General features: G+C 33.3%; 43 protein-coding genes. 23 read left to right on the top strand and 20 right to left on the bottom strand.

The window, feature by feature from the left end:
• Window positions 1–83: 83 nt before the first annotated feature.
• The 3 genes from M0D21_RS22580 to M0D21_RS22570 form a co-directional block, all read right to left on the bottom strand.
• A complete protein-coding gene (locus tag M0D21_RS22580) occupies window positions 84–248 on the bottom strand; it encodes a hypothetical protein (RefSeq protein WP_248333993.1) in 165 nt (54 codons plus the stop codon).
• A gap of 153 nt (window positions 249–401) precedes the next feature.
• Window positions 402–596, bottom strand: coding sequence for a hypothetical protein (locus M0D21_RS22575; protein ID WP_248333991.1), 195 nt, complete (start codon window positions 594–596; stop codon window positions 402–404).
• Window positions 597–749: 153 nt separating this feature from the next.
• Window positions 750–2,468, bottom strand: a complete 1,719-nt coding sequence (locus M0D21_RS22570) for a helix-turn-helix domain-containing protein (RefSeq protein WP_248333989.1) — start codon at window positions 2,466–2,468, stop codon at window positions 750–752.
• A 125-nt stretch (window positions 2,469–2,593) separates the two neighbouring features.
• On the opposite strand from M0D21_RS22570, the gene M0D21_RS22565 reads away from it, so the two are divergent.
• Complete coding sequence (locus M0D21_RS22565) at window positions 2,594–3,628, top strand: threonine aldolase family protein (RefSeq protein WP_248333986.1); 1,035 nt, start codon at window positions 2,594–2,596, stop codon at window positions 3,626–3,628.
• 47 nt (window positions 3,629–3,675) lie between these two features.
• Here M0D21_RS22565 and M0D21_RS22560 read toward each other — a convergent pair whose 3' ends face one another.
• On the bottom strand, window positions 3,676–3,996 hold the full coding sequence (locus M0D21_RS22560; RefSeq protein ID WP_248333918.1) for a YegP family protein: 321 nt from the start codon (window positions 3,994–3,996) through the stop codon (window positions 3,676–3,678).
• Between the two features lie 229 nt (window positions 3,997–4,225).
• On the opposite strand from M0D21_RS22560, the gene M0D21_RS22555 reads away from it, so the two are divergent.
• Window positions 4,226–5,329 carry an OmpA family protein gene (locus tag M0D21_RS22555; protein WP_248333914.1) on the top strand — a complete coding sequence of 368 codons (1,104 nt, stop codon included), beginning with the start codon at window positions 4,226–4,228 and terminating at the stop codon, window positions 5,327–5,329.
• 63 nt (window positions 5,330–5,392) lie between these two features.
• Here M0D21_RS22555 and M0D21_RS22550 read toward each other — a convergent pair whose 3' ends face one another.
• Both M0D21_RS22550 and M0D21_RS22545 read right to left on the bottom strand, forming a co-directional pair.
• Window positions 5,393–5,842 carry a thioredoxin family protein gene (locus M0D21_RS22550; RefSeq protein WP_248333912.1) on the bottom strand — a complete coding sequence of 150 codons (450 nt, stop codon included), beginning with the start codon at window positions 5,840–5,842 and terminating at the stop codon, window positions 5,393–5,395.
• Window positions 5,843–5,874: 32 nt separating this feature from the next.
• Entirely contained in the window at window positions 5,875–6,201 is a 327-nt protein-coding gene (locus M0D21_RS22545; protein WP_248333910.1) for a YbaB/EbfC family nucleoid-associated protein, read from the bottom strand.
• 151 nt (window positions 6,202–6,352) lie between these two features.
• Between M0D21_RS22545 and M0D21_RS22540 the strand changes: the two genes are divergently transcribed.
• The 3 genes from M0D21_RS22540 to M0D21_RS22530 all read left to right on the top strand — a co-directional run bounded on the left by M0D21_RS22540 (window position 6,353) and on the right by M0D21_RS22530 (window position 11,145).
• Complete coding sequence (locus M0D21_RS22540; RefSeq protein WP_248333907.1) at window positions 6,353–8,488, top strand: S9 family peptidase; 2,136 nt, start codon at window positions 6,353–6,355, stop codon at window positions 8,486–8,488.
• A gap of 89 nt (window positions 8,489–8,577) precedes the next feature.
• Complete coding sequence (locus tag M0D21_RS22535) at window positions 8,578–9,618, top strand: PLP-dependent cysteine synthase family protein (RefSeq protein ID WP_248333904.1); 1,041 nt, start codon at window positions 8,578–8,580, stop codon at window positions 9,616–9,618.
• Between the two features lie 267 nt (window positions 9,619–9,885).
• A complete protein-coding gene (locus tag M0D21_RS22530) occupies window positions 9,886–11,145 on the top strand; it encodes an aminotransferase class I/II-fold pyridoxal phosphate-dependent enzyme (RefSeq protein ID WP_248333901.1) in 1,260 nt (419 codons plus the stop codon).
• Between the two features lie 80 nt (window positions 11,146–11,225).
• Here the strand turns inward: M0D21_RS22530 and M0D21_RS22525 are convergent, their stop codons facing one another.
• Together M0D21_RS22525 and M0D21_RS22520 are read right to left on the bottom strand one after the other, a co-directional pair.
• Window positions 11,226–12,344, bottom strand: coding sequence for a GNAT family N-acetyltransferase (locus tag M0D21_RS22525; RefSeq protein WP_248333885.1), 1,119 nt, complete (start codon window positions 12,342–12,344; stop codon window positions 11,226–11,228).
• 171 nt (window positions 12,345–12,515) lie between these two features.
• Window positions 12,516–14,195, bottom strand: a complete 1,680-nt coding sequence (locus M0D21_RS22520; RefSeq protein ID WP_248333877.1) for a transporter — start codon at window positions 14,193–14,195, stop codon at window positions 12,516–12,518.
• Between the two features lie 100 nt (window positions 14,196–14,295).
• Between M0D21_RS22520 and M0D21_RS22515 the strand changes: the two genes are divergently transcribed.
• From M0D21_RS22515 to M0D21_RS22500, 4 genes are read left to right on the top strand one after another with little or no spacing between them, the layout of a single operon-like run.
• The gene (locus M0D21_RS22515; protein ID WP_248333874.1) at window positions 14,296–14,565 is read left to right on the top strand and encodes a DUF4834 family protein; all 270 of its coding nucleotides are present in this window, start codon (window positions 14,296–14,298) and stop codon (window positions 14,563–14,565) included.
• A 33-nt stretch (window positions 14,566–14,598) separates the two neighbouring features.
• Window positions 14,599–17,040 carry a YfhO family protein gene (locus M0D21_RS22510; RefSeq protein ID WP_248333859.1) on the top strand — a complete coding sequence of 814 codons (2,442 nt, stop codon included), beginning with the start codon at window positions 14,599–14,601 and terminating at the stop codon, window positions 17,038–17,040.
• A gap of 7 nt (window positions 17,041–17,047) precedes the next feature.
• On the top strand, window positions 17,048–18,331 hold the full coding sequence (locus M0D21_RS22505; RefSeq protein WP_262922160.1) for a glycosyltransferase family 4 protein: 1,284 nt from the start codon (window positions 17,048–17,050) through the stop codon (window positions 18,329–18,331).
• 34 nt (window positions 18,332–18,365) lie between these two features.
• Window positions 18,366–19,823 (top strand): lipopolysaccharide biosynthesis protein, encoded by a 1,458-nt coding sequence (locus tag M0D21_RS22500; RefSeq protein ID WP_248333848.1) that lies wholly within the window; start codon window positions 18,366–18,368, stop codon window positions 19,821–19,823.
• 62 nt (window positions 19,824–19,885) lie between these two features.
• Here M0D21_RS22500 and M0D21_RS22495 read toward each other — a convergent pair whose 3' ends face one another.
• The 4 genes from M0D21_RS22495 to M0D21_RS23130 all read right to left on the bottom strand — a co-directional run bounded on the left by M0D21_RS22495 (window position 19,886) and on the right by M0D21_RS23130 (window position 26,340).
• The gene (locus tag M0D21_RS22495; protein ID WP_248333846.1) at window positions 19,886–21,217 is read right to left on the bottom strand and encodes a hypothetical protein; all 1,332 of its coding nucleotides are present in this window, start codon (window positions 21,215–21,217) and stop codon (window positions 19,886–19,888) included.
• A 208-nt stretch (window positions 21,218–21,425) separates the two neighbouring features.
• Complete coding sequence (locus M0D21_RS22490; protein ID WP_248333843.1) at window positions 21,426–24,092, bottom strand: zinc-dependent metalloprotease; 2,667 nt, start codon at window positions 24,090–24,092, stop codon at window positions 21,426–21,428.
• A gap of 237 nt (window positions 24,093–24,329) precedes the next feature.
• Window positions 24,330–25,574 (bottom strand): hypothetical protein, encoded by a 1,245-nt coding sequence (locus tag M0D21_RS22485; protein ID WP_248333839.1) that lies wholly within the window; start codon window positions 25,572–25,574, stop codon window positions 24,330–24,332.
• Between the two features lie 109 nt (window positions 25,575–25,683).
• Complete coding sequence (locus M0D21_RS23130; protein WP_394802488.1) at window positions 25,684–26,340, bottom strand: helix-turn-helix domain-containing protein; 657 nt, start codon at window positions 26,338–26,340, stop codon at window positions 25,684–25,686.
• A gap of 260 nt (window positions 26,341–26,600) precedes the next feature.
• Here M0D21_RS23130 and M0D21_RS22480 point away from each other — a divergent pair, with 260 nt between their 5' ends.
• From M0D21_RS22480 to M0D21_RS22470, 3 genes are read left to right on the top strand one after another with little or no spacing between them, the layout of a single operon-like run.
• Window positions 26,601–27,203, top strand: a complete 603-nt coding sequence (locus M0D21_RS22480) for an RNA polymerase sigma factor (protein ID WP_248333829.1) — start codon at window positions 26,601–26,603, stop codon at window positions 27,201–27,203.
• Window positions 27,204–27,205: 2 nt separating this feature from the next.
• Entirely contained in the window at window positions 27,206–27,946 is a 741-nt protein-coding gene (locus M0D21_RS22475) for a tetratricopeptide repeat protein (RefSeq protein WP_248333826.1), read from the top strand.
• Window positions 27,947–27,986: 40 nt separating this feature from the next.
• A complete protein-coding gene (locus tag M0D21_RS22470) occupies window positions 27,987–31,118 on the top strand; it encodes a CHAT domain-containing protein (protein WP_248333823.1) in 3,132 nt (1,043 codons plus the stop codon).
• Between the two features lie 207 nt (window positions 31,119–31,325).
• Here M0D21_RS22470 and M0D21_RS22465 read toward each other — a convergent pair whose 3' ends face one another.
• The 4 genes from M0D21_RS22465 to uvrA all read right to left on the bottom strand — a co-directional run bounded on the left by M0D21_RS22465 (window position 31,326) and on the right by uvrA (window position 36,039).
• Entirely contained in the window at window positions 31,326–31,988 is a 663-nt protein-coding gene (locus M0D21_RS22465; protein ID WP_248333821.1) for a hypothetical protein, read from the bottom strand.
• A 116-nt stretch (window positions 31,989–32,104) separates the two neighbouring features.
• Window positions 32,105–32,749, bottom strand: a complete 645-nt coding sequence (locus tag M0D21_RS22460) for a peroxiredoxin-like family protein (protein ID WP_248333811.1) — start codon at window positions 32,747–32,749, stop codon at window positions 32,105–32,107.
• A gap of 66 nt (window positions 32,750–32,815) precedes the next feature.
• Window positions 32,816–33,241 (bottom strand): GNAT family N-acetyltransferase, encoded by a 426-nt coding sequence (locus tag M0D21_RS22455; protein ID WP_248333803.1) that lies wholly within the window; start codon window positions 33,239–33,241, stop codon window positions 32,816–32,818.
• 14 nt (window positions 33,242–33,255) lie between these two features.
• Window positions 33,256–36,039: an excinuclease ABC subunit UvrA gene (uvrA, locus tag M0D21_RS22450; RefSeq protein WP_248333786.1), complete on the bottom strand. Its 2,784-nt coding sequence runs from the start codon at window positions 36,037–36,039 to the stop codon at window positions 33,256–33,258.
• Window positions 36,040–36,278: 239 nt separating this feature from the next.
• On the opposite strand from uvrA, the gene M0D21_RS22445 reads away from it, so the two are divergent.
• Complete coding sequence (locus M0D21_RS22445) at window positions 36,279–36,863, top strand: RNA polymerase sigma factor (protein WP_248333775.1); 585 nt, start codon at window positions 36,279–36,281, stop codon at window positions 36,861–36,863.
• Window positions 36,864–37,098: 235 nt separating this feature from the next.
• Here M0D21_RS22445 and M0D21_RS22440 read toward each other — a convergent pair whose 3' ends face one another.
• On the bottom strand, window positions 37,099–37,767 hold the full coding sequence (locus M0D21_RS22440; protein ID WP_248333771.1) for an endonuclease III domain-containing protein: 669 nt from the start codon (window positions 37,765–37,767) through the stop codon (window positions 37,099–37,101).
• Between the two features lie 158 nt (window positions 37,768–37,925).
• Here M0D21_RS22440 and bcp point away from each other — a divergent pair, with 158 nt between their 5' ends.
• Window positions 37,926–38,375, top strand: a complete 450-nt coding sequence (gene bcp, locus M0D21_RS22435) for a thioredoxin-dependent thiol peroxidase (RefSeq protein ID WP_248333762.1) — start codon at window positions 37,926–37,928, stop codon at window positions 38,373–38,375.
• Between the two features lie 49 nt (window positions 38,376–38,424).
• Here the strand turns inward: bcp and M0D21_RS22430 are convergent, their stop codons facing one another.
• On the bottom strand, window positions 38,425–39,876 hold the full coding sequence (locus tag M0D21_RS22430; protein ID WP_248333746.1) for a TonB-dependent receptor: 1,452 nt from the start codon (window positions 39,874–39,876) through the stop codon (window positions 38,425–38,427).
• Between the two features lie 165 nt (window positions 39,877–40,041).
• Here M0D21_RS22430 and M0D21_RS22425 point away from each other — a divergent pair, with 165 nt between their 5' ends.
• From M0D21_RS22425 to M0D21_RS22410, 4 genes are all read left to right on the top strand, one after another.
• Entirely contained in the window at window positions 40,042–40,803 is a 762-nt protein-coding gene (locus M0D21_RS22425) for an MBL fold metallo-hydrolase (RefSeq protein WP_248333737.1), read from the top strand.
• A gap of 1 nt (window position 40,804) precedes the next feature.
• A complete protein-coding gene (locus M0D21_RS22420) occupies window positions 40,805–41,314 on the top strand; it encodes a hypothetical protein (RefSeq protein ID WP_248333728.1) in 510 nt (169 codons plus the stop codon).
• A 52-nt stretch (window positions 41,315–41,366) separates the two neighbouring features.
• Entirely contained in the window at window positions 41,367–41,939 is a 573-nt protein-coding gene (locus M0D21_RS22415) for a Crp/Fnr family transcriptional regulator (RefSeq protein ID WP_248333726.1), read from the top strand.
• A gap of 68 nt (window positions 41,940–42,007) precedes the next feature.
• On the top strand, window positions 42,008–42,802 hold the full coding sequence (locus M0D21_RS22410; protein ID WP_248333716.1) for a type 1 glutamine amidotransferase domain-containing protein: 795 nt from the start codon (window positions 42,008–42,010) through the stop codon (window positions 42,800–42,802).
• Between the two features lie 81 nt (window positions 42,803–42,883).
• Here M0D21_RS22410 and M0D21_RS22405 read toward each other — a convergent pair whose 3' ends face one another.
• A complete protein-coding gene (locus M0D21_RS22405) occupies window positions 42,884–45,757 on the bottom strand; it encodes an esterase-like activity of phytase family protein (protein ID WP_248333712.1) in 2,874 nt (957 codons plus the stop codon).
• 312 nt (window positions 45,758–46,069) lie between these two features.
• Here M0D21_RS22405 and M0D21_RS22400 point away from each other — a divergent pair, with 312 nt between their 5' ends.
• Together M0D21_RS22400 and M0D21_RS22395 are read left to right on the top strand one after the other, a co-directional pair.
• Entirely contained in the window at window positions 46,070–48,463 is a 2,394-nt protein-coding gene (locus M0D21_RS22400) for a glycoside hydrolase family 31 protein (RefSeq protein ID WP_248333710.1), read from the top strand.
• Between the two features lie 388 nt (window positions 48,464–48,851).
• Window positions 48,852–49,637, top strand: a complete 786-nt coding sequence (locus M0D21_RS22395) for a hypothetical protein (protein ID WP_248333702.1) — start codon at window positions 48,852–48,854, stop codon at window positions 49,635–49,637.
• Between the two features lie 94 nt (window positions 49,638–49,731).
• Here the strand turns inward: M0D21_RS22395 and M0D21_RS22390 are convergent, their stop codons facing one another.
• Window positions 49,732–50,391 carry an alpha/beta hydrolase gene (locus M0D21_RS22390; protein WP_248333701.1) on the bottom strand — a complete coding sequence of 220 codons (660 nt, stop codon included), beginning with the start codon at window positions 50,389–50,391 and terminating at the stop codon, window positions 49,732–49,734.
• A 308-nt stretch (window positions 50,392–50,699) separates the two neighbouring features.
• On the opposite strand from M0D21_RS22390, the gene M0D21_RS22385 reads away from it, so the two are divergent.
• The 3 genes from M0D21_RS22385 to M0D21_RS22375 all read left to right on the top strand — a co-directional run.
• Window positions 50,700–51,059, top strand: a complete 360-nt coding sequence (locus tag M0D21_RS22385; RefSeq protein WP_248333699.1) for a hypothetical protein — start codon at window positions 50,700–50,702, stop codon at window positions 51,057–51,059.
• Window positions 51,060–51,095: 36 nt separating this feature from the next.
• Window positions 51,096–51,962: a type IV pili methyl-accepting chemotaxis transducer N-terminal domain-containing protein gene (locus M0D21_RS22380; RefSeq protein ID WP_248333698.1), complete on the top strand. Its 867-nt coding sequence runs from the start codon at window positions 51,096–51,098 to the stop codon at window positions 51,960–51,962.
• 83 nt (window positions 51,963–52,045) lie between these two features.
• On the top strand, window positions 52,046–52,477 hold a 432-nt coding region (locus tag M0D21_RS22375; RefSeq protein WP_248333696.1), incomplete at its 3' end, for an alginate export family protein.

Raw genomic sequence — 52,477 nt, 5'->3', positions numbered from 1 at the left:
TTCACAAAACGTTGCCGTATAACAAATACAAATAAGGCTGTAAATTATAATTTACAGCCTTATTTATTTTTTAGATATTAATTTTATTTTACTTCATTATTTGTACAAGTAACACTAGCGGTACCACACATTATTCCCCGTATTGACGAAATAGGGATTATCAATCCCCCTTTTATATTGTCAAGATTATTAAGTTTTGATACTTCAATTTTGTGTAAAGGTAATTTTTTCACTGATTTATTTTTCATGTTTTTTAGTTTTTGTCTTTTTAATAATATATGCAATTGTTAGTATGAAGGTTTGCAATTAGCAACTTTAGAATGTTCTAATTCAATTCCTACTTATAATAATCTATGAGGAGTTGTTTTTCGAAGCAATTTATCATGCTTCGAACGTTATTATTATTTTACTATAACATTATCGCAAATAGCGAAACCGGTCCCAGGTTGACTCGCTGTTCCCTGACAATCATCTCCCAGTAAACTTTGACAGCCATCAGAGTCAAGAGGCCCCCCTCCTTTGATAGAAGTCAGATTATTAAGCTTAGAAATTTCTACTTTTTGTAATACCAGTTTTTTTGTTTGCCCTTTTTTCATTGTGTGTTTTTGACGATTAGTAATAATTTTAGAATGAACACAAATGTATAGAAAAACAGGGTGTTACCTATAAGTATTTGCTGTTTGAAACTCGAAATTCCCGAATTTCGAGTAACATATATTAATGCGTATTATTCATCAAAGCTATAGTTTCTAAGAATTTTCTTTGCCTAACTCTTTTATGAAATATGAAGGTTTAATTTTTACCTGTTTGTAAAAAGCATTAGAAAATGTTTCGGCAGTACTATAACCAAATTCATTGGCAATAGCCTTTATTGTGAATTTTCGGAGTTTAATATTTTCTTGCAATTCTTTAACCGCAAAATTTATCCTTAGTTCATTAAGATAACTTGTGAACGTTTTATCTTTATAATAATTGATAACTCTGGATAGGTATTTTACATTGGTTTCCATGCTATCTGCCAAGGATTGAGAACTTATTCCCGTTTCAAGATATTTGTGCTCTTTTTCAAATTCATTTAGTTTATCCAAAATGTAAGTAACATGTTTTTCAGGTACTTTTAGATCTTTATTTTTTATCGCAGGTTTATCTTCTTTGGCACTAATTTTATCTTCCGTAGAATTAAGATCCTTAATTAATGCTTCAAATCTGGATCTGTATTTTAGCTTTTTTTGATATTGATAAAACAAAAGACCACCAGACATTATCAATAACCCTCCAAGCGTTATAAGGCCCAACTCATAAGTATTGTTGTCATCATTTAACTTTTTAATTAGGGCTTCTTTTTCTTCTAGTAGGAGAGGAATGTCATAGTCTTCTTTAATTTTCTTACTAATAAATATTTGATCATTTAAGTAATTACTTAAAACGGAATTAAGCTTGTCTAAATATTTATTCTGATTTTCTAAATCTCCCGTTTCTTTATAATGATCTTTTAAGTACTCGTAAGTTTTTACATGCTTATATTGCGGTATAGATTTTAATGTTTCAAGAATTGAATCGGTTTTTTGGAAATAGAAAACAGCCTTTTTTTGATCACCACGCGCGTAATGTGATTTCCCCAAATAAAAATAACTATCTATGATGTTTGACTTATCATTGATTTCCAATATTTTTGGTAAAGCTCTATGGATACTATCAATAGTTGCGACATAGTTTTGTTGTTCAAATTGGTTAACTCCTTCGCATAGAGTGAAATACGTTTTTAATTGCGACTGTGTTATATCAGAACTTTGTGATGCTGTTTTATATCCTAAACTATTATAATATGATGTAGAATCATACTTCTTTAAACCAATATAAGTATCTGCCAAAGCATGCAATGTATAGAGATATCTTGAGGTATAGTTATATTCCTTTTTATTACGATAAAATTCTTCACATTTTTTGAAAATACGTATTGCTTTTTCTTTTTCTCCAAGATGCTCACTTCTAACAATACCAAAATAATACTCAATACGGTACAACAGTTTTGTATTGTTGTTTTTCTTTGCTAGTACCAATGCATGATTAAGATTTGATAATGTTTTTTTTATGTTTCTTCTTTCAAATAGAAAGAATTGTGCTTTTCGAAAATATGCTCTAGCAGGAAAATCATCGTTTTGTATACTCTTTGTAATGTAAATTATACTATCAGTATAATGAAGTTTTGACTTTGTATCGGTTACATTATATAAATGATAGTATGCTTCGGCTATCTTAATTGTATCATGATTTGCTTTTGCTTTTCTTAAATATGCAGAGATAGCTTTTTTTGCTTTTGGTTGATTACTTTCTTCATATTGTAAAAATGTAGATAAAAGTTCGGAGTAATCTTTTTGTAGTAAAGAGTTTTCTACGTTCTGTGCATAAATGAATGAATGAAAAAGAAATGTAATTAGGTAAAGTTTATATATGGATGCTTGATGCATGATTTATATTTTCAAGGGGTATAATGTAATCTACGACTTTTAATCTACAACTTTGCTGATTAATAACAAAAGTAATATTATTTTTATGCGCATTTTGTTGCAATATAATAAACAGATTATAAGTTATGAAAATTGATCTTAGAAGTGATACCGTTACTAAACCTACCCCCGAAATGCTTGAAGCTATAATGAATGCCGAGGTAGGTGATGACGTATATAAAGAGGATCCAACGGTAAACGCGTTAGAAGAAAAGGTTGCTACTATGTTTGGAAAAGATGCAGCATTGTTTTTTCCATCTGGGAGTATGGCAAATCAAGCAGCCATTAAACTTCATACCCAACCAGGAGAACAGCTAATAGCAGATCAATATGCTCACGTATATAACTATGAAGGTGGAGGAGTTTCGTTTAATAGCGGTGTTTCCTGTAAATTGATAAATGGACATCGAGGTATGATTACTGCATCACAAGTTGAAAGTTCAATTAATCCTCCCGACTTCTATCATAGTCCACTTACTTCTTTAGTATGCATAGAGAACACCACCAATAAAGGAGGAGGAGCGTGTTATAATTTTGAAGAAATTAAGAAGATTAAGGAGGTGTGTGTAACACATAATTTAGGGTATCATTTAGATGGTGCTAGATTATGGAATGCGTTAGTGGCAAAAGAGGAGACTGCACTGGAATATGGAAAAATGTTTGACACTATATCTGTATGTTTAAGCAAAGGACTAGGGACTCCTATGGGGTCTGTATTATTAGGTGACGCCAAGATTATGGAAAATGCAATACGTGTTAGAAAGGTATTAGGAGGCGGAATGAGACAAATTGGGTATATGGCGGCAGCCGGAATTTATGCACTAGATCATCATATAAACAGATTGACCGAAGATCATAGGAGAGCCACAGAAATAGGAGAGATGCTACAAACCCTTCCTTTTGTAACAAAAGTGGAACCTATAGATACTAACATAGTAATTTTTAATATCGATGGAGATGAAACCCATTTTATTTCAGAAATGGAAAAGCAAGGAGTCTATTTTTATAGTATGGGACAAGGAAAGTTAAGATTTGTTACGCATTTAGACTATACAGCAGAGAAACACTCTTGTTTTTTAGAGTTACTTTCAAAATATGCACTAAAAAAAGCTGTTCAATAAATTTGAACAGCTTTGGTAATTTATTATATAAAAAAACACTTAAAAAATTATACTTCCTTGGTATCAGCCGCAGGAGCATTTTCTTTTACAGAATTTATTCCGTTTTCCATACCTGATTCAGAAGAATACATTTGACTACTTCCTATTACTTGACCGTTACCGGCTTTTAGATTAAAAAAGAATCTACCATCTTTGGCAGTCTTTCGTTCATATCTTCCATCTTCTGAAGCATTCTTTTTAACCGAAGAAATTCCGTTTTCTGCAGCAGCTTTACTATTGTAGACTTCGCTAGAAAGTATTACTTGTCCATTTTTTGCCTTTAAAGTAAAATGATAGCTAGACCCTTCCTTATTTTTGAGTTCAAACATGTGTTCTATTTTTTTAATTAATTTTTTAGCTTCTGCTAAAATTATATAATAAAAAGGAAAAAGAAAAATGTAAAATGTAAGAACATTAGTTTAAATAAACATTTTGTCGAAAAAAAATACAGCTTATCGAATATGTTAGAGTTTAATCATTTCTATATCAAAAGAAATACCTAAAGCGATGTTAATTTTATCATAAGTTTTAATAAGTAACAATAATAAATCATCAACTATGAAAAAAATCGTTTTAGGGGTATTTTTAATATTTTTAACGCTAAAGGTAAGTGCACAGCAAGACTTACCTCAAAACCCAGAGCCTGGTAAATGTTATGTACGTTGTACTACTCCAGATGTTTATGAAAATCAAACAGTAAGGGTTCAAATTACTCCAGAGTATAAGAAACTTAAAACTTACCCTGCAACTTATGAAACGGTAACAGAACGTGTGGTTGTTAAGGAAGCTTCAAAAAAGCTAAGGGTGGTTCCTGCTAAATATGAAACTAGAACGGTAACGTTTGTGAAAAAGCAAGGAGCTTCAACGCTAAAAGTGATTCCTGCAAAATTGGGTAATGGTTCAGAAACTGTAGAAATTAAACCTGCGTATGCACAGTGGGAATTAGGATCTCCTGCACCAGATTGTGCTTCTAGTAACCCAGATGATTGTCGATACTGGTGTTATAAAGGCTATCCTGCAGAATACACAACTATACCAACCAAAACGTTGGCTAGCGACGCAACAACTTCTAGTAACTCAATATCTGAGCAAAGTGGAACGTATACAAAAAGGGTATTAGTAGAGCCGGCAAGAGTAATCGAAGAAGAAATACCTGCAGAGTATGGAACTATTACAAAAACTGTTTTGGTAAAAGATGCTTATAGTGAAGAGGTCGTGGTTCCTGCTACTTTTGAAGAAGTTATCAAAGAAGTTTTAACACAAAAAGGAGGATTAACCACTTGGAAAGAAGTAGAATGTTCATTAGTAGAATATTCGGCCTTGCCTATAAACTGGAATTTAGGAAGTGCTACACTTACTACCCAAGCCAAGAATTTAATTGATACTAGATTAATGCCTGTACTTGCAAATAATCCAGGAGCCAAAATGGAAATTGCTTCACATACGGATGCTAGAGGATCTAAAACCAGTAATAAAGCTTTATCAGATAGAAGAGCACAATCTGTGGTTAACTATTTAATTTCAAAAGGAGTGAACGCTAGTCGATTAGTTGCTAGTGGGTATGGAGAAACCAGATTGAAAAATAGATGTGCTGATGGAGTTACTTGTACAGAAAGACAACATGCTGCAAATAGAAGAACAGAGTTTAGGTTGATTCAATAAAACCTTTGGAATACATTAACACTACTACGAAAAGTGTCGGATTCGATTTGAATTCGGCACTTTTTATTTGGTGTTTTTTTTCAAAAAGCTAAAATAGTAACTAGGATCCCGCATAGAGCTGTATCCAGAAATTTTATCTAAGACTTTTCCTTTTTTATTGATTGCCACGATTAAAGGAAATGTTTTTCCTTTATTATAAGACTCTAGTAGTTTATAATTTTCTACTTTTTGTTTATCAGAGAGTAAATCTTTGTTTCTAGGAATATCAACATATAGGAAGACATGCGATTTTTTATACTGCTCGAATTTATAATTCTTGAAGAGATCTTCTTGTAACATCATACATGGTCTGCACCAATCGCTTCCTGTAAAGTAGATCATAATGTTTTTATCTTCATTTTCGGCAATTTCCTGAGCCTGATCCATATCATACACCCAGAATGTACCTTTATCTTGGGCAAATATCCCAAGCGTTAAAAAACATACTAAAAAAAAGAGAAATCTAAATTTCATATAGCATTATTTATTAGATCATAGCTCAATAACTATTCCATAAAATTCCCAAGTCCCGGAATATTAGGCATTCCTTCTTTTGCTACTGCGGCTAATTCTGCTTCATTTACTTGTGTAGCTTTGGCTATAGCTTTATTTAGATTAAGAATTAGGTAGTCTTCTAGTTGCTCTTTGTCCTCCAGCAATTCATCTGCAATTGAAATACTTTTAATTTCTCTATTTGCGGTAAGTGTAACTGTAAGGAGTTCATCAGAACTACTTTCATCTATTAAAACCGTATCAAGTCTTTTTTTTGTGTCCTCAATTTTTTGCTGAGTTTCTTTGAGCTTACCCATCATGCCCATCATATCTCCAAACATATCTTAATTTTTTTAAAAATTTAAACAAAATTAGTACTTTGGCAGACAATAAACCAAGAGATATTGACAAATTAAGAGTTCTTAGTTTTTTTACTGTCTTTATGTGTTTATAATTCATTAACATCAATCAATTAACAAAAAAAAGAAATAGATGAAAACTCTTCGCATTTTGTGCTTAGTTTCAATTACTTTTGCAACTTCATGTAAAAATAATACGACTACAGAATTGGAAACTAAAGTTCAGTACCCTATTGCAGATAAGAAACCTACAAATCTTGAAAAACATGGCGATGTTCGAGTAGATAATTATTTCTGGTTAAAAGAAAGAGAAAACCCAGAAGTTATAGATTACTTAGAAAGAGAGAATGATTATAATGATAAGATGACAGCTCATACCAAAGATTTTCAAAAAGATCTTTTTGAGGAAATGAAATCTAGAATCAAAGAAGACGACTCTTCAGTTCCTTATAAGCTTAATGGGTATTGGTATATTACTAAATTCGAAAAAGGAAAAGATTATCCTATATACTCAAGAAAAAAGGAAACGATGGAGGCCGAAGAGGAAATTCTTTTTGACTGTAATGTAGAAGCCGAAGGACATAGTTATTTTAGGTTAGCAGGGTTAAACATTAGTCCAGATAACAAACTTGCTGCATTTGGTGTAGATACGGTTAGTCGTCGTAAATATACGATACGTATTAAAAATCTTGAAACAGGAGAAATTTATCCAGAAACTATCGAAACAACTACAGGAGGGAGTACTTGGGCTGCAGATAGTAAAACTCTTTTTTATACCAAGAAAGATGATGAAACCTTAAGATCCCATAAAATTTATAGACATGTTTTAGGAACACCTGCTTCAGATGATGTAGAAGTTTATAGTGAAGATGATGATACGTTTTACACATTCGTCTATAAAACGAAATCAAAAAAATACTTAGTTATTGGTTCTGGTAGCACATTAACATCAGAATATAGAATTCTGAAAGCAGATGATCCAATGGGAGAATTTAAAGTTTTTCAGCCTAGAACTCGTGGTTTAGAATATAGTATTGCACACTACGAAGATCATTTTTATGTTCTTACGAATGCCGACGAAGCAAAGAATTTTAAATTAATGAAGGTTTCTGAGGAGAATACCTTAAAAGAAAACTGGGAAGAAGTAATTGGGCATAGAGATGACGTTCTTCTTGAAGATATTGAGATATTCAAGGATTATTATGTGATTAGTGAAAGAAACAATGGGCTTAATCTTATCAATGTGAAAAGATGGGATGGTACAGCCGATTATTATCTTCCTTTCGATAATGAAACCTATACAGCCTATACCAGTACAAACCCTGATTTTGATACCAAAACGCTAAGATATTCTTATAACTCTCTTACTACTCCCAATTCTGTAATAGATTTTGATATGGAAACTAAGGAAAAAGAGGTTAAAAAGGAAGTTGAAGTATTGGGAGGTAAGTTTGATAAAAATAATTATGTTTCTGAAAGAGTATGGGCAACTGCCAAAGATGGTACCAGAGTTCCTATATCTATGGTATACCGAAAAGGAATAAAAAAGGATGGTACCAATCCGGTGCTTCAATATGCATATGGTTCTTATGGTTCTACGATAGACCCATATTTTTCTACGGTACGATTAAGTTTGTTGGATCGTGGTTTTATATATGCAATTGCTCATATCAGAGGAGGAGAGTACTTAGGTCGTTCATGGTATGAAGATGGAAAATTGTTTAACAAGAAAAATACGTTTACAGATTTTATCGATTGCTCTAAGTTTTTAATAGAGCAGGGGTATACTTCAAAAGATCATCTTTATGCTATGGGAGGTTCTGCTGGTGGTTTACTTATGGGGGCTGTAGTTAATATGGCACCAGAATTATATAACGGAGTTGTAGCAGCAGTTCCTTTTGTAGATGTAGTTACCACGATGTTAGATGATAGCATACCGTTAACAACAGGAGAATATGATGAATGGGGAAACCCAAATGTTGAAAAGTACTATTTATACATGAAATCTTACTCTCCTTATGATAATGTAATTGCACAGGAGTATCCTAATATGTTGGTCACAACTGGATTACATGATTCACAAGTTCAGTATTGGGAACCTGCAAAGTGGGTTGCTAAATTAAGAGAGTTGAAAACCGATAACAACGTATTATTATTACATACAAATATGGAAGCGGGTCATGGTGGTGCTTCAGGAAGATTTGAAGCGCTGAAGGAAGTAGCAGAAGAGTATGCTTTTTTATTAGATTTAGAAGGGATAAAAGATTAATTCAAAAATTTAATGTACCTTCGTACCGTTTTTATAACAGTAATTAGATCCCCCTATTTTTATCTAATTACCTGTTTAAATGCAACTATATGAGAGAAAATATACAGGCTTACAATAATGTTTTAGAACTTATAGGTAACACTCCACTTGTAAAACTAAACAAAATTATGGAAGGCTATCCGGGAAACTACTATGCCAAAATAGAGTCTTTTAACCCGGGACATTCTACCAAAGACAGAATAGCATTATATATCATAGAACAGGCTGAAAAGAAAGGAATTATAAAGCCAGGAGATACTATCATAGAGACTACCAGTGGTAATACAGGGTTTAGCCTTGCCATGGTAAGTGTTATTAAAGGATATGATTGTATTTTGGCAGTAAGTTCAAAGTCTTCTAAAGACAAAATTGCAATGCTAAAAAACATGGGTGCAAAAGTATATGTTTGTCCTGCCCATGTAAGTGCAGATGATCCTAGATCATATTATCAAGTAGCGAAAAGGTTACATGAAGAAATAAAAGGATCTGTATATATCAACCAGTATTTTAATGAGCTCAACATTGATGCGCATTATAATTCTACAGGGCCTGAAATATGGAACCAGACTAATGGTAACCTTACCCATTTTGTTGCTTGTTGTGGAACAGGAGGGACCATTTCGGGTACTGCAAGATATCTTAAAGAACAAAACCAAGAAGTTAGGGTATTAGGAATTGATGCCTATGGTTCTGTTCTTAAAAAATACCATGAAACAAAAGAGTTTGATTCTAATGAGATTTATCCATACAGGATAGAAGGATTAGGAAAGAATTTAATTCCTACAGCTACAGATTTTGAAGCTATCGACAAATTCGAAAAAGTGAATGATGAAGACAGTGCTCATACAGCGCGAGAGCTAGCCAAAAAAGAAGGTATGTTTCTAGGGTATACTAGTGGTGCTGCAATACAGGGTATAAAGCAACTTGCAGAGCAAGGAGAATTCGATGAAAATAGTAATGTAATTGTAATTCTGCCTGACCATGGTTCAAGATACATGAGCAAGGTATTTAGTGACGATTGGATGATGGAGCAAGGATTTTTTGATAGTCAACATGAAGTTGATGCCACTAAAGTTCAGTTCGTAAAGTAACGAATCTTAACATAAATTTTAAGCATCTGAAGTGATATCGGGTGCTTTTTTTGTGTGTTTTCTATTTCTGGGTTTTTATAAATTTTATACTTAAAGCTCTAAATAAATAAAGAAAACATATAAATACTTAATAATCAACGGTTTTTTAACATAGTTAAATGTCAAATAGTTAAATTGTATGTTTATAAAAGTGAATTTGAATATAATTATGTCATCAAATCAATTTTCCGTATTTTCGCAAACTTATAAGACACAAATTTTTGATAGATGAGAGATTTATTTGATAAGATATATAAAGACAAGGGACCATTAGGGAAATGGGCAGATCAGGCAGAAGGATATTTTGTTTTCCCAAAACTTGAAGGTCCTATATCAAATAGAATGAAGTTTCAGGGAAGAGAGGTAATTACATGGAGTATTAATGATTACCTTGGATTGGCAAATAAAGAAGAAATTCGTAGAGTAGATGCCGAGGCAGCAGCAAAATATGGTTCTGCTTATCCTATGGGAGCAAGAATGATGAGTGGTCATACAGATCTTCATGAGCAGTTACAAAATGAGCTTGCAGAGTTTGTTAATAAAGAGGCTGCTTATTTATTAAACTTCGGATACCAGGGAATGGTGTCTACCGTAGATGCATTGGTAAACAAAGATGATATTATTGTTTATGATGTAGATGCTCACGCATGTATTATTGACGGGGTGAGACTACATCAAGGAAAAAGATATACATATAGGCATAATGATATTGAAAGCATTGAGAAAAACTTAATGCGTGCTACAAAAATGGCCGAAAAGACAGGAGGAGGAATCTTGCTAATCTCAGAGGGTGTTTTTGGTATGAGAGGAGAACAAGGAAAGCTCAAAGAAATTGTAGCGTTAAAAGAAAAATATAATTTCAGACTTTTTGTAGATGATGCCCACGGGTTTGGAACTTTAGGAGCTACCGGAGCTGGAACGGGAGAGGAGCAAGGCGTACAGGAAGAAATAGATGTATATTTTGCCACTTTTGCCAAATCTATGGCAAGTACAGGTGCTTTCATAGCTGCGGATCAGGAAATTATCGATTATCTGAAATATAATTTACGTTCTCAAATGTTTGCAAAATCATTACAAATGCAATTGGTAGAAGGAGCTTTGAAACGTTTAGACATGCTAAGAACCATGCCAGAGCTTAAGGCTAAGTTATGGGAGAATGTAAATGCATTACAGAATGGTCTTAGAGAAAGAGGTTTTGACTTAGGAACAACGCAAAGTTGCGTTACCCCAGTGTATCTTAAAGGGAGTATTCCTGAGGCAATGGCTCTGGTAAAAGATTTAAGAGAAAATCATGGTATTTTCTGTTCAATTGTTGTGTATCCGGTTATTCCAAAAGGATTAATATTACTAAGATTAATTCCTACAGCTTCACACACGATGGAGGATATAGAAGAAACATTAAACGCATTCTCTGCTATACGTGAACGACTAGAGAATGGTACTTATAAAAAGATATCTGCAGCCGTTGCTGCGGCGATGGGAGAATAATATTTTTCGTTTTTATCCCTTTTTTTAATATCGAACAAAAATAAACCCGCTGTAAGCGGGTTTTATTTTTAAGATTATGTTTAAATGTTTTTTCTGAAGGTTCTTCTTTTCTTGTGCAACTCATGGTCATAACCATTCCATAAAGCTTGTATGGCTTTGTTTTCCTCTAATTCTGGATTGGTTTCTACTACCTCAATACCGTTTCGTAAGAAAGCTTCATTCATTTCTTTGAAAATAAGAGCGGTAACGCCTTTGTTTTGATATTTAGGATCTACACCGATAAGGTAGAATGCAGCAGTGTCGTTTCTTCGTTGTGCTTTAAGGATATGAAGAAATCTTAGTGGATATACCTTTCCATTCATTTTCTTAAGAGCCTTAGAAAAAGAAGGCATAACTATAGAGAATGCGATTAACTTACCAGTATTATCAGCAATACAAGTAATATATTCTGGATTAAGATATGGAAGATACTTCTTCTTGTACATATCTATCTGGTATTGCTGTATAGGAACAAAAGTTTGCAAACTGCTGTATGTTTTATTCAGTAGTTCAAACATATCATCAGCATACTTCAATATCTCTTTACTCTTATTAAATTTTAATAGCGTAAGATCATACCGCCTTTTGATTACTTCAGCAAACTTAATCACCTTCTCTTTGGTCTGTTTAGGGACTTTTATCTTATATTCTACCCATGTCGCCGCAGGTTCGAAGCCTAATTCCTCCATATGCTTTGCATAATAAGGGTAATTGTACCAGGTGATCATGGTGTTTAATTCTTCAAATCCTTTGATTAAGATACCTGCCTTATCCATATTCGAAAACCCAACAGGGCCTTCCATATATTCTAGAGAATGCTGTGCTCCGTATTCTGCTACCTTATCAAGCAGGGCTTTAGTAACTTCTACATCATCAATTACATCAAACCAACCAAACCGAACCTTTGGTTTCTTTTGTTCGTTTACTTCAATCCAATTAATAATAGCTGCAATTCGACCAACGATTTGATGACCCCTGTAGGCTAAGAAATATTTTGCGTCTGAATTTCTAAAAACAGGGTTTTTCTTTGGATTCATTACATCCAACTCCTCTTTGATTATGGAGGGAACGTAATAGGGGGAATTTTTATATAATTCAAAAGGAAACTTAACAAACGTGGTTAAATCTCCTTTTGAAGTAATTTCTTTAATGGTAATCATAAATCATATGTCATCTCGAATTCGTAGGCAAATATATGACCCTTTTTTAAAATTTTGAGTGTAAAAAGAGCATTTTGCCACTATACCGAAAGAGAAGTTTTGCTCAAATTCTAAATGCAACGAATAACTAGGGGATGAGCATGCAGTATACTCTATTTTCTATATTATTCTTTAACCGTTGTCAGAATCGCTATTATCCTCTTCGTTCTTTTTGCGTTTCTTTTCTTCTTTTTGACGCTTTTTCTCTTCTTTTTCGCGTCTCTTTTCTTCTTTCTTTCTTCTTTTTTCTTCTTCTTTACGCGCTTTTTCCTTCTCTTGCTGATACTTTTCATATTCAGCATCTACATCAACTTCTTCTTCTTTTTTCTCTTTCTCTTTAGCTTTTTCTTCTTTATCGTCTTTCTTCTGATCTTTTTTCTCCTCTTGCTCGAGTTCTTTTTCCATCTTTTCTAGCTCCTGGAGTTGTTTTTCAATATCATCCAATTCATCATCGACACCTTGATCCTGCTCCATTTTGTCCAATTCGGCATCGATATCCTCTATCATTTTTTGTTTCTCCTTTTCTGCTTTGATAGCTTCTTTTTCGGCTTCTCGAGCAGCTTTAGCCTCACGTTTTAATCTACGAGCTTCTTCTTTTTTGAATTTTTTATCTTCTTTTTTCTGTATTTTTTCATTTTCAATACGTTCACGTTCTAAACGTTCTTCGGTACGTCTTTCATCTAAATCTCTTTCTAACTCCTCTCTAAAACTGTCATCCTCGAAGTCATTGATAAACGGAGTTTTCTCTAACTTTAAACTATCATTCTCTACACCTTCAATTTCAGAATCTTCTTCTGAGTCATCTTCTCGGTTATCGTCTGAATCTCCTTCTTTTCCTTCTTTTCCTTCTTCGTCTTCTTCTCCTTCTTTTACTCCTCCTTCTAAACCTGGCTGCTCGATAATTTCATCCTTAGTATGCCAATCGAAGCGATAGGAAGCTCCAAAACTGAGCGTAAATATAGACGGTGTATCTTTAAAGTTAAATGCAATGTTGGCGTCAAACTGTACGTCTTGATTATATAAATAAGCACCTCCAAGCCTCATAATATTATCACTGTAGAAATCGCTCTTTTGGACCTGATACTCTGCAAAACCTGCCCATTTATTATTAACCGTATGAGTTGCTGTTAGAATCAATCCAAAAGCAGGATTTTCGGTAGTGATTTTATCGATAATTAAATTGGTCACAAAAGCCCAATCACCTCCATAGCTTGTGGACCAATTATTTTGTGTAGCAACTACAAAAATTGGACTTATCGAAGGATCCTCTGGAAAGGTAAACGGATTGTCTTTAGCAACAAAATTAACTCCCGCATAACCAGAAACAGCAGGGATAAGACTCTTCCATTTAAAGCGGTAACGTTCTTTCCAGCTTTTTAGGCTGTCGTAATTGGCAGGAACAGTATCTTTTTTCTTTAATTTTGGTTTATAAGGGTCATAAATTAAATATTTTGCCCCAATAGTATTAATTTCAAAATTACTTCTATTTATTTTTTGTTCGTTGGCACCAACGGTTTGTGTAACCCCATCGGCTCTATATCTACCATTTAATCGAATCTCAAGTTGCTCGATTAAAAGCCCATACCGAACACTATAATCGAAGTTAAAAACATTGGTTTTGGTGTCCAATATTTTATGTTTTTCTTTACCAAAACCTAAACCACCCTCTAGTTGTAAGACATTGTTACCCACAGAGAAAGCTCCTTGTGAAGTACCAGGTCTATTAGAGTTAATCTTCTCGGTATATTGTGAAGATGCCGCTAGTGTACACAATAAAAAGGTTACCAGCAAAAGAATAGATTTAGGGCTCATATTCAATAGATTTGGTTCAAATATAGCAGATTTTATCATTTTTTTAGGATTGTGGGCACCTATTTGTATAGAGAGTTCCCTATTTTTGAAAAAAAACGATATGCAAGAAGCTTCGTGGGATGGGGTATTAAAGGTTATCCTCATTATTTTGCTTATATATTATGGACTAAAAGTATTAACGCGTTTATTTGGTCCTCTATTGCTTAGATATGTAACAAAGAAAGCCGGAGAAAAATTCGAGCAACAATTTAACAGATATCAACAGTCATATCAATCTACAGAAGGAGATGTAACTATAGAAAAAAAGCCAAAGCAAAAATCTTCGAATAAAGATGTGGGAGAATATATCGATTATGAGGAAATTGATTAATTTGGCGCTTCATTTAGTAAACGTGCACAAATCATGTCTTTAATAAAAAGATTCTTACCCCATATACTGGTCATTCTTGGCTTTATTGTTATTTCACTACTTTATTTTAATCCTGTTTTAAGTGGAAAGATCATCTATCAGAGTGATATAAAGTTGTATGAAAGTGTAGCCAGACAACATATAGATTATCGCAAAAATACTGGTGAAGAAACATATTGGAACAATTCGGCTTTTGGCGGAATGCCTACCTATCAATTAGGAGCAAGGTTTCCTCATGATTACATGGATAAGCTGGATAGAGCCATTCGATTTTTACCTAGACCAGCAGATTACCTCTTTTTATACCTCTTGAGCTTTTATATTCTAATGCTAGTAATGCGTATTCCTTGGAAATTGGCAATATTAGGAGCATTGGCTTTCGGTTTTTCAACATACTTAATCATAATCATAGGAGTAGGACATAACTCCAAAGCACATGCCATCGCGTATTTCCCACTGGTAATTGCAGGAATTTTAATGGTATTTCAGAAACGATATTTCTGGGGATCTGTTCTTACTGCCCTGGCTATGGGATTGGAGATTCAGGCCAATCACTATCAAATGACATATTATTTGGGGCTCTTGGTTGGAGTACTTGGAATAGCATACTTGATAGATGCTTTTAAGAAAAAAGAGATACCTCATTTCTTCAAATCAGTAGGTTTTTTATGTATTGCTGTTTTATTGGGGCTAGCAACCAATGCAACCACTTTACTGTCTACTTCAGAATATGTAGAAACAAGTATCAGAGGGAAAAATTTCCTGGCAGATGAAACAACAAGATCTTCAGAAAAGAATGGTCTTGATTATGAGTATATAACCGAGTATAGTTATGGTAAATTAGAATCTCTAAATCTATTTGTTCCTAAACTTATGGGGTTAGGTAGAGCTTCTGATCTTGGCGAAGATTCTGCGTTTTATCAAAAATTATTGACATTAGGTCAATCTCCACAGCAGGCCAATTATTATGCTAGTGGAACACCGTTATATTGGGGTGCACAACCTTATGTAGAGGCACCACCTTACCTTGGAGTTACAGTTGTATTTTTGGCATTCTTAGGGCTTCTTTTGGTAAATGGTAGATTGCGATGGTGGTTAATAGGAGGGATGTTGTTGTCTCTAATGTTGAGCTGGGGAAAGAACTTTGAGTTTTTAACTCGGTTTTTTATCGACTATGTTCCCTTCTACAATAAATTTAGAGCCGTTTCAAGTATACAAGTGATTCTCGAACTATTAGTGCCAATGGCAGCGGTATTTGGAATTCATCGTTTGTTGAATGATAAAATTCCTTTCGAAGAGAAACGTAAAAAGTTCTTAATCGCTTTAGGAGTTTTTGGAGGTTTATGCTTAATCTTTTTGCTGTTTGGAGGTAGCCTGTTTAGTTTTAAATCTCCATCTGAAGTACAATTGGCTATTGAACAGCCTATGATTTTTGACGCCATTAAAGATGATCGAATTTCAATAATGAAAAGTGATAGTTTTCGATCGTTAGGTCTCATTATCTTGGTAGCAGCGGCATTGTGGTTTATGCTTCATAAAAAGCTTTCAGAAAATATTACTTTAATCATTGTAGGCGTATTGATCGTTTTTGATCTTGTAAGTGTTGATAGACGTAGCGTAGATGAAGAAAGTTTTATTTCTAAAAGAGAGTACAAGTCGTTTTTTCAACCTACAGGAGCCGATAAGGAGATCATGAAAGATGATTCGTATTATCGGGTATTGGACCAGGCTAGAGGATTCAATAACTCACACGTAAATACTTTTTTTAATGCTATAAATGGGTATACAGCCGTTCGTCCTAGAAAAATGGAAGATGTATATTTTGGACATATAGCCAAAGGTAATATTGAAGTAGCGAATATGTTGAATGTAAAATATATCATCCAACAAGATAAAGAAGGAAGACTAGAGGCAAAACAAAATCCGTCTGCCAACGGAGCAGCGTGGTATGTGAAAGAAGTGAAATATGTAGACGATCATAAATCTGAATTTGAAGCTTTAAAAACGCTAAATACTAAGGAAACTGCAGTAGTACGAAAAGAATTTGAAGCCGAAATAGGGGAATTTAACACAGATACAGATAGTATATCTACTATAGCTATTTCTAAAACAACACCAAATCACTTGGCTTATAATGCTTATGCTGCCAAACCAAGTTTTGTGGTTTTTTCTGAAACATACTACAAAAAGGGTTGGAAAGCATTTATTGATGGTCAAGAACAAAACATATATCCTGTAGATTATATGCTACGGGGACTAAAAGTGCCTGAAGGGAAACATAACATCGAATTCAAATTTGAACCTGAGGTGGTAAAAACAGGAAGTGCAATCACACTTGCCAGTTCTATGATCTTTGTGTTGTTGGTGTTAGGCGGATTGTTTTATAATTACAAGAAAACAGGTAGTTTATTATCTTTGACCAACGAAGATAAGTAACCGTATTTTGAAAGTTCTCATCATTACATATTATTGGCCGCCTGCTGGAGGACCTGGTGTACAGCGTTGGCTTAAATTTGTAAAGTACTTTAAGGACTTTGGTATTGATCCTGTAGTATATGTTCCTGAAAATCCTACATATCCTATAGAAGATGCAACACTTGCGTCAGATATTCCTGAAGATGTAGTTATACTCAAACATCGTATTTTTGAACCTTATAAATTTGCTCAACTTTTTTCTAAAAAAGAGAGTAAAACAATAAGTAAAGGAATAATCGCTAAACAGGAAAAACAATCACTTATACAGAAGCTTATGCTGTATATTAGAGGGAATTTCTTTATTCCTGATGCACGTAAGTATTGGGTAAAACCTTCTATTACTTATTTAAAAAAATACTTAAGTTCAAACGAAATCGATGTTGTAATCACTACTGGGCCACCTCATAGTGTTCATTTAATAGGGCTAGGATTAAAACAACAACTAAACATTACATGGATAGGCGATTTTAGAGATCCATGGACTACTATTGGGTATCACGATAAGCTCAAACTGACGCAAAAATCTATGCTAAAACATAAAAGGTTAGAAAAAGAGGTGCTACAAAGTGCAGATCAAATTGTAGTAACAAGTTTTCAAACCAAAAAAGAGTTTAATGATATTACCGAAACTCCAATTTCTGTAATTACCAATGGTTATGATGAGGAGCAGGTAGTAGATGAGAGTCTAGATACAGATTTTACCATTTCTCATATAGGCTCCTTACTGTCAGGCAGAAACCCGAAGTTATTTTGGAAAGCACTTTATGATCTTACACTAGAAAATGAGGAATTCGCCAAGTGTTTTAAACTACAACTTATTGGTGCAGTTAGTGATGATGTTTTGGAAACGATAAAAGAGGTTGGACTGTCTGACTTCGTACAGTTGTATGGGTATGTTTCTCATGAAGAAGCTATAAAGCTCCAGAGGAAGTCTCAAATACTCCTGCTTATTGAAATTGATGTGCCAGAGACTCGTTGCATAATTCCTGGAAAATTGTTTGAATATATGACCTCTAAGCGTCCTTTGTTAGCTATTGGTCCCAAAGGAGCAGATATCGCCAAATTAATTGAAGAGACTGATGCCGGTTATTTTTACGAATACCACGAATATGATGCCATAAAAACTCAGTTAGTATCTTTTTTTGAGCAATACCAGAATGGTCAATTGATTTCCAAAGTGCGAGGAATCGAAAAATATAGCAGGAGGGAGCTAACTAAAAATATGGCAGAACTTATAAAAGCTCTTAGATAAGTGTAAAACTTTAAACTTGAAGTTAATATAAACAATGGGATTAGTTGTAAGTCAATCTATACGAAATGTAATCATCACCATTTTAGGATTTGGAATGGGAGCCGTGAATACACTTTTCCTGTTTACCAATTTCATGAGCGAAGAGTATTATGGCTTGGTGTCGTATTTGCTTTCTGCTTCAAATTTAATTTGGCCTTTAATGGCTTTTGGAGTTCATAATACATTGGTGAAGTTTTTTTCTTCTTATACCGATAAACAACAGCAAGATAGATTTTTAAGTTTAATGTTGGTGTTACCTTTCGGAATAGCTCTGGTATTGGGTAGTTTAGGTATTTTGTTTTACGCTGCAATACAAGATTATTTTAGTAAAGGAAACCCAATTGTACAACCTTATATCTGGACCATTTTTGTGTTGGCATATGCGCTATCTTATTTTGAAGTCTTTTTTGCATGGTCCAAAGTAAAGTTAAAGAGTGTTTTTGGAAACATGATGAAGGAGCTATTCATTCGCGCATGTACAATGATTTTATTAGTTCTCGTTTATCTTGAAATTATTACTGTAGAGCAATTTATATTTAGTTTGGTTGGAGCCTATCTACTAAGAACCTTACTTATGAAAGTATATGCTTTTCAATTACATAAAATTAAATTTAGTTTGTCGCTTCCAGGTAATTATTGGAATGTTTTAAAATATTCTGGTTTAATACTAATAGCAGGGTCTGTAGCATCATTGCTCATCGATTTAGATAAGACGATGATCGAAAGGTACTTGCCTATTGAAAATGTAGCGAAATATGGAATTTGTGCCTATATCGCAAGCGTAATTATTATTCCTTCTAGGGCTATGCATCAGATTACGTATCCTTTAACCGCCAAGTTGATTAATGAAAAGGCCAAAGAGCAATTGGCTATTTTATACAAGAAGAGTTCGGTTACTCTTTTGATAGGTAGTGGATTACTGTTTGTATTAATTGTTTGCAATGTGCATCAGCTTTTTGAAACTATTCCCGATAAATATGAATTGTACATATGGGTAGTGATATTAATAGGAATTGTAAAATTGTTTGATAACCTATTAGGAAATAATAATGCCATTCTTTATAACTCAGATTATTATAGATTGGTATTGTACATAGGAGTAGGGATGGCTATTTTATCTTTTGTGCTGAATTTGATCTGTATACCCATATATGGGGTTACAGGAGCTGCAATAGCTACATTTTCTGCTGTTTTCTGTTATAATGTGGCCAAGGTGTGGGTGGTGCAAGCAAAGTTTAACATGCATCCTTTTTCTAATAAAACGTTGATTGTTTTTGCCTTGATTTTCGCTTCGGTGTTAACCTTTTATTTTTGGGATTTCAACTTTCATCCAATAGTAAATATTGCTGTAAAAAGTGTGTTAATCACTTTAATATATAGTGGGGTAGTGGTTGCCCTTAAAGTATCGCCAGATATTAATGAATTAATAAAGAAAATCCCTCGAGGTGCATAGCATTCAACTCAAAGGGATTTTCTAACTAACCAACCAAAAAAATAAAATTCGTATATATTGTTTTAGCTTCTACTTCTGGCAGTACGTGATCTGCTATTTGTATTTCCAGAAGATCTGCTATAGTTGTTACTTCTTTTTTTACTTACGTTACCTCTAGAGGTTGTCGATCTACTATTATATCGACTGTTATTAGAACGTTTTGTTACATTGCCAGATGTTTTTCTTGAAAATTCTCTTGGCTTTTGTGCTACAGTTCTACCAGATCTTTCGTACTTAGGCTTGCTACTATATGATCTACCGGTAATTGCTTTTCTGGTTCTATCTGTAGACTGTACCCTGTTTCTAGCAGGAGTACTATTTCCTGATCTTGCTCTTGATGCATTTTGAGTACTTCTTGTTACAGTTCTTGATCTTGTAACATTCTTTGATCCGTTATCATAGGATCTGCTTCTTGTAACACTTCTGTTTGCATTATCATAAGATCTACTTCTGGTAACACTTCTATTCGCATTATCGTAAGATCTGCTTCTAGTCACACTTCTATTTCCATTATCATAAGATCTGCTTCTAGTTGTATTTGCAGTACCATAGTTGTTTGATCTTGATCTACTTCTATTAAAGGTACTATAGTTACGATCATTTCTTTTATACATAGCTGTTCTGCTATCTCTTGATCTATAAGCTACGTTTCTTGCATTAGATACTCTGTATCCTCTGTTGTAACTTCTAATTCTACTGTTAGGTCTGTAATAGTTACGACTTCTATAAGGTCTAGCATAGTAACCATTGTAATAGTTTGTTCTGAAAACTGTGTAAGAACATCTATATGGGTTATAAAACCTTCTATATGGTCTGTCCCAAACGATACATCTGTTTACAACAGGAACTGAGAAGTATGAATGAAACGGTCTGTATACGTAATATCTATTAAAACTGTTAATGAATCCTGTACAGTTTAAGAAGTTACCGTAACTATTATAGTGAACATACAATCCTCCAACTCTAGCTACGCGACCCCAACGGTTATAATTAATAAAAACATCTCCAGCCTGTACAATTCTTCCGTAGTGATCATAAAATATAGGTGTATCTTCTATCTGTACCACCGCACCATAATCATCATACTGTACAAAAGCGTCATAATCATAACCAGAATTAAAACTTATATTTACTCCAGGTGCATTCACTCCAACGCTTACTCCGTTTCTTCTACCATTAAGGTAAAAGTCAAACTGACCATCTGCATATACAGAGAATGCAATTCCTCCTTCATTAAAGATGAAAGATTTTCCGTAGTTGTAATAACGAGCAGAAGATTCTGTATTCGTTTCGAATGCATTAGCACTTACTGTTGCTAATAAAAGTCCTGTAAAAAGTAAAACAAATTTTTTCATAATGTTTGATTTTAGACGAGTATCAAGATTTGTGTTTTGATGCTCACTTTTATATTATCAAGCAGCGTGCCAAAAAATATTAGGATGTTATGAAAATAATTTTCTTTACAGGGTATTAATGGAAAACCAGTCGTATTCATCTCAAATACGACTGGTTTTTATACTTAAATAGTTTTAACCTATTTCACTTATGTCTAAAGTAATATGTTTATTTTTTGATAAACTTGGTAATATATTGTTTTCCATTCGGAAATGATACAACAACTATATATAGGCCTTTTGGGTATTCAGCGAAGCTAATACTTTCACTTTGATTTATATTAGACTTAGCTAAAATCTTTCTTCCGAATAGATCTGATACTTCAATTGAAAATTTATCAAGTTTATGGGATGCTAAAATTGAAAATTCATCTTTTACCGGGTTAGGAACTACGGATAAATGATTAATGTTCTCAGAACTAGTGATATTTTCAATTTTGATACTTTCAGATTCTTTCTCTAAATCGGTAAGGTTTAATTGAATTCTATTAGATGTTTCATTAAAAGAACAGTAGTCGGCTTCATAGGGATAACCCAATCCGTTAATTTCTAGTAAGGTATTTGGGCTTCTATTGTTAGTGCCGCTAGGCAAAATACGGGTGCCGGGCTTTATGATAATTTTATTTACAGCACTAATACTTAAAGGAGTACTTAATCTTGAGCCTATTTCAACATTACAGGTGCCTCCAATATTTACATTTTGTGCTTTAACTGATCTTGTTTCCGGATCCATACAAATTGCAAGGTTTTCAGGCTGTGATGCATCGTTTACATAAGCACCGTCTAATAAATTGTTTAATTTATAGATATATACAGACCTACATTCAGTATTACTAACTAATAAATATTTATCATCGGCAACAATGTTTTTACCCATTCTATCTTTTTTAACATCAAATAGTTCTCCAATAGAACTTGCCTTATAATGGTTTATCCAATTATTTGGATAATATGTTTGTAAATTCGGAACCGTAAGATCGGTTAGATTAGAGTTTGTGTCATGTAGACTAATACCTAATCCTATTCTAGAGGCGAACAGAATATTATTAGCAAGAGTAATATCCCAAACCTGTTGATGGTAGGTTAAAACATTTGAGATTCTACTTAAAGTTTTACGTGACTTTAGTGTAATATTATTATTTTCAAATCTGTATTTTAAGATTTCCGTTTCTCTGGATTGTCCTTTATTAACTGAAATATAAAAATTATGATTTTTATCAACTAAAACGTTAGCTAGATCTAATTGTAGTTCTGCCAGTTTGTTAGATGAAAATAGATTGTTTCTATCATTTTTACCAAAAAAATTAATTCTGTGTGAGTTTCTTGCTATCACATATTTTCCGTTGTATGAGAACAAACCTTGGTTATTAGTAGTCCCTGCAAAACCAGTTTCATTATCTGCAAGAACTTTTACATTTTGAACTTGAGTATATATGCCGTTCGTTTCTTTGTATAAAACAAGGTGTTTTAAATTTGCAATCAATAATTCTTTATCATGCGCTGCAAATGCTAAGGCAAAATTATGATCACTACTCCTTATAATTTGATCTATTCCCCATATTTCTTGTTCCTTTTTGTAGATTACTATCGCCCGGTCTCTATTTATTTCTACTTTTACAAAAACTCGATCGTTTTGGACTTTAGCATCATACCCAAAATTAATTAGTTCCCAATCTACATTTAAGTAATCTGCTAAACCATATTTACTAAATCTCGTAGTTCTAGTAATTGTGCATTCATCTATAATTTCGTAAATACTTACTAGATCTGAACCACGATCGCAAATGGCAATTGTTCCGTCTTTCATATCAATATTATTCCCTCTACTTCCAAGATTTACTTTATGTGTATATTCATTTATGGGAGCACAGTTACCAACATCAGGGTCTGGATCTGGTGCTGTACTACATTCAGCTAATTGATTAACATTATCATAGATTTCTCCTCGGTAAAGTCTTAACATTTGGCGTACCCTATCTTTTTGACCTTGTGTAAAAAAGCGAGTACAGGTATCAAAATTATAATCCATATAATTTTGAACAGCCTCAGAAAGCCCATTATAACATGTGCCATCTCCCTTTTCACAATCTTCAAGGGTAACAGGTGGTATTATATATTCTCCTTGTTGATTTTGTAGCCCTTTCCACGCGGGGGCAAATCTTACTTCAGTATCACAAACCTCATCGCCAGATCTAGTACAGTCTATTTCATCACATTGATCACCGGTTTTAAAATGAAAAGTATGATATAGACCCAACCAATGCCCAACTTCATGTACCAAAGTTTTACCCAGACCGGTTGCCGGATCTGTTTGATCTCGTCCGACCTCCTTATAGTCAATAACAATACCATCAGCCACATTGTCAATGTCAAAAAATGGAAAACTAGAGTATCCTAAATCACCTTCGACCAAATCGGTAGTCCAGATATTTAAATAATGACTATTCGGGAAACCTATTTGTCTATTACCTTTTATGTATGCGTCATCTATTTGAGAAAATTCCCCAGATATTGTTGTATATCTAAATATTCCTGTTTTATTATCTCCAAAAATATCTCGTTGAGCAAGACAAAACCTTAATTTCATATCCACACCCTTATTATAAAGATTAGAATAGTTGGCATTAAGGATTTCAAGTTGCTCTATAATTTTAGCATCTAAAATGTTTTTTCCATTACCTAAAGACTCTCCACTATGTAGAATGTTAAATACTACTGGGATTGTTATGACTCTATCATCATTTGTTCTTATAGCTTCTCTTTTTTGATAAAACTCTTTTTCTTTTATATCGAATTGATTTCTAAGGTTTGGATTATTATCTAATAACATTTTCATGTATTCATCTGTCTTACATGAATAATTATATTGTTGAGCAAATATTTGATTTGTATTAAAAAACAGGACCACAAAGAATATGATCAGTTTTAATTTGGATAAAAAATGCATTTTCATAAGTAAAGAGTGATTTTTTCCGAATTAGGTTCTTGAAAACCTATGGTTTATTCCTAAAGTAGATTTTTCTTTGCTCGATTTCCTTCTTCTATTTTTTAATCAAGCATATATATACCGTCTTTAATTATTGAATTTATGTGTAGTAATAAACTCTTCTAGTTTTTGCAATCTTTCTTCTTGTAATTTGATTTTCTTTTCCTGGGCAATAGTATATAAAGTAAGTTCTTCAATTTTTTCCAGAAGCTTAGAATTAATTTTTCCTATAGCAATACCATTTTGCTCAACTTCTTTTGCCGAAGGAATATTAATTAGATGTCCTTTTTCCTGAATATGTTTTTCCACCTCTTCTAAGGTTGGTAGGTTATAAGTATCTTCAAATACATAATCTGCCCAACCTGCTTCAACAACGATTTCCTTTGCTCTCACTTTACCGTTAACCGATAATTTGTAATTTATACTTGGGTTTGTAGTTCCTATTCCAACTATTCCAGAGGTAAATATGGTTTTAGGGCCATCGATATACGTTCCTCCTTCAAAATCTCCTGCATAGTTTAAATGAAGTCTATCGCTTGTATTATGAACCAAAGCGCGATTTCCTGTCTTAGTTCCTTGATCTCTACCATCATGAGTCCCCAATTGAAAATCGGCTGCGCCATTTCTAATATACCCATAGACCAAAAGGTTAGATTTTGGTTTTGAACCTCCGTACCCAATAAGTACATTTTTTCCGATATCGTAGTTTAGATAAAGGTGATCTACGGCATCACTAGTAGAGCTTTTACCGTCAATATGGCGGGTTCTTAATCTAGAATTTCCATTACCCCCAATATTAACATTTCCTGCAACCGAAAGTTTCCAATTACCCGGGTTGCTTGTACCTATACCGATATTTCCGTTCCCCATGATTCTGAAGAGGTTTTGATCTCCAGGCCCTTGAATTTGAAAACCGTTTGTAGCACCGTCATTAATACCACCAACTCTTATGCGGGCAATATCATTTAGCCAGGATAAGGATACTGATGCAAACTTATTATTTGGATTTAATGCAGTTATAAATCCATTTGCTGTAAGATTTTTGGCAATTTGGAATTCTCCGGTATTACTTAATGCTGCAACTGGTGTAACACCACTTACTCCCCAAGTCCAACCTCTACCAGTATTACTACTCATATTCATTTTTATACTGTAATCGGTTACTGGACCAAATTTGTACTCTGATGCACTACCCATATGTATCTTATAACTATCGCTATTCCAGAAACGTAGTCCATTTCCATTTCCTGGAGTGACATTGTACTGAGTTTGTTGCGAAAAACTAAAGGTGGTTATTAAAAAAATTAAAATTAAAAGTATTTGATTTTTCATTTTGTGATATAGTTTGTTATGGATTTTAAAAAAGTGATATTTCTACGTAAAGTTGTTTCTCATAAGCTGCAATGATAGCAGACAATTGAAGAATACAGGTTCTGGATTTTTAAGAAGTTGAAGATTCAGAACTTATTTTTTTAAATTGATTAGGGGTAGAACCAGTAAATTTTTTGAAAGCATTATAAAAATTAGATTTTGACTTAAAACCACATTCTAATCCGATTGATTCTATGGTGTAATTGTTATAACTCGTGTCCAAAAGCATTTTTTTTGAAGCTTCTATTCTTAGGGTATTGATATAGTCATTGAAATTAGTATTCGTATGATTATTGATTAATTGAGAGAGATAGCCTTTACTTATTTCAAATCGATTAGCAAGACTTAGAAGATTTATGTCAGGAGATAAGTACCTCTTATTTTCAATGATATACGTATCGATTTTTTTGAAAGTTGTAAAACCAGTTTTTTTGTGTTTATCAGAACTTTTTGTATTTGATTTTAGTCTTGAAGCTGAAAATTTGTTGCTATTTAAGCTCCTCAAATATCTATTTGATATTGATAGTTTTAAAAAACTTAACCTATTTTGAATAAATAGAAATACTGTAATAGAAATGGAAATTAACAAAAACAAGAGATTAGGGGAAAGTTTTCTAGTGTACTGAGGTGTGTCGAAAAAATTAACTTTTAGGGGGATAAAAAGTATAGGATAGAAGATGATTCCTAATAACGTTAAAATTGTTCTAAGAGCAATGTGTTTTTTCATAGGTAAAATGGCGATTTATTTTACTTGTATACTCTACAGATGCAAGACCTAAATAATATAACAGGCGAAAACATCATTTTTCTGTTTTTTTTGTTTATCTCATTTGATAAATACTTCTTAAAATCTTACCAGGAATGAAAAGTTTTATTCAAAAATTAAATGTATTTCTAAACTAGTTTTACGGTTATATAATATTTTAACATTTCCCTTGTTATGGTAGAAAAGACAATTATCTTTTTTGTATTTTTATCTCCTCATTTATGGATAAATTGCAACATATCATTGAGTGTGCCCAAGAAGGGAATCAGTTACCGTTCAATGATTTTTTTAAACGTACTTTTCAAAAACTAAAACCTAAACTTTTATCTGTAACCAGATCCGAAGATGATACACAAGAAGTTTTTATTATAGCTCTCCAAAAATTTTGGGAAAGGTTTGTTATTAATCAAGAAGATTTACCTCATAATAGTGTAGGATATATCTATATGATGTGCAAAAATGCTTGGTTAATGCAAAGAAGAAAGAAAGTTGTTTCTACGGTTTCTTTTGATAACTCTAGTATTCGTAATAGCAGTTTAAAAGAAGAAATTGAATGGCGTACAAATGAAGATAGAGAAGCTAATGAAAGAGATGAGTTGTTGCAATATAAGGCTTTATCTCAAGCATTGAAGGCATTGTCTCCCAAATGTCAAACTCTTATGGAGAATGAATTGGAAAACGATACATCATTAAAAGAATTACAGTTACAATTGGGATTTACCAATTATCAGGCCTTGGTTCAGGCCAAATACAATTGCAAAAAACGCTTAGTTCGTATGGTATACCTAATACTTGAAGAACTTAAATCCCAAAAGATAAGTTAGATATGAGCAAAGAAAATAAAGACTTGAAACTTATAGAAGCGTATTTTGAACTCTCTTTATCTGATGAAGAATTAATTGCTTTTGAGGAAAGAATTGAAAGTGATCCTGAATTTGCTCGAAAACTATATATATATGAAGAGAGCTTGGAACTAGTAGAAAAAAGACATCCTTCTGTTCTAGAAAATCCAGAAATTAACGAGTGGAAAAAAATACTTGACGATCAAAAAGGAAGTCAAACTAAAGTAGTGCCCATATGGAAATGGATAGGAGGTACGGCAGCAGCTATAGCTGTTATATTCTTCGTTTGGCAAAATGATAAACTAAATACACCAGACATGACTATAGCCTTGCAGGAGGCTTGGAATAAAGAAATTGGTTTAGATTATCGAATGATGCGTGCTGCCAATAAAGATTCTTTACAAATTATAATTTTACAAGCTTTTGATAGTTATCAAGCAGAAAACTATGAAAAAACGATAACGATCTCACAATCATTTAACCCCGAAAGTCTATATTATGAAGATGCTTTATTACTAAAAGGATTATCCTTATATAAAAAAGGGGATGTTTCTCAAAGCCTAGAAGTTTTAGAATTCGTTTCAGAATTACCATCAAGAAAAAAGGCAAAAGTAGCATTGTGGTATCAAGGTTTAATTTATTTAGAGATAGGAGATTTAAAAAATGCACAAAAGTTGTTGGTGTTACCTGGAACCAAAGATCAAACCATAAAACTTAAAGAATAGCCTATTATTCTTTTTAAAGTACAACATCAAACTCGTAAACATGATTAAAAACTCTTATTTTTTCCTATTACTTATATTTCTTGTATCTAATATAATTTCGGCACAAACATCAAATGATACACTTGTAGTCTCTCGTTATTATAAAAAGGCCGATTCGCTTTTGTTAGATAGGAAACACGAAGAGTCTATCAAGCTTTTTAAACAGACATTACCTTTATATGAAAAGGCTATGGTCTGGGAAAAAGTAGCCAGTTGTTATAATAAGATTTCTGAAAATTATTGGAAGAATTCTGATTATGTAGAATCAAATATTAATTCGAAGTTAGCTCTTGAAATTATCAAGAAATATCTTCCCAAAAATAATAAGGAAGAGGCAAATGCCTACGATAATATGGGTAAGTGTTATGAAAAAAGGGCATTTTATAAAAAGGCACTTGAAAGCTTTGAATTAGCTCTCAAAATAAGACAAAAATTGTATAAAAGACAGCACCCTGATTTTGCAAAAAGTTATCATAGTATTGCTATATGTTATTATAGAACAGATGATATAAACAAGACGATAGAGTATTTTAAAAAAGCCTTGGAAATTAATATTGCTACTAGAGGAAAATATCATAACAATAATGTGGCGTCCTATAATAATCTTGCAATAATGACACGTCAATTAGGTGACTATAATTTAGGTTTAGAATATTGTCATAAAGCCTTAGAAGTTATTAATAATAATAAGAAAAAAGATAGCTTATATCTAAGTGGTGTTTATAATACTATTGCAGGACTTTATGAGAGAATCGGAAACCTTAATAAAGCTGTTGAGTATTCTGATAAGTCACTCCAGATCAGAAAAAAACTGTATGATGGACATCCAAAGCTAGCTGTAAGTTATATCATAAATGGAAATTTATTGGCGGAGAAAGAAGAATACACTAAAGCTTTGGAAAATATGGATCAAGCTCAGAAAATATATGCGAATAAGTTTGGAGAAAATCATCCTTTAACAGCCGAAGTTCTGCATTTTAAAGGCAATATATTCACAAAATTAAACCGATATTCAGACGCAATCGACTATCTAAAATCGGGGCTCGCTATAGAAAAAAAATATTTTGGAGAAAATCATGGATCTACAATAACATCTTATCAGAATATTGGGCATGCATATAGAAAGAAAGGAGAAATGATATTCTCATTAAAGTATTACCAAAAAGCTCTTAATATCTATACAAACACATTGGGAGAGAATCATCCAAAGGTTGCAACAATTTTAAATGATATTGGTGAGTTGTATGTGGATCAAGAAAAAATAGATACTGCTTTGGTTTACTTTTTTAAAGCAGAAAAAGCAAATTTTTCCAATAGTTTTAATCCAGAGGATAAAAATAAAAGGGAAGAGTCATTTGTAGATCCTTATGTCCTTTTAACAACGCTTAAAGGGAAAGCTAAGTGTTTGCAAAAAGTATCTGTAGAGAATAGTAACTTAGATAGCCTTGAACGTAGTATTTCAACATATAATAGAATTGATAGTTTAATTAATTCTATAAGTAAGGGGATTAATAATTATCAAGATAAATTAGCTTTCACAAAGCAAGTACAAGAGATTTATGGGAGTTCTATAGGATCGTATTTAATTCAATATAGAAAAACAGGAGAATTAAAAGCCCTAGAAAGCGCTATACATTATGCCGAAAAAAGTAAAGCTAGAACTTTAAAACAAATACTAATAGATGATAACTACAAAAGTTTTAAGCAATTACCAGAAAAATTAATAGGTTTAGAAAAAGAACTTAGGTTAAACCATTCTTTTTACACCTCAAGAATTACCAATGAATATTCTGATAAAAATACAGATACAGTGGCAATAGCCAAATATGAAAACCTACTGTTTGATATCAATAGGAAACAAGATTCGTTGACGAAAATATTTGAAACGAACTACCCTAAATATTATGATCTTAAATATAAAAATGAGGTTATCTCTCTTGCCAATGTTCAAAAAAAATTGGATGAAGAAACAACTGTTCTGGAGTTTTTTGTTGCAAATAGTAACTTATATTTATTCGTTATCTCCAAAAATGATGTTGCTGTTCAAGAACTTACTATTCCAGATCTAAGTAAAAGAATAAGTGAACTTAATCATTCGATAATAAATAAGAACTTAAGAACGTATAAGGAGTCATCCTTTGGTTTATATAATGAACTTATAGCTCCAATACGCGAGAACTTGGTAGGAGACCAGCTTATAATTATTCCTGATGGACCTCTCTGGCATCTTAACTTTGACCTTTTACTAACAGAAAGTAACACTGCCAAAGCTAGAGATTTGCCATATTTATTATTTGATTATGCAGTTTCTTATGCAAATTCTACAAGTTTGTTGTTTAATGATTTTCCAACGGCTAAGTCAACAAAAATTCGTAAAGCATGTCTTGCTTTTTCATTTTCTGATACTACCGGACTTACCAATACCAGCTCTGTAAGCATGGAAAAACTTAGAAATTCTACAGATGATCTACCTGGTACACGAAAAGAAATTAGAGCTATTTCTAATATTATTAATGGTCAGTATTTCTATGGATTAGAAGCTGTTGAATCGAATTTTAAACAAAATGCAGATAGGTTTAGTATACTTCATTTAGCCTTGCATGGGGAAGTTGATCATGAACATCCTCAAAATTCAAAATTATACTTTACAAAAAACAAGGATACTGTAGAAGACAACTTGTTATATAACCATGAGCTTTTTGCTATGGATATTCCAGCAGACTTGGCAGTATTAAGTGCTTGTAATACAGGGTCAGGAACCATTGCTAAAGGAGAAGGGATCATGAGTTTGGGTAATGCTTTTCAATATGCAGGAACCAAAAGCGTGTTGTTGAGTAGTTGGGATGTGTCTGACAAAAGTGCTCCAGTGCTTATTGAAAATTTTTATAAAAACCTAGCTAATAATATGAATAAGGCTAAAGCGCTTAGACAGGCAAAAGTAGATTTTTTAAAAACTGCCAATTTTGAACAAGTAGCTCCTTTTTATTGGGGTAATTTTTATTTGTTAGGAAATTCAGACCCAATCGAAATAGATAAACCCTTAGAGTCTCACTTTTTTTGGATTATTCTTGGTTGTATTTTAACAGCTTTTCTTGTTTTAGCTTATAGATATTACAGAAAGAACAAAAGTTAATTCTTACTTCCAGAAATTAGTATAACGAATAATAAAGTGATCATCTGGGATTATCTTTATTTTTGGTAATGTATGTAATGTGCTCTAAATATAGGTAATAGGAGTGTTTGATAGATTCATTAACAAAATTTTATCCATAAAAAATCCCACTACCTGAAGTTTATGGTAATGGGATTTTTAACAACTAACCAACAACTAATCTATGTTTTAATCGTCATCATCATCATCGTCATCATGACGATATGTTTTAAATCTCTTTCTGTTTTTATAATAGTGATTGTGATCTCTCTTATCAAAATGTCTAGGTTGTATTCTTTGATCGTAATATGGATCATGAGGCATAGTACAACCGTTTATACCGCAATATCCACATCCTGAAAAATGAACATCTCCTTCTACATACCTTATTTTATTGTATTTATTATAAAAGATATGTAATCCACCAACCTGGTTTACTAGACCTCTTCGATTATATCGCATGGTGACAGTACCTACTCTTCGTACTTGATTATATCTATTGTAGGTAATATAGTTTGAACCTACTCTTTTTAACCTTCCGTAGTAATCGTATCTTACTGTACGTTGATGTGGAGTGTTGTTTCTATATCCGTAGTAACCTCCAGGAGTATTAAAACCATTGGTATTGTTCCAAACATTTTGTCTAGATCGGGTTCTTAAAATTTTAAAATCGATTTCTCCCTCTGGATAGATAAAAAATTTAACACCTGCTTCAATAAAGACGATAGGTTGTGCGCGATGATAGCGTTTTGCAACCCTATTCCCATGGTGATCCGAGTTTTTGTGATCGGCTGCCTCTGCAGTTGTTCCAACGAACATTAGTGCAGCAATAAAAAGTACCATTTTTTTCATAACTTAAATGTTTTTGGGTTTATGCCTACTCATTAGCATTTCGGCTTCCGCTATTTGCTTACTAAATATTCAAATCGCGTGCCAAAAACATTTAAGTTATAGATACTGATGTTTAATTATCTGTTTTTCAGAAACTTAATAATTTCTTCTGGGTCTGCTCTTTCCTTGTAATCTTCTTTAATAAAATCATAGATGATAGTTCCATTTTGATCAATTACATACGTTGCAGAGATCGGAAGTTGCCAGTTTGAACTACCATTACTTTTTTCAAGATCAATACCAAATCCCTGGTATACTTCTACAAGGTCTTCGGGTAACGTAAACATTAAATTGAATTTTTCTGCGATTTGATTATTGGCATCAGATAGTACTTCGAAACTAAGCTCATTTTTTTCTGAAGTAGAAAGAGAATTGTCTGGTGTTTCTGGACTAATTGCTACAAGAACAGCATCCTGTTTTTCAAACTCAGGCAACGCTTGCTGAAGAGCTTTTAATTCTAAATTACAATAAGGACACCACCCACCTCGATAGAACGATAACACTACCTTTTTATTAGATAGTAATTGGTTAATAGATACGTTTTTATTCGTCGCATTGGGTAGGATAATTTCTGGTATTTTATCACCGGTTTTTAAAGCTTTGCTAACTAGTTTGTTATCTTTTAATACTTGAATACCATTATTCATAATAGCATGTGTGGTTTCAGGATATTTTTGTGCAGATTGTGCTGCGCGCTCCTGAAGTTGTGCTGTAAGTGACATGAGTTTTAATTTTTAAATTAGGAGCTATTAGCCGAAAAGAACCCATCGACATTACATAGAAAAGTACTATATTTCTCTTAAATCTTTTGAAAAGTAAATTCTTTGATGACCTTCAGGGAAATTGTTTAATCGCCCGAATTCTTTATACCCATTTTTAAAATAAAACTGTTCTGCTTGAAAATCAAAAGTATCTACTGTAGATAGCGTTGCGCCTTTTTCTTTGGCTTCTTTTTCTATGGTTCTTAATAATAGAGAGCCAATACCTCTTTTTCTGTAAGATTCTTGTACCCACAAAATCTTTATTTCTAATACTCCCCAATATCCAATGCCCGATAATATTCCTCCCAGAATTTCATTTTGTTCATTTTTCATTATAAATTCTAAAGGTGTCCAATTTTCAGATACTACTGGTGGAACTATATTAAGGTTGTAATCATTAAGCGCATTAACGATGTGTTTTGCTTGTTCTCGTGTGCAAGATTCTATTTTCATGAATAGGAGAGAGGTTATAGTTTATCCTTTAGATATACTCCAGTAAATGATTCTTTACTATTAGCAATCTCTTCGGGGGTTCCCTGAGCAACAATGTTTCCGCCATTTTTCCCTCCTTCGGGTCCAAGGTCTATAATGTGGTCTGCACATTTTACCAAGTCCAAATTATGTTCAATTACTAATATTGAGTGCCCTTTATCTATTAATTCATTAAACGATTTTAGTAATTTTTGGATATCATGAAAATGAAGCCCAGTGGTAGGCTCATCAAAAATAAATAGCGCTTTGTCTTTTGTATTTCCTTTTACTAAGAACGATGCAAGTTTAATCCTTTGTGCTTCACCACCAGAAAGGGTAGAAGAACTTTGTCCTAATTGTACATATCCTAGGCCTACATCCTGCAGGGGTTGTAGCTTTTTTCTAATTTTGGTTTGGTTATGTTCTGCAAAGAAATCTATGGCATTATCGATAGTCATAGATAAAATGTCATGTATATTTTTACCATGAAACGTAACCTCTAAGATTTCTTTTTTAAACCTCTTACCTCCGCAAGTCTCACATTCAAGATGTACATCGGCCATAAATTGCATTTCTATGGTAACAACACCTTCACCTTTGCATGTTTCACATCTACCCCCATCTACATTAAAGGAAAAGTGTTTCGATTTATAGTTTCTTATTTTTGATACTTTTTGATCCGCAAATAGCGCTCTAATATCATCATAGGCTTTGATATAGGTAACAGGATTTGAACGAGACGATCTACCAATTGGGTTTTGATCTACAAACTCTACATGTTTAATATTGCTATAGTTTCCTTTAATTTCCGTAAACTGACCTGCTTTTTCCCCATAACCTCCTAGTTCTTTTAATATTGCAGGGTATATGATTTTTTTGACCAACGTACTTTTTCCACTTCCAGATACACCGGTTATGGCGGTAAATACTCCTAAAGGTATTTTTACATCTATATTATTGAGATTGTTCTCACGGGCACCAATGACCTCTATATAATATTTAGTGTTTTTTCTTGCTTTGGGAACTTCAATTTCTAAGCTGCCATTGAGATATTTTGCGGTGAGAGAATCTGCATTTAAAATATCATCAAAAGTTCCGTTAGCGACTACACTTCCTCCATAAGTACCTGCCTCAGGACCGATATCGATGATTGCATCAGCGGCTTTCATAATATCTTCATCATGTTCAACAACGATAACAGTATTACCTAAATCTCGTAGGGATTCTAGTACCTTAATCAGTTTTTCGGTATCTTTTGGATGAAGACCTATACTTGGTTCATCCAATATATACATAGAACCCACTAAACTACTACCCAATGACGTAGCTAGGTTTATTCGTTGTGACTCTCCTCCAGATAAAGAGTTTGATTTACGATTTAGTGTCAGGTATTCTAATCCAACATTTTGCAAAAAAGATAGACGGCTATTAATTTCTTTGAGTAATCTTTTTGCAATTTTTGCGTCATACTCATTTAATTTTAAATCTTTGAAAAATATAGCCAACTCATTTAATGGTTTTTCTACCAAATCTGTTAGAGTAGCTCCGGCGATTTTTACATAATTTGCTTCTGGACGCAAACGTTTCCCTTTACAACTCGGGCATTTGGTTTTACCACGATAACGGGATAGCATTACTCGATTTTGAATTTTGTATGCCTTAGATTCCAGCTCCTGGAAAAAGTCATTGATACCTTCAAAAAATTCGTTCCCGTTCCATAAAAGATCTCTTTGTTCATCAGACAACTCAAAATATGGTTTATGAATTGGGAAATCGAATTTATATGCACTATTAACCAGTTGATCTTTGTACCAACTCATACTATCTCCTTTCCACGGAAAAACAGCACCTTCATAAACACTAAGTGCGGTATTAGGGATTACCAAATCTTCATCAATGCCAATAATATCCCCATATCCTTCGCATTGTGGGCATGCTCCATATGGATTATTGAAACTAAATAAATGAACATTGGGTTCGAGAAAGTTCATACCGTCTAGCTCAAATTTGTTGCTAAACTCTCTTTTGTTTTCATCAGATAGACGTTCGATGATGCAAACTCCTTTTCCTTCAAAGAATGCAGAATCTACAGCATCGGCCAAACGGTTATAAAAATCTTCTTCATCTCTCTTCACAATTCTATCTACCACTAAGTAAATAGTGTCTTCCTCCTTTACATCAGCTTCACCGATTCTTGTTACCGCTTGATCATTTATTTTAATACGCGCATAGCCCTGTTGTTGTAGTACATTTAATTTTCCTTCCAGGGTTCGACCTTCTTCAACGGTAATAGGAGAGAGTAACAACAGTTTTTCTCCTTCTTCAAAACCTTTTACATATTCTATAACATCAGTAACATTGTCTTTTTTTACCTGATTTCCCGAAACAGGAGAGTAAGTCTTACCAATTCTTGCAAAAAGCAATTTTAAATAATCATAAATTTCTGTGGTGGTTCCTACAGTAGATCTTGGATTGGTAGAATTTACTTTTTGTTCAATAGCAATAGCCGGAGCTATACCTTTAATATATTCTACTTTTGGTTTGTTAAGACGTCCTAAAAATTGTCTAGCATAAGAAGATAAACTTTCTACATATCGCCTTTGTCCTTCTGCATAAAGTGTATCAAAAGCAAGACTTGATTTACCCGAACCCGATAGTCCGGTAATCACAACTAACTTATTTCTGGGTATGACGGCATCTAAATCTTTTAGGTTGTGTAATTTAGCTCCTTTTATGATAATATGCTCTTTCGGATTTAGTGTCGTGATGTCTTGAATCATAGTAAATATGCGGTAAGAGCGCAAAGATAATGAATAGAAAACAAGTAGAATAACACATTGATAATGAATGTTTAGTTAAAAAAATTAACAGAAAATTCTTTGATTCTCGCCGATTGTTATTATATTAGCCGAATAGAACAAACTCAATTTAAACCAGAAAGCCTATTGTATACCTTTACTTTTTAAGTTTAACATAGCCCGAGCCCCAAGCTTGTTGGTACTAAAATTAAGTAAACGGTATGAAGGATTACACCCTAACAGACGCAGTTCTGGTAAACAACTACATCAAAGGAGAAGAAAGCGCGCTATCAATTCTCATCGAACGTCATAAGCAACGTATTTACAGTTTTATTTATTCAAAAGTATTTGATAAAGATGTTTCAGAAGATATTTTTCAGGATACATTTATCAAAGTAATACGTACTTTAAAAAATGGAAAATACAATGAAGAAGGAAAGTTTCTTCCTTGGGTTATGCGTATAGCACATAATTTGGTAATTGATCATTTTAGAAAAGGTAATAGAATGCCAAAATTCGAAGATAATGGAGAATTTAGTATTTTCTCTGTTATTAGCGATGGAGATTTGAATGCTGAGCGAAAATTGATCAAAAATCAAGTAGAAGAAGATTTACGTAACCTTATTCAAGAACTTCCTGAAGATCAAAAAGAAGTTTTGGTGATGCGTATGTATAGAGATATGAGCTTCAAAGAAATTTCTGATAAAACGGGTGTTAGTATTAATACCGCACTGGGAAGAATGCGATATGCTCTGATCAACCTAAGAAAAGTAATCGAGAAAAATAACATAGTTTTAACAAATTAATAACTCTTTTATATAATAAAGTAAAGTTAGCCCCGTTATAATTTTAAATAACCCTAATTTAAGATTATATAATATGGCGAAATTTTACTTTAAGTCTTCATCACAAAAAGAAGAAAAACATTTAGTACCAAGCAGAAGAACAATAGATTTTCTTCTTAGCTACTCAAAATCGTTGAAGGTTGTCGAATATGACAACTTAAAATTTGAAACGATTTTAAATTAAACTTATCAAGGCCTATTTTTTAATAGGCCTTTTATTTTTATGGTATTCTGCGATTACGGTCTTTCTACCAATGGTTTTGGTAATAATATCTTTATCCAGATCCCAACCTCTGGCCGGAGAATACTCTCTTCCGTACCAAATAATTTGAAGGTGTAAATCATTCCATAATTCTTTTGGGAATAGACGTTTAGCGTCTTTTTCAGTTTGTGTCACATTTTTACCATTACTAAAACCCCAGCGATACATTAATCGATGTATATGTGTATCTACAGGAAAGGCAGGAACGCCAAAAGCTTGTGACATTACTACACTAGCAGTTTTGTGCCCGACTGCAGGTAATTCCTCTAGGGCTTCAAAGCTCTGTGGTACTTCTCCATTGTGTTTCTCAATTAATATATGTGAAAGTTCGTATATACCTTTAGATTTCATCGGACTTAACCCTACAGGTCTTATGATATCTCTTATTTCTTCAACAGATAGTCGAATCATAGCATAAGGATTATCGGCTCTGTCAAATAATAAAGGTGTTATCTGGTTTACTCTTACATCTGTACTTTGTGCACTCATGAGTACGGCAATAAGAAGTGTATAAGGATCTTTGTGATCTAATGGAATAGGTATTTTTGGGTATAGTTCCTGAAGCGTTTTTATGGTAAAATCTACCTTTTCCTGTTTTGTCATTGTGTTTGTGTATTTTGCAGCTAAAATATTAAAATCTAAACCTTTTTGTATTCTTCTTTTTCATTAAAGTTTTTATAAAAACATAGAAAAGACTCTTTTTTGTTATATTTTTACTCAGAAAGTTTAAACAAATCATAAATCATACGATAGCATCAATTATGACAACACTTAAAGCGGGGGATAAGGCCCCAAATTTTTCGGCGCTAGATCAAGATGGAAATACAATTTCTATGGAGGATTTCAAAGGTAAAAAATTGGTAGTTTTTTTCTACCCAAAAGCTAGTACTCCTGGTTGTACAGCAGAGGCCTGTAATCTAAGAGATAATTATCAAACTTTTCAGGCGCAAGGTTATGAAATTCTAGGCGTAAGTGCCGATAGCCAAAAACGTCAGCAAAATTTTAAAAACAAATATGAATTACCTTATCCGTTGCTAGCAGATGAAGATAAGCAGGTCATCGAGGCTTTTGGAGTATGGGGACCTAAGAAATTTATGGGTAAAGAATATGATGGTATTCATCGAACTACTTTTGTAATCGATGAAGAGGGAGTTATTTCAGAAGTAATTCTCAAGGTAAAAACCAAAGAACACGCAGCACAAATATTATAATAAAAAAGCACCATGAAAATGGTGCTTTTCTTTTATCGTTTCTAGAGTATTACTCTATAGTTTCTTCTATACCTTTATAACCAAAGAAGTTATTTGCTTTAATCATTTCAGGAATTAACTCAGGAAGATCATCTTCCCATCCTGGCTCTCCATCTTGTATCTTTTGTAGCACTTCTCTTGAGAAAATATCCATAATGGTTGGATCATAATCGGTAATATCCTGAAGTTTTCCATTATACTTGAAGAATTTGTATAATTCTTTCATTCTTGGGTGCACCTTCAGATTATCGCTATTGGTTACTTTACCTGTTTCTTTGTTATGAAGAGGGTATAGGTATACTTTTAAATCTTTAAAGAATAATTTACCAAAGGCCTCAAGAATACCTCCACTTAAATGGCGATAGTATTTTTGATCAAAAATCTCAATTAAGTTGTTGACTCCCATAGAAAGAGCCATGCGCTCTTTGGTATAGTTAGAGAAGTATTCTACAACTTTATAATATTCTTTAAAATTAGAGATCATTACAGTTTGTCCTAACGAACAAAGCAGTCTTGCTCTAGACATGAAATCTTCTTCATCAATCTCTCCTTCTGCTCTAAGATTTGATAGTGTTATTTCAAATATGACCACTGTTTTATCCTTATTTACCTTGTTTTCACTCAAAAACATATTTAAGGATTTCTTGTAAATGTCCATATTTACCTTAGTAACCGGTCTAAAACTACCACGCAGTGCAAGAATGTTCTTTTTATATAAAATAGCAGCTGGTAATACGTTATTACCATCAGGGTCAAACATTACCGCTTCGGTCATACCATTTTTAACAAGTTGTAAACTCATTAAACGGTTATCAACCTTGGTGAATCGAGGACCAGAGAAATTGATAGTATCGATCTCTATTTGATCCTTATCTAAATGATCATATAAATAGCGTAATAGTTTTTTCGGATTATCATATTTATAGTAGGCACCATAAATAAGATTAACACCTAAGATTCCTAAAGTGATTTGCTGTAGTCGTGCATCATTTTCATGAAAACGAATATGTAAGATAATCTCATTATAATCCTCATCAGGTTTTGTTTGATAACGAATACCTACCCAACCATGACCTTTGTATTTTTTGGCAAAATCTATTGTTGCAACAGTGTTAGCGTAACTAAAAAATAACTTATTTGGATGTTTTTCTCTCGAGATTCTGTCTTCTATAAGTCTTACTTCATGTTTCAACATTTTCTTTAACCTGGCTTCGGTAACATAGCGTTTGTCATCTTCGATACCGTAGATCGCATCACTAAAGTCTTTATCATAGGCACTCATTGCTTTTGCAATTGTACCTGACGCGCCTCCTGCTCTAAAAAAGTTCCTTACGGTTTCTTGACCCGCACCAATCTCAGCAAAAGTACCATAGATATTTTGATTGAGATTTATACGTAAAGCTTTGCTCTTTATTGAAGGGACAGATTCGAATTCTTTGTCTCCCATTATTGTGATAGGCATAGTAAAAAGGGCTTTTTTTGTTTATTGTAAAGGTAATAATACCTTCAATATTAAAAAAGCCTTCTCGAAGATTTCTATATTTTATAATTACTCCAAATAAGAATTAAGATATCTATACAATTTTTGCCAAAAAAATATAATTACATTTGTTATAGAAAGATAACTATGGAAATAACTTTTCTTGGCACAGGCACCTCACAAGGTATTCCGATTATTGGTAGTGATCATCCAGTTTGTCTTAGTAAAGACCCAAAAGATAAACGCCTTCGTGTTTCTGTTCTGGTTTGCTGGGATGACTATACGTATGTTATAGATTGTGGCCCAGATTTTAGGCAGCAGATGCTAACTAACAATGTACGACGAATAGATGGTATTCTTTTTACACATGAACATGCCGATCATACTATGGGGATGGATGATATAAGGCCATTCTTTTTTAGACAAGGCGACATTCCTATCTATGCGCATCAAAGAGTACTGGCGAACTTAAGAAAGCGATTCGACTACATTTTTGCTTCAGAGAACAAATATCCCGGTGCTCCCAGTGTAATTGAAAATGAAATTTTGAATAAACCTTTTGTTCTGCAGAACTTAGAAGTAGTGCCTATAGATACAATGCACAATCGTCTTCAGGTGTATGGCTTCAGGTTTAAAGATTTTGTCTATCTCACCGATTTGAAAACGATTTCTGAAGAGGAAAAATTAAAATTAAATGGCGTAAAAGTGTTGGTGGTAAATGCGTTACGAATAGAGCCGCACCATTCGCATTTTAATTTGGAAGAAGCATTGGCATTTATTCATGAAATTCAACCCGAAAAGGCCTATCTTACGCACATTAGTCATATGTTGGGATTTCATGCAGAGGTTGAAAAAGAACTTCCTGACAATGTGTTTCTTGCTTATGATAATTTAAAAATTACGATTTGATATGAGGAATAAAATATTCATGTATTTGTTCATTTTTACTGCTTTGTTTGTACTTTTTCAATTTATTAATGCTAAAAAGGCAAAAGAGTCTTATGACGGGAGGATTGAAAATTTGCAACAACGGTTGCAAGAGTTGGAGACGTCTAAAAACGAAGCTATAGATTCATTAATCAATATAAATATGGATCTTACCTATTTTTCTTTAGATAGTGATGAAGAAGCCATAGCCTATTTTGAAGAGCAGGGTTATAATGCTAAAAAGTTAGAGTTAACGATTATAGATCAGATTATAGGTCAAAATAAAGCGGGAGAAGATAACCCTATCGTGCCTTTTGTGGGTATGGAAGGTAATATGGCGATCAATAAGGTAAGATTACTGAATCATAAATGGATCATTGCAGATTTTACCGATGGTGTGTATTGGGGGCAACTATTTATCTTATATGATGTAAGAGAAGATGGAGTAGTAGACTTTGAAGTTGAAAAGTCTTTTTTATATCCCCGTAACTAATAATTTTATATAAGAAACAAGCTTTCTAGCTGAGATGTAACAGGAAGTACAAATGTCTATAGTTGATCAAATGATTAAAGGAGAGGATTTTACTCCTTCCGAAATTCGATTCATTGAGTCTAAATTTAAAACGGTTTCTTTCAAGAAAGGGGATGTGATTTTAAAAGCTGGTGATCAAACGACTCATCAATACTATGTTCATGATGGCTGTTTACGTACTTTTTTTATAGATTATTCTGGTAAAGAACATACATTACAATTTGCGGTAAAAGATTGGTGGATTAGCGATTACACGGCGTTTTTTGATCAAGAAAATGCAATTCTCACTATTGAATGTCTGGAAGAAGCAATACTATATAAAGTTTTTCGGAAAGATCTTGAGTTGATCTACAAAGAGATACCCAAAGTAGAAACGTATTTTAGAAAAAAACTGGAGAAAGCTTTTTCAAGTTTTCAAAATAGAATTTTATCCAATCTGGCCAATCCTGCCAAAGCAAGGTACCTTGATTTTATTACTACTTATCCAGATATCGAAGCTAAAATTAAAAACTATCACATTGCTTCATATTTAGGGATTACCACAGAAAGCTTGAGTAGAATACGAAAAGAATTGGTAAATCATTAATAAATTACCATACATCAATTTTTTTGTCATATATCGGCTATAAATTTGCCAAATAATATAAAATTATAATGATGAAAAAATTAATAGCTATAGTATTGATAATGTCTGGTTTTTCTTGCGCCAAGAACAAGGAGACCAAAACTACTACAGAACCACAACAGGTTGTAGAAACCAAAGAAGAAGGTAAAAAGGTACTTTTTGTATTAACGAGCCACGCAGATTTGGGGGAGACTGGAGTAAAAACAGGTTTTTGGGTAGAAGAGTTTGCAACACCTTATTATTTCTTAAAAGATAAAGGTTTTCAAATTACTATCGCTTCTCCTAAAGGAGGACAGCCTCCAATAGATCCGAAAAGTGAGTTGCCAGATTTCCAAACACCATCTACAAAACGTTTTAATGATGATAAAGAGGCTCAGTTACAATTAGCAAATACTTTGGTTTTAGAAAATGTACACCATAATGATTTCGATGCTGTATTTTATCCTGGTGGACATGGTCCTCTTTGGGATCTTGCAGAAAGTAAAGTGTCTCAAAAGTTAATTGAAGATTTTTATAATGCTAACAAACCAGTTGCTGCAGTTTGTCATGCTCCTGCGGTTTTAAAAAATGTAAAAGGTAAAAACGGAGAACCTTTGGTAAAAGATAAAAAGGTGACAGGTTTTACAAATACCGAGGAAGCTGCGGTTGAGCTTACAGAGGTTGTACCGTTTCTGGTAGAAGATATGTTGAAAGAGAACGGGGGTATATACTCAAAAGGAGCAGATTGGAGTCCGTATGCCCTAGAAGATGGTTTATTAATCACTGGTCAAAATCCTGCATCTGCAGAACTTGTATCAGAATTACTTGTTAAACAACTTCAATAGTCATAATAACAATTAAAATAAGAAAAAGCTGCCAGTATATGGCAGCTTTTTTGGTTTGGTTTGAATGCTATATTGGTTAAATTACCTTTTCAATAATTTTCTTTTAAACAGAGCGCCATCAATTTCTAAAATGGCAACATATATTCCTCTGGAAAGCTCGGCTCCGTTTTCAGATTTTCCGTTCCATGAATATAGCTGGTTGCTGCCTGTTTTTTGATGATCTGCAACTACCTTTACCAAATTGCCGGTATAATCATAGACTTTGATCGTTACTTCACTATTTTCTTTTGAGGTATTGTGAAAAGTTACATGATCTCTAAATGTATTCGGATAAATTTTGATCGTATTTTTTACCGTTTCATTCTTTTCATTGTTTCGTTGCCAAGGTCTTCCCAAAGGCTGATCTAGCCATAATAAAATAAACTCATTATCATCAGGTAATCCTGTACCTATATGTCGCCCTACACTAAAAGGATAGTTATTGTCATTTATGATCCCGATTAAGAATGGATTGAGCACCACAACACTTTCGATGGTAACAAATGGAAAAGCAAAATCTCGTCCAATACCTACATCTCCAGGTAACCCAGGAAGTGATAATCGTCTTAAGTCATTTATTTTAAGAAGATCGACATTTAATTGCTTTTGAACAATTTCGTTATCTGGATTCATATCAACTTCGTATACCGCTTTAAATCCGTTCAAGTCTCCTTGTGATCCATCACGTTCAATAATCAAACCTCGATTAGCGCTAAACATAATAAAGTCCCCAATAGCGGTAGCTCTTTCATTAAGAGGATATTGAAACTTTTTACCCGTGTATGAATTACTACTAATATCAAATTCATGGATGAGTAAATTATTGTTTTCAGATCCTACCAATGTTTTTTCGAGTAAAGGAAATAGTTTTTGTGCATCTGTAGATAAAGCCATTCCTTCAAAACCACCACTACCTTTAACTCTAAATGGAGTTTCTAGTTGTGTATTTCGATAAGGCCAGTACATTCCGGCTAACCATGGGGTATTTTCACCATTTTGATCTTGTAAGTTGGTCCCGTCTCCAGCATTCCCCACTTTTGGAAAGTCACCAAATAAACATACCGTACGTATTTCTGGATATAACTTGTGTGAAACCAGTAGTGTTCTAAAATCAAAACTTTGTATATCTGCACGGTCTGTTAGGTTGTTTGCAATGATAATATCTGCTATAGCTTTGGTAAAGGTTTTGGGATCTACGGTTCTTTCTGCAAAAACATCTCCACGATCATCAGTATCTGTTCTTGGGTTAATTTTGGTTTCAATATTAAAACGAACCTGTGAAGCATTCTTCCATCGTTTCTCTGCTTCGGGATCTGATGCTCCAGGTCCGTTTTTATAATATGCGATATAAAATTCAACAAAATCGAATAGCTGTTGTAGTGATGGCATCACATATGGATTTATGAACCCGTTTTGATCTGCAAATGCTACCGATACTGGTGATAATGTAAGGTCATTAGATTGTGCTGGTCGACCAGGCAAAATTTTATCTGCTATGAACGTGTTTTGAATTTCATTGAAAGTAAGATTTTTTACCAATACTTCATCTTCAAATTCGTAAGGAGTACCATCTGCCTTACGTGTTTTTGCAGCTTCAATATGAGGATCATGATCCAAGACAGGAATGTTATCTAAGGTAATTCCACAATCTGTTTCGAGAGTAGGCATCAAATAGTCAAGAGCAGCTTCCATAGATGGTATTGTGTTTTCGGGTCTTAAATTTCGTGCACCTCTATGTCCTTGAGCATCAAATAAGGTAACATCAATAAGACCTTCATCAGTCATAAAATCAGGTTGCCCGTCTTTATTCTTATCAAAATTTTGAACTGCGTCAAGTAATAGATCAGGTCGATCAGAGATAATACCTTGTACACCAAGATCTAGTAAGAGATCCATGTTTTCGAGATCATTTACAGTGTAAACCACTACGTCGTGTCCTGCTCTGTTAAGAGAAGAAACATTGAACAATTCGCTAGAGGCTTTTTTAAGTGAAGCCGATGGATTTTCTCTACTACCTACCAAGGTGTTCGGATTTTGATCGTCTAACATGACAAACCATGGAGACATCACTGGAGCTTTACTACCATAACTTTGAGCATGAGACCTCATAGCATTCATTATTCGTAGAGCACTAAATTCTTCGCTAAACGGATTTTGCGGAGCTCTTAGTTCTTTACCAGGATTTTCAAAGTCGGGTAGAGGTATAGGTGCATCTAATAAAACTCCATTTTTATCAAAATGTAAGAGGAAAGGGCCAAATTCATCACCAATCCAAATATCACCATTCGCTGTCTTTTGTATAGATTCAATATCAAAGTCTGCACCGGTTAATACTCTGGTTTCACTAAACTCGTTGGTGATTGCAAAAGGAATCAAGTTATTGGGGTCCCTTAGTTCTATGTAGTCTACAATCTCGATGATACCGTCACCGCGACCTACAAATGCTCTAAACTCTGGTTTGATGTTGTAAATACGGAGATTGTAGTCGGCTGAGTTTTCAATACTCCCGAAACCGTTGTCAGACAATGCCATAAAGGTACCGTCGTAGTTGTTTAAAACAGAAGAGAATCCTTGAATAGGTTGCTTATTTAAAAAAGGAACTGGTTGTTGATTGATTAATCCTGAACCGATGTACTGTCCTGAGGTGGGCCCATCAGAGAAACTAGCAGCAGGTAGTACCGCCCTGCCAACTAAAATATCTCCAAAGTTGAAAAAGGACTTACCAGTTCCTTTTAGATATACTTTCTTACCGTAATAATTATCGGTAGGAATATCGAATGCTGTCTTTTGATCTTTTTGAGAAGTAAGATTAGAGGTCTGATCCTGAGCCATACTGGTAGCGATTGACCCAATGCTTAATGCACTAGATAATACTACCACCTTGGCCCTTGAGATAATTGGGTAAAAGCCTTTCATGTGTGATACGTTTAAGATTATTTGGTTAATTTCTACTCAAAAGTACTCTCATCTTATTATGGAATTGTTTGTTCTGTATAAATAAATGATTAGGAAAAAGTTAGGAGCTTTACCATTATGTAATATGTCCTTTTTATAGTTATATATATGTTACGCAAACGTTGTAGTGATCTTTTGCGATTTTTTTTGAATAGCTTGAAAATCGTTGAATTTTCAATAATTCTGAATGCTAAACAATGACTGATTAATGATTCTTCAGGTATTCGTTTATATTTGATTTGATAATTTATGATTAGATAATAAAAACACGGTATGAAGAATAGATTTCTGTTATTTTTTTGGGTGAGCTCTATATTAATTTCCTTGAACTCCTGTAAAAAACAATATGAAGGACCATTTCAAGGTTTTGAAGATAAAGGGAAGTATATAGAGGTATTTAAAAATGACGGGAAATATATTATCACTCCATATTCTGACAAAATTATTGAAACCTCATTTGTTCCTATAGGAGAGACTATTAAGGAAAAATCTCATGCTGTGATTCTTGAACCTAATGTAGAGGCAAAAGTTGAGGAGACCAACGAGAAAATCATATACGCTACCAAGGGTATAGCGGTGCATATCACCAAAGAACCTTTTGCAATATCTTATGAATATCAAGGAAAGAAGTTAATTTCGGAAAATAAAGGATATATAAAAACAGATTCTAGTGAAATTCTAAATTTCAATCTAGATAAAGATGAAGTTATTTATGGTGGAGGATCTCGTGTTGTTGGTATGAATAGAAGAGGTAAAAGATTACAGCTCTATAATCGTGCTCATTATGGTTATGAAACGCATTCAGAGCTAATGAATTTTACTATGCCACTGGTTTTATCTTCTAAAGTATATGCTGTTCATTTTGATAATGCTCCTATCGGTTTTCTGGATATTGATAGTAAAAAAGACAATTCATTGAGTTATGAAACCATTGGGGGAAGAAAAACATATCAGGTAGTTGCTGGAGACGATTGGAAAGATTTAATGGATCAATATACCGATCTAACGGGAAAACAACCACTACCGCCAAGATGGGCATTTGGTAATTTTGCAAGTCGATTTGGATATCACTCTGAACAGGAAACTCGTGAAACCGTAGAAAAATTCAAAAAAGACAGTATTCCTCTAGATGCTGTTATTCTTGATATTTATTGGTTTGGTAAAGAGATCAAAGGGCATATGGGAAATCTTGAATTTTTGACAGATTCGTTCCCTAATCCCAAGAAAATGATCAATGATTTTAAAGATGAAGGGGTAAAAACAGTATTGATAACCGAACCGTTTATATTAACAACTTCAAAAAAATGGGATGAGGCAGTTAGGGAAAGTGTATTAGGAAAAGATTCTGTTGGCAACCCTTATACCTATGATTTTTACTTCGGAAATACAGGAATTGTAGATATTTATGATCCCAAAGGAAAAGAATGGTTTTGGAATATTTATAAAGAATACACCCAAGAATTTGGAGTAGCCGGGTGGTGGGGTGACCTTGGTGAGCCAGAGGTTCATCCTTCAGATCTACTACATGCAGTAGGTAGTGCAGATGAAGTACATAATATTTATGGGCACGATTGGGCAAGAATGATTCAAGAAGGCTATCAAAAAGATTTTCCTGATCAACGACCTTTTATTTTGATGAGAGCAGGATATTCAGGCTCTCAACGTTTTGGAATGATACCTTGGTCTGGTGATGTAAGCCGAAACTGGGGAGGTTTACAACCTCAAACAGAGATAGCTTTATCTATGGGAATGCAAGGGCTTAGCTATATGCACTCAGATTTGGGAGGATTTGCAGGAGGAGAAACATTTAATCCAGAACTTTATGTACGTTGGTTACAATATGGGGTTTTTCAACCTATATTCAGACCTCATGCCCAGGAACACATTGCTCCCGAACCGGTTTTTCATGATGATAAGACCAAAGCACTGGCAAAAAGTAGTGTAGAACTTCGCTATCAACTATTACCGTATAATTATACCTTAGCTTTTGAAAATAGCCAAACGGGAATGCCACTCATGCGTCCTCTATTTTTTGAAGATAAAGAGAACAAAAATTATTATGAAATAAGTCACACATATTTATGGGGTGATAATTTCTTGGTTTCTCCAGTGGTAAAACCTGGTATTACTTCTAAAAGTATTCCTTTTCCAAAAGGAAACTGGTACGATTTCTTTTCTGATACTAAATACGAAGGAGGTGCTACATTGGATGTACCTATTGTAGAAGATCATATTCCGGTTTTTGTTCGAGGAGGAAGTTTTATTCCTATGATTAACACCATTCAAACCACAGAAGAGTATACCACCAAAAATGTAGATCTCCATTATTATTATGATGCTGCTGTAACAAATAGTTCTGGTAGATTGTATGATGATAATGGCAAATCTCCTCGTGCTTTTGAAAATGCTAAATATGAACTTTTAAAGTTCGAAAGTAAATTAGGAGTCGATAATGTAATAATTACGCTTTCTTCAGAGAAAGGAGCATCATATGCTTCTGATAAAAGAGAAATGGTTCTTATTCTACACAATTTTGAAAAATCTCCATCGACTATAATGGTAGATAATGTTCCTGCCAAATTTGAGTGGGATGATGAAAAAAAATTAGTAAAACTATCTTTCAAATGGAGTGCTAATATAAATGCATCTATTGAAGTGACTTTATAACGCTGTCTCATTTTTTATATTGGTTAATTCGCATTTTTGGATGTGAAAAAATCCTGTTTTTTCATTGAAACTGTTAAAGCCTTATTAACAAAAATTTAATAAGAAGAGTTAATTTTTAGCATATTCGTAATCTTCTAACTTTCAACCTGTAAAATCCAGTGTTTCCTCAACAAAATTAATACGTGGAAACCATATTTTTTGCTATTTGATTTGTTTTAATTTGTTGTTTTGTAGCTATTTAGATTGTAAATATTAACGAGATGTTAACATTTTAATTAACAGTCTTAAATTGCATTTTGAACGATTAATTCCTCTAATTTTGTACCATATCCGAAAGGAAAAAGTTCTTTAGAATTTCAGTAGTTAACCCCAAAATAAAATCTGCAAAATGACAAAGTTAGAGCATCATCGCATTGTAGAAATTAAGGAGAATTCTCCGTTTGAAAATAGATTTTATGAGTTGTTTAAAACATCTATAAGTGATCAGGTTCCTCTTTCCGACTTTAGAAAATTGTTTTCTAAATACACGAAAATGGATGCTTATATCATGAAAAATGGCGATAAAGATATTGGTTTGGCGTATTTTATGACCTGCCGGAATCCAGAAAATACCAAAGATGTTTATATACGTCTAGGTTTTGGAATCATAGAGGAGGAGAGAGAACGTTCTTATTTTCCAAAAGGACTAATCATGAAGACTATGATTATGGCCAAACTACAAAACTTATTCAGAAACGTATATATGGTAGGAATCACTATGAATCCTATAGTATACTCTGCTACCTGTAAATATTGGAAGTATTCTTATCCTAGTCCTCTGTTACCGTTTTCTAAGTCTATTGAAGCGGTAAAAACAAGAATTATCAACAGATTTAATCTGAATGAAGAAAGTAGCGATGTTATTTCTGTACCTTTTAATATCACTGAAATTGCAGAAATAAAGAATAAGTTAAGCATTAATGGTAGTGACAATCCTTATATTCAGTTTTTTAATTCAAAAATAGCAGAAACTAGCTATGATAAAGGACTACTTAGTATTGTTCCCATAGATTTAAAAAACTTAGGCATTGTTATTATTCGTAAAACAAAAATGGATGTAATGAGATCTATTTACACTTTTTTTGATGAAAAAGTCATGCCAGCACTTAGAGAATATAAACCAGCTAGAAATTAGATACACAATTCAATTCATCACCACTCACTCTTATGAAAAGACCTCTTCTACAGCTTTTGTGGAAGAGGTCTTTGTTTGTATAAACTATTATTTCTTAAAGTTTTTGTATTAACCATTCTTTAAACTGGTAGAAATTTTGTGGAGCTACACCATGTCCTACAGGAAACTCGTTAAGCGTGGTTTGTATACCCAATTGTGAGAGTTTTACTGGAGCCATACGTGCCCACTCAACAGGAATAACCTGATCAACACTCCCGTGAGAACAGTAAAAGTTTACGGTAGAAAAATCTTCATTTTGGTAGCCATCCTTCAAGATATCTTCATTAATATAACCGCTTAAGGCAATTACGTTATTAACCTTAGAAGGATAAGAGAGGGCAACGGCATAGCTAAGTATAGTACCTTGACTAAATCCTAGTAAAGTAACGTTGTCTGCATCAAGATCATAAGCATCTATAGCTTCATCAATGAAACTTGCAATTTTATCTCTTGATTCTATCGCTTGCTCATTATCGCTGAATTTTCCCTGAGGAGCATCAAAATAGATGGCATACCAGGCATTACCATAAGGTTGCAATGTATGAGGTGCTCTTACCGAAATAATACATAATTCTTCTGGAAGTTCTGAGGCAAATGAAAATAAATCATTTTCGTCACTTCCGTAACCGTGAAACATAAAAAGAACAGGAGTTTTTTCAGTATTCTTTTGAGGCGCTTTTATGATATGGTGTAGGGATAATGGTTTTGTTTGCATGAGCTCTTTTTTGGAGACCAAAAGTAGTTTTTTTATAAACTTTATTGAAGGTAATATCTAATCTTTCAAAAGTTAATAAAAAGTTAATTTTTTATGAGGATTTCCGTAAAAAATTAATAAATACTTGTAAATAAAACAGTTATTACGTAGCACAAATGTTAAAAATATGTTAAATAGCCATAAAAATATTACGTGTATACCGTAAATAATTTTATATTTAAGAAAATGTTAAGATAATTTTTCACTTCATTTCGCCCAAAGATGAATAAAAATTGTTTTCCATGTACAGTAACTAAACCCTATTTCTTATGAACAAAACTACCTACTTAATTATTATGCTATTTTCTGTGCAATCTATTTTTTGCCAAACAGAAAAGGACTATGAAAATACCATTCAGGTAATTACAGAGGCATACAATGCAAACGACGCAGATAAACTCTTTGCCACATTTTCTCCAAATCTACAATCTTCATTCACAATAGATAAAGTAAAATCTTTCATTAGCGAGAATCAATCGACCAAAGGTAGTATGGGTTCGGCGTCTTTTCTGTTAGACGACAATGGCAGTAAACGATATTTGACCGAATTTGACAATGCATCGTCAATCTTAGTTATTCAACTCTCTGAAGATCAAAAGGTAACAATGTTGTTACTCGAAGAATATTAATCAAGAATTACCCCAATTAACTTTTAATCAAAATATATGAAAAACAAGAACTTTACCCTGAAATTAGGAGGCCTATTACTCTTAATTCTAATGATATCAAATCCAGAAGCACTTCGAGCTCAGAGTAATAAGACGTTTGGAATGTTAACGTTTAACAAAGCAGTAAACATATCTGGAAAACAAAGAATGTTGGGTCAAAAAATTGCTAAAGCGTATCTCTACGCTGTAGAAAACCCAAGTGATGCCAAAGCTAAAAGAGACCTATTAACTGGTAAATTAATATTTGAAAAACAAAACAATATTTTACTACAAAATTCTAAATATAAGGTTACTAAGGATAGAATAGCCAAGGTGGAAGGATTGTGGAAAGAATACAAACAGTTACTAGATGGTGCTCCAAATTACGACAATGCAAAAAAGATAATAGAAACAAATACAGATTTATTAAAAGCCTCGAATAGTGTAGTTTCTGCTGTAATTCTAGAATCTAAAGGAGCTACAGATAGTGAAGCGTTGTTAGAGAACGAAGATTATGCAGAGGAAGATGGAGAATTGAAAAAGATCATCAATATTTCGGGAAGACAAAGGATGCTTTCTCAAAGATTAGCCTTATATTATTATGCCAATAGTTCTACACTAAAAGATAAGAATACCGAGCAGATGCTCAAAAATATCTATAATGAACTCGATGGAGCTATAAGTATGTTATTGATTTCGGAGTTTAATAACTCAAGAATTGATGAGAAATTGGGGGTAGCGATGTCTAAGTGGGATCAGGTAAAATCAAATAAGGAAAAATTGTTTAGTCAAGGAATCAAACCTGCAGATATGTATAGGTTAAGCAATGAACTTACAAAAGCTTTTAATGATGTAACTACATTATATGAAAAGGTAAAGTTATAATTTCTAAGTGTTAACTATAAAAAATACGTATCTATCTGGATAGGATAATACGTATTTTTTTTATCTAATCTAAAACTTAAAGTATGAAAACAAGATTACTCTTTTCCCTATTTACTTTTGTTATGGTTATAAATACTATAGCGCAAGAATTAAGTATCGATGCAGATATTAGGCCACGATTTGAATATCTAAATGGTTTTGGAAGCTTAATTCCTGATGGTGTCGATGCCGGAACATTTGTACAACAACGTTCAAGATTAAATTTCGGATACAAGCAAGAGAAATTTTCTGCTCTTGTAAGTGTTCAGGATGTAAGTATTTGGGGAGATACTCCACAAATTGCTGCAACCGATGGTAATGATAGTTTCTCTTTGGCGCAGGCCTGGATTGATTTTAAGTTTGGTAGCGGTTGGTCTACAAAGCTAGGAAGACAAGCATTATCCTATGATGACCAAAGAATATTTGGAGGTCTAGACTGGGCGATGCAAGGAAGATTTCACGATGCTGCCTTATTG

The organism is Aquimarina acroporae (genome assembly GCF_023195925.1).
Taxonomy (GTDB): domain Bacteria; phylum Bacteroidota; class Bacteroidia; order Flavobacteriales; family Flavobacteriaceae; genus Aquimarina; species Aquimarina acroporae.
Note: the sequence above shows the minus strand (reverse complement) of the source record. Positions and strands in the feature narration are given on the sequence as shown.

Coding starts and splice junctions, on each gene's coding strand:
- M0D21_RS22385 (WP_248333699.1), top strand. CDS start 50,700: ATGAACAAAACTACCTACTTAATTATTATGCTATTTTCTGTGCAATCT.
- M0D21_RS22530 (WP_248333901.1), top strand. CDS start 9,886: ATGAGAGATTTATTTGATAAGATATATAAAGACAAGGGACCATTAGGG.
- M0D21_RS22415 (WP_248333726.1), top strand. CDS start 41,367: ATGTCTATAGTTGATCAAATGATTAAAGGAGAGGATTTTACTCCTTCC.
- M0D21_RS22580 (WP_248333993.1), bottom strand. CDS start 248: ATGAAAAATAAATCAGTGAAAAAATTACCTTTACACAAAATTGAAGTA.
- M0D21_RS22465 (WP_248333821.1), bottom strand. CDS start 31,988: ATGAAAAAAATGGTACTTTTTATTGCTGCACTAATGTTCGTTGGAACA.
- uvrA (WP_248333786.1), bottom strand. CDS start 36,039: ATGATTCAAGACATCACGACACTAAATCCGAAAGAGCATATTATCATA.
- M0D21_RS22405 (WP_248333712.1), bottom strand. CDS start 45,757: ATGAAAGGCTTTTACCCAATTATCTCAAGGGCCAAGGTGGTAGTATTA.
- M0D21_RS22525 (WP_248333885.1), bottom strand. CDS start 12,344: ATGATTACCATTAAAGAAATTACTTCAAAAGGAGATTTAACCACGTTT.
- M0D21_RS22440 (WP_248333771.1), bottom strand. CDS start 37,767: ATGACAAAACAGGAAAAGGTAGATTTTACCATAAAAACGCTTCAGGAA.
- M0D21_RS22400 (WP_248333710.1), top strand. CDS start 46,070: ATGAAGAATAGATTTCTGTTATTTTTTTGGGTGAGCTCTATATTAATT.
- M0D21_RS22460 (WP_248333811.1), bottom strand. CDS start 32,749: ATGTCACTTACAGCACAACTTCAGGAGCGCGCAGCACAATCTGCACAA.
- M0D21_RS22575 (WP_248333991.1), bottom strand. CDS start 596: ATGAAAAAAGGGCAAACAAAAAAACTGGTATTACAAAAAGTAGAAATT.
- M0D21_RS22520 (WP_248333877.1), bottom strand. CDS start 14,195: ATGAGCCCTAAATCTATTCTTTTGCTGGTAACCTTTTTATTGTGTACA.
- M0D21_RS22500 (WP_248333848.1), top strand. CDS start 18,366: ATGGGATTAGTTGTAAGTCAATCTATACGAAATGTAATCATCACCATT.
- bcp (WP_248333762.1), top strand. CDS start 37,926: ATGACAACACTTAAAGCGGGGGATAAGGCCCCAAATTTTTCGGCGCTA.
- M0D21_RS22430 (WP_248333746.1), bottom strand. CDS start 39,876: ATGCCTATCACAATAATGGGAGACAAAGAATTCGAATCTGTCCCTTCA.
- M0D21_RS22565 (WP_248333986.1), top strand. CDS start 2,594: ATGAAAATTGATCTTAGAAGTGATACCGTTACTAAACCTACCCCCGAA.
- M0D21_RS22410 (WP_248333716.1), top strand. CDS start 42,008: ATGATGAAAAAATTAATAGCTATAGTATTGATAATGTCTGGTTTTTCT.
- M0D21_RS22490 (WP_248333843.1), bottom strand. CDS start 24,092: ATGAAAATGTTATTAGATAATAATCCAAACCTTAGAAATCAATTCGAT.
- M0D21_RS22480 (WP_248333829.1), top strand. CDS start 26,601: ATGGATAAATTGCAACATATCATTGAGTGTGCCCAAGAAGGGAATCAG.
- M0D21_RS22455 (WP_248333803.1), bottom strand. CDS start 33,241: ATGAAAATAGAATCTTGCACACGAGAACAAGCAAAACACATCGTTAAT.
- M0D21_RS22470 (WP_248333823.1), top strand. CDS start 27,987: ATGATTAAAAACTCTTATTTTTTCCTATTACTTATATTTCTTGTATCT.
- M0D21_RS22515 (WP_248333874.1), top strand. CDS start 14,296: ATGCAAGAAGCTTCGTGGGATGGGGTATTAAAGGTTATCCTCATTATT.
- M0D21_RS22395 (WP_248333702.1), top strand. CDS start 48,852: ATGACAAAGTTAGAGCATCATCGCATTGTAGAAATTAAGGAGAATTCT.
- M0D21_RS22560 (WP_248333918.1), bottom strand. CDS start 3,996: ATGTTTGAACTCAAAAATAAGGAAGGGTCTAGCTATCATTTTACTTTA.
- M0D21_RS22445 (WP_248333775.1), top strand. CDS start 36,279: ATGAAGGATTACACCCTAACAGACGCAGTTCTGGTAAACAACTACATC.
- M0D21_RS22390 (WP_248333701.1), bottom strand. CDS start 50,391: ATGCAAACAAAACCATTATCCCTACACCATATCATAAAAGCGCCTCAA.
- M0D21_RS22495 (WP_248333846.1), bottom strand. CDS start 21,217: ATGAAAAAATTTGTTTTACTTTTTACAGGACTTTTATTAGCAACAGTA.
- M0D21_RS23130 (WP_394802488.1), bottom strand. CDS start 26,340: ATGAAAAAACACATTGCTCTTAGAACAATTTTAACGTTATTAGGAATC.
- M0D21_RS22535 (WP_248333904.1), top strand. CDS start 8,578: ATGAGAGAAAATATACAGGCTTACAATAATGTTTTAGAACTTATAGGT.
- M0D21_RS22570 (WP_248333989.1), bottom strand. CDS start 2,468: ATGCATCAAGCATCCATATATAAACTTTACCTAATTACATTTCTTTTT.
- M0D21_RS22510 (WP_248333859.1), top strand. CDS start 14,599: ATGTCTTTAATAAAAAGATTCTTACCCCATATACTGGTCATTCTTGGC.
- M0D21_RS22485 (WP_248333839.1), bottom strand. CDS start 25,574: ATGAAAAATCAAATACTTTTAATTTTAATTTTTTTAATAACCACCTTT.
- M0D21_RS22380 (WP_248333698.1), top strand. CDS start 51,096: ATGAAAAACAAGAACTTTACCCTGAAATTAGGAGGCCTATTACTCTTA.
- M0D21_RS22425 (WP_248333737.1), top strand. CDS start 40,042: ATGGAAATAACTTTTCTTGGCACAGGCACCTCACAAGGTATTCCGATT.
- M0D21_RS22545 (WP_248333910.1), bottom strand. CDS start 6,201: ATGTTTGGAGATATGATGGGCATGATGGGTAAGCTCAAAGAAACTCAG.
- M0D21_RS22475 (WP_248333826.1), top strand. CDS start 27,206: ATGAGCAAAGAAAATAAAGACTTGAAACTTATAGAAGCGTATTTTGAA.
- M0D21_RS22555 (WP_248333914.1), top strand. CDS start 4,226: ATGAAAAAAATCGTTTTAGGGGTATTTTTAATATTTTTAACGCTAAAG.
- M0D21_RS22550 (WP_248333912.1), bottom strand. CDS start 5,842: ATGAAATTTAGATTTCTCTTTTTTTTAGTATGTTTTTTAACGCTTGGG.
- M0D21_RS22540 (WP_248333907.1), top strand. CDS start 6,353: ATGAAAACTCTTCGCATTTTGTGCTTAGTTTCAATTACTTTTGCAACT.
- M0D21_RS22420 (WP_248333728.1), top strand. CDS start 40,805: ATGAGGAATAAAATATTCATGTATTTGTTCATTTTTACTGCTTTGTTT.